At 70.4% G+C, this 54,929-nt stretch carries 61 protein-coding genes, 1 pseudogene and 1 riboswitch (2 of these 63 cut by a window edge); of the genes and pseudogenes, 32 read left to right on the top strand and 30 right to left on the bottom strand.

Going from position 1 to position 54,929, the window contains the following annotated elements:
* Positions 1–685 carry the 5' portion of a deoxyguanosinetriphosphate triphosphohydrolase gene (locus tag CLV67_RS08205; protein ID WP_106316582.1) on the bottom strand. Its footprint begins 530 nt before the window's first position, so 685 of the gene's 1,215 nt are visible here — the first part of the coding sequence; it begins with the start codon at positions 683–685; its stop codon lies beyond the left edge, outside the window.
* A gap of 45 nt (positions 686–730) precedes the next feature.
* Between CLV67_RS08205 and CLV67_RS08200 the strand changes: the two genes are divergently transcribed.
* Positions 731–2,296 (top strand): methyl-accepting chemotaxis protein, encoded by a 1,566-nt coding sequence (locus tag CLV67_RS08200; RefSeq protein ID WP_239166241.1) that lies wholly within the window; start codon positions 731–733, stop codon positions 2,294–2,296.
* A gap of 3 nt (positions 2,297–2,299) precedes the next feature.
* Here CLV67_RS08200 and CLV67_RS08195 read toward each other — a convergent pair whose 3' ends face one another.
* Positions 2,300–2,653 (bottom strand): VOC family protein, encoded by a 354-nt coding sequence (locus tag CLV67_RS08195; RefSeq protein WP_106316581.1) that lies wholly within the window; start codon positions 2,651–2,653, stop codon positions 2,300–2,302.
* A 274-nt stretch (positions 2,654–2,927) separates the two neighbouring features.
* Here CLV67_RS08195 and CLV67_RS08190 point away from each other — a divergent pair, with 274 nt between their 5' ends.
* The 9 genes from CLV67_RS08190 (at position 2,928) to CLV67_RS08150 (ending at position 11,924) form a co-directional block, all read left to right on the top strand.
* A complete protein-coding gene (locus CLV67_RS08190; protein ID WP_239166240.1) occupies positions 2,928–3,275 on the top strand; it encodes a roadblock/LC7 domain-containing protein in 348 nt (115 codons plus the stop codon).
* 27 nt (positions 3,276–3,302) lie between these two features.
* On the top strand, positions 3,303–4,283 hold the full coding sequence (locus tag CLV67_RS08185; RefSeq protein ID WP_106316579.1) for a DUF4388 domain-containing protein: 981 nt from the start codon (positions 3,303–3,305) through the stop codon (positions 4,281–4,283).
* A 39-nt stretch (positions 4,284–4,322) separates the two neighbouring features.
* Complete coding sequence (locus CLV67_RS08180) at positions 4,323–4,811, top strand: roadblock/LC7 domain-containing protein (protein WP_106316578.1); 489 nt, start codon at positions 4,323–4,325, stop codon at positions 4,809–4,811.
* A gap of 52 nt (positions 4,812–4,863) precedes the next feature.
* Positions 4,864–5,235: a hypothetical protein gene (locus tag CLV67_RS08175; protein WP_043526192.1), complete on the top strand. Its 372-nt coding sequence runs from the start codon at positions 4,864–4,866 to the stop codon at positions 5,233–5,235.
* Between the two features lie 182 nt (positions 5,236–5,417).
* Positions 5,418–7,040, top strand: coding sequence for a family 43 glycosylhydrolase (locus CLV67_RS08170; protein ID WP_106316577.1), 1,623 nt, complete (start codon positions 5,418–5,420; stop codon positions 7,038–7,040).
* Positions 7,041–7,120: 80 nt separating this feature from the next.
* Entirely contained in the window at positions 7,121–8,197 is a 1,077-nt protein-coding gene (locus CLV67_RS08165) for a DUF2786 domain-containing protein (RefSeq protein WP_106316576.1), read from the top strand.
* A gap of 54 nt (positions 8,198–8,251) precedes the next feature.
* Positions 8,252–9,376, top strand: coding sequence for an MFS transporter (locus tag CLV67_RS08160; RefSeq protein ID WP_106316575.1), 1,125 nt, complete (start codon positions 8,252–8,254; stop codon positions 9,374–9,376).
* Positions 9,377–9,445: 69 nt separating this feature from the next.
* Positions 9,446–10,429, top strand: coding sequence for an arabinan endo-1,5-alpha-L-arabinosidase (locus CLV67_RS08155; RefSeq protein WP_106316574.1), 984 nt, complete (start codon positions 9,446–9,448; stop codon positions 10,427–10,429).
* 1 nt (position 10,430) lies between these two features.
* Entirely contained in the window at positions 10,431–11,924 is a 1,494-nt protein-coding gene (locus CLV67_RS08150) for a family 43 glycosylhydrolase (protein WP_106316573.1), read from the top strand.
* 71 nt (positions 11,925–11,995) lie between these two features.
* On the opposite strand, the gene CLV67_RS52615 is transcribed toward CLV67_RS08150, so the two are convergent.
* From CLV67_RS52615 to CLV67_RS08130, 4 genes are all read right to left on the bottom strand, one after another.
* Positions 11,996–13,108: a tetratricopeptide repeat protein gene (locus tag CLV67_RS52615; RefSeq protein ID WP_106316572.1), complete on the bottom strand. Its 1,113-nt coding sequence runs from the start codon at positions 13,106–13,108 to the stop codon at positions 11,996–11,998.
* A 57-nt stretch (positions 13,109–13,165) separates the two neighbouring features.
* Positions 13,166–13,489: a hypothetical protein gene (locus CLV67_RS08140; protein WP_106316571.1), complete on the bottom strand. Its 324-nt coding sequence runs from the start codon at positions 13,487–13,489 to the stop codon at positions 13,166–13,168.
* A gap of 284 nt (positions 13,490–13,773) precedes the next feature.
* Positions 13,774–14,892: a tRNA dihydrouridine synthase DusB gene (gene dusB, locus CLV67_RS08135; RefSeq protein WP_106316570.1), complete on the bottom strand. Its 1,119-nt coding sequence runs from the start codon at positions 14,890–14,892 to the stop codon at positions 13,774–13,776.
* 65 nt (positions 14,893–14,957) lie between these two features.
* Positions 14,958–15,329 carry a hypothetical protein gene (locus CLV67_RS08130; RefSeq protein ID WP_106316569.1) on the bottom strand — a complete coding sequence of 124 codons (372 nt, stop codon included), beginning with the start codon at positions 15,327–15,329 and terminating at the stop codon, positions 14,958–14,960.
* Positions 15,330–15,471: 142 nt separating this feature from the next.
* On the opposite strand from CLV67_RS08130, the gene CLV67_RS08125 reads away from it, so the two are divergent.
* The gene (locus CLV67_RS08125) at positions 15,472–15,954 is read left to right on the top strand and encodes an XdhC family protein (protein ID WP_106316568.1); all 483 of its coding nucleotides are present in this window, start codon (positions 15,472–15,474) and stop codon (positions 15,952–15,954) included.
* Between the two features lie 74 nt (positions 15,955–16,028).
* Here the strand turns inward: CLV67_RS08125 and CLV67_RS08120 are convergent, their stop codons facing one another.
* From CLV67_RS08120 to CLV67_RS08100, 5 genes are all read right to left on the bottom strand, one after another.
* Positions 16,029–16,658: a hypothetical protein gene (locus CLV67_RS08120; RefSeq protein ID WP_106316567.1), complete on the bottom strand. Its 630-nt coding sequence runs from the start codon at positions 16,656–16,658 to the stop codon at positions 16,029–16,031.
* Positions 16,659–16,717: 59 nt separating this feature from the next.
* Positions 16,718–17,149, bottom strand: a complete 432-nt coding sequence (locus tag CLV67_RS08115) for an MFS transporter (protein WP_146169009.1) — start codon at positions 17,147–17,149, stop codon at positions 16,718–16,720.
* 38 nt (positions 17,150–17,187) lie between these two features.
* Positions 17,188–18,567: a glycine--tRNA ligase gene (locus tag CLV67_RS08110; RefSeq protein WP_106316565.1), complete on the bottom strand. Its 1,380-nt coding sequence runs from the start codon at positions 18,565–18,567 to the stop codon at positions 17,188–17,190.
* 68 nt (positions 18,568–18,635) lie between these two features.
* Positions 18,636–19,130 carry a hypothetical protein gene (locus tag CLV67_RS08105; protein ID WP_106316564.1) on the bottom strand — a complete coding sequence of 165 codons (495 nt, stop codon included), beginning with the start codon at positions 19,128–19,130 and terminating at the stop codon, positions 18,636–18,638.
* Between the two features lie 16 nt (positions 19,131–19,146).
* Positions 19,147–19,488 (bottom strand): antibiotic biosynthesis monooxygenase family protein, encoded by a 342-nt coding sequence (locus CLV67_RS08100; protein WP_106316563.1) that lies wholly within the window; start codon positions 19,486–19,488, stop codon positions 19,147–19,149.
* Between CLV67_RS08100 and CLV67_RS08095 the strand changes: the two genes are divergently transcribed.
* From CLV67_RS08095 to CLV67_RS08065, 7 genes are all read left to right on the top strand, one after another.
* Complete coding sequence (locus CLV67_RS08095; RefSeq protein ID WP_373873144.1) at positions 19,423–19,767, top strand: DUF6703 family protein; 345 nt, start codon at positions 19,423–19,425, stop codon at positions 19,765–19,767. The two genes, CLV67_RS08100 and CLV67_RS08095, sit on opposite strands and share 66 nt — an antisense overlap.
* 49 nt (positions 19,768–19,816) lie before the next feature.
* Positions 19,817–20,719: a metal ABC transporter substrate-binding protein gene (locus CLV67_RS08090; protein WP_106316561.1), complete on the top strand. Its 903-nt coding sequence runs from the start codon at positions 19,817–19,819 to the stop codon at positions 20,717–20,719.
* Between the two features lie 73 nt (positions 20,720–20,792).
* Positions 20,793–21,575, top strand: a complete 783-nt coding sequence (locus tag CLV67_RS08085; RefSeq protein WP_106316560.1) for a metal ABC transporter ATP-binding protein — start codon at positions 20,793–20,795, stop codon at positions 21,573–21,575.
* Positions 21,575–22,441 carry a metal ABC transporter permease gene (locus CLV67_RS08080; RefSeq protein WP_106316559.1) on the top strand — a complete coding sequence of 289 codons (867 nt, stop codon included), beginning with the start codon at positions 21,575–21,577 and terminating at the stop codon, positions 22,439–22,441. The genes CLV67_RS08085 and CLV67_RS08080 overlap by 1 nt, the downstream gene beginning before the upstream one ends.
* A 30-nt stretch (positions 22,442–22,471) precedes the next feature.
* A complete protein-coding gene (locus CLV67_RS08075) occupies positions 22,472–22,774 on the top strand; it encodes an ArsR/SmtB family transcription factor (protein WP_106316558.1) in 303 nt (100 codons plus the stop codon).
* On the top strand, positions 22,771–23,184 hold the full coding sequence (locus tag CLV67_RS08070) for a Fur family transcriptional regulator (protein ID WP_106316557.1): 414 nt from the start codon (positions 22,771–22,773) through the stop codon (positions 23,182–23,184). The genes CLV67_RS08075 and CLV67_RS08070 overlap by 4 nt, the downstream gene beginning before the upstream one ends.
* A gap of 4 nt (positions 23,185–23,188) precedes the next feature.
* Positions 23,189–23,791 (top strand): hypothetical protein, encoded by a 603-nt coding sequence (locus CLV67_RS08065; protein ID WP_106316556.1) that lies wholly within the window; start codon positions 23,189–23,191, stop codon positions 23,789–23,791.
* A 69-nt stretch (positions 23,792–23,860) separates the two neighbouring features.
* On the opposite strand, the gene CLV67_RS08060 is transcribed toward CLV67_RS08065, so the two are convergent.
* Together CLV67_RS08060 and CLV67_RS08055 are read right to left on the bottom strand one after the other, a co-directional pair.
* Entirely contained in the window at positions 23,861–24,370 is a 510-nt protein-coding gene (locus CLV67_RS08060; protein WP_106316555.1) for a DUF6328 family protein, read from the bottom strand.
* Positions 24,371–24,401: 31 nt separating this feature from the next.
* On the bottom strand, positions 24,402–25,217 hold the full coding sequence (locus tag CLV67_RS08055) for an alpha/beta fold hydrolase (protein WP_203737035.1): 816 nt from the start codon (positions 25,215–25,217) through the stop codon (positions 24,402–24,404).
* Between the two features lie 91 nt (positions 25,218–25,308).
* Positions 25,309–25,412: riboswitch (TPP riboswitch) on the top strand.
* Positions 25,413–25,484: 72 nt separating this feature from the next.
* Between CLV67_RS08055 and CLV67_RS08050 the strand changes: the two genes are divergently transcribed.
* The 6 genes from CLV67_RS08050 (at position 25,485) to CLV67_RS08025 (ending at position 31,770) form a co-directional block, all read left to right on the top strand.
* The gene (locus CLV67_RS08050; protein ID WP_106316553.1) at positions 25,485–26,075 is read left to right on the top strand and encodes an ECF transporter S component; all 591 of its coding nucleotides are present in this window, start codon (positions 25,485–25,487) and stop codon (positions 26,073–26,075) included.
* A 2-nt stretch (positions 26,076–26,077) separates the two neighbouring features.
* Positions 26,078–27,508 (top strand): ABC transporter ATP-binding protein, encoded by a 1,431-nt coding sequence (locus CLV67_RS08045; RefSeq protein WP_106316552.1) that lies wholly within the window; start codon positions 26,078–26,080, stop codon positions 27,506–27,508.
* Positions 27,509–27,590: 82 nt separating this feature from the next.
* Positions 27,591–28,394: an energy-coupling factor transporter transmembrane component T family protein gene (locus CLV67_RS08040; RefSeq protein WP_239166239.1), complete on the top strand. Its 804-nt coding sequence runs from the start codon at positions 27,591–27,593 to the stop codon at positions 28,392–28,394.
* A 136-nt stretch (positions 28,395–28,530) separates the two neighbouring features.
* The gene (locus tag CLV67_RS08035) at positions 28,531–30,246 is read left to right on the top strand and encodes a PHP domain-containing protein (protein ID WP_106316550.1); all 1,716 of its coding nucleotides are present in this window, start codon (positions 28,531–28,533) and stop codon (positions 30,244–30,246) included.
* Positions 30,243–30,764, top strand: a complete 522-nt coding sequence (locus tag CLV67_RS08030; RefSeq protein WP_106316549.1) for a hypothetical protein — start codon at positions 30,243–30,245, stop codon at positions 30,762–30,764. The genes CLV67_RS08035 and CLV67_RS08030 overlap by 4 nt, the downstream gene beginning before the upstream one ends.
* Before the next feature lie 85 nt (positions 30,765–30,849).
* Complete coding sequence (locus CLV67_RS08025) at positions 30,850–31,770, top strand: methylenetetrahydrofolate reductase (protein ID WP_106316548.1); 921 nt, start codon at positions 30,850–30,852, stop codon at positions 31,768–31,770.
* On the opposite strand, the gene CLV67_RS08020 is transcribed toward CLV67_RS08025, so the two are convergent.
* Positions 31,758–32,591 (bottom strand): aldo/keto reductase, encoded by an 834-nt coding sequence (locus tag CLV67_RS08020; RefSeq protein WP_106316547.1) that lies wholly within the window; start codon positions 32,589–32,591, stop codon positions 31,758–31,760. The genes CLV67_RS08025 and CLV67_RS08020 overlap by 13 nt on opposite strands.
* A gap of 166 nt (positions 32,592–32,757) precedes the next feature.
* Positions 32,758–33,003 (bottom strand): PIN domain-containing protein, encoded by a 246-nt coding sequence (locus CLV67_RS08015; RefSeq protein WP_203737032.1) that lies wholly within the window; start codon positions 33,001–33,003, stop codon positions 32,758–32,760.
* 452 nt (positions 33,004–33,455) lie between these two features.
* On the opposite strand from CLV67_RS08015, the gene CLV67_RS08010 reads away from it, so the two are divergent.
* A complete protein-coding gene (locus CLV67_RS08010; protein ID WP_106316546.1) occupies positions 33,456–33,752 on the top strand; it encodes an MTH1187 family thiamine-binding protein in 297 nt (98 codons plus the stop codon).
* A complete protein-coding gene (locus tag CLV67_RS08005; RefSeq protein ID WP_239166237.1) occupies positions 33,749–34,423 on the top strand; it encodes an HAD family hydrolase in 675 nt (224 codons plus the stop codon). Before CLV67_RS08010 ends, CLV67_RS08005 begins: the two co-directional genes overlap by 4 nt.
* Here the strand turns inward: CLV67_RS08005 and CLV67_RS08000 are convergent.
* Genes CLV67_RS08000 through recO form a run of 3 tightly spaced genes read right to left on the bottom strand, consistent with a single transcriptional unit; the run spans position 34,413 to position 36,492 of the window.
* A complete protein-coding gene (locus CLV67_RS08000) occupies positions 34,413–34,940 on the bottom strand; it encodes a histidine phosphatase family protein (RefSeq protein ID WP_106316545.1) in 528 nt (175 codons plus the stop codon). The two genes, CLV67_RS08005 and CLV67_RS08000, sit on opposite strands and share 11 nt — an antisense overlap.
* On the bottom strand, positions 34,937–35,719 hold the full coding sequence (locus CLV67_RS07995) for an isoprenyl transferase (protein WP_106316544.1): 783 nt from the start codon (positions 35,717–35,719) through the stop codon (positions 34,937–34,939). The genes CLV67_RS08000 and CLV67_RS07995 overlap by 4 nt, the downstream gene beginning before the upstream one ends.
* A complete protein-coding gene (recO, locus tag CLV67_RS07990) occupies positions 35,716–36,492 on the bottom strand; it encodes a DNA repair protein RecO (protein ID WP_106316543.1) in 777 nt (258 codons plus the stop codon). Before recO ends, CLV67_RS07995 begins: the two co-directional genes overlap by 4 nt.
* Positions 36,493–36,598: 106 nt before the next feature.
* On the opposite strand from recO, the gene CLV67_RS07985 reads away from it, so the two are divergent.
* Complete coding sequence (locus CLV67_RS07985; protein ID WP_106316542.1) at positions 36,599–37,369, top strand: DUF4097 family beta strand repeat-containing protein; 771 nt, start codon at positions 36,599–36,601, stop codon at positions 37,367–37,369.
* On the opposite strand, the gene CLV67_RS07980 is transcribed toward CLV67_RS07985, so the two are convergent.
* The 8 genes and pseudogenes from CLV67_RS07980 to CLV67_RS07945 all read right to left on the bottom strand — a co-directional run bounded on the left by CLV67_RS07980 (position 37,356) and on the right by CLV67_RS07945 (position 44,965).
* Positions 37,356–38,402, bottom strand: a complete 1,047-nt coding sequence (locus CLV67_RS07980) for an acyltransferase family protein (RefSeq protein WP_106316541.1) — start codon at positions 38,400–38,402, stop codon at positions 37,356–37,358. The two genes, CLV67_RS07985 and CLV67_RS07980, sit on opposite strands and share 14 nt — an antisense overlap.
* 83 nt (positions 38,403–38,485) lie before the next feature.
* Positions 38,486–39,364 (bottom strand): annotated as a pseudogene (gene era / locus CLV67_RS53215) (GTPase Era); the annotation flags it as partial.
* Positions 39,365–39,798: 434 nt separating this feature from the next.
* On the bottom strand, positions 39,799–40,191 hold the full coding sequence (locus tag CLV67_RS07970; RefSeq protein WP_106316539.1) for a cytidine deaminase: 393 nt from the start codon (positions 40,189–40,191) through the stop codon (positions 39,799–39,801).
* Complete coding sequence (locus tag CLV67_RS07965) at positions 40,184–41,530, bottom strand: hemolysin family protein (protein ID WP_106316538.1); 1,347 nt, start codon at positions 41,528–41,530, stop codon at positions 40,184–40,186. Before CLV67_RS07965 ends, CLV67_RS07970 begins: the two co-directional genes overlap by 8 nt.
* Positions 41,531–41,532: 2 nt before the next feature.
* Positions 41,533–42,003, bottom strand: a complete 471-nt coding sequence (ybeY, locus tag CLV67_RS07960; protein WP_106316537.1) for an rRNA maturation RNase YbeY — start codon at positions 42,001–42,003, stop codon at positions 41,533–41,535.
* A gap of 24 nt (positions 42,004–42,027) precedes the next feature.
* Positions 42,028–43,107, bottom strand: a complete 1,080-nt coding sequence (locus CLV67_RS07955; RefSeq protein ID WP_203737031.1) for a PhoH family protein — start codon at positions 43,105–43,107, stop codon at positions 42,028–42,030.
* A 131-nt stretch (positions 43,108–43,238) separates the two neighbouring features.
* Entirely contained in the window at positions 43,239–44,621 is a 1,383-nt protein-coding gene (locus CLV67_RS07950; protein WP_106316536.1) for a serine hydrolase domain-containing protein, read from the bottom strand.
* Positions 44,618–44,965, bottom strand: a complete 348-nt coding sequence (locus tag CLV67_RS07945) for an HIT domain-containing protein (RefSeq protein WP_106316535.1) — start codon at positions 44,963–44,965, stop codon at positions 44,618–44,620. The genes CLV67_RS07950 and CLV67_RS07945 overlap by 4 nt, the downstream gene beginning before the upstream one ends.
* A 74-nt stretch (positions 44,966–45,039) precedes the next feature.
* On the opposite strand from CLV67_RS07945, the gene CLV67_RS07940 reads away from it, so the two are divergent.
* Entirely contained in the window at positions 45,040–47,445 is a 2,406-nt protein-coding gene (locus CLV67_RS07940) for a glycoside hydrolase family 3 protein (protein ID WP_106316534.1), read from the top strand.
* A gap of 25 nt (positions 47,446–47,470) precedes the next feature.
* A complete protein-coding gene (locus CLV67_RS07935; protein ID WP_170153777.1) occupies positions 47,471–48,256 on the top strand; it encodes a class I SAM-dependent methyltransferase in 786 nt (261 codons plus the stop codon).
* A gap of 10 nt (positions 48,257–48,266) precedes the next feature.
* On the opposite strand, the gene CLV67_RS07930 is transcribed toward CLV67_RS07935, so the two are convergent.
* The 3 genes from CLV67_RS07930 to hrcA form a co-directional block, all read right to left on the bottom strand.
* Positions 48,267–49,001 carry a 16S rRNA (uracil(1498)-N(3))-methyltransferase gene (locus tag CLV67_RS07930; RefSeq protein ID WP_106316532.1) on the bottom strand — a complete coding sequence of 245 codons (735 nt, stop codon included), beginning with the start codon at positions 48,999–49,001 and terminating at the stop codon, positions 48,267–48,269.
* A gap of 352 nt (positions 49,002–49,353) precedes the next feature.
* Entirely contained in the window at positions 49,354–50,490 is a 1,137-nt protein-coding gene (dnaJ, locus tag CLV67_RS07925) for a molecular chaperone DnaJ (RefSeq protein WP_106316531.1), read from the bottom strand.
* A gap of 34 nt (positions 50,491–50,524) precedes the next feature.
* Positions 50,525–51,547: a heat-inducible transcriptional repressor HrcA gene (hrcA, locus tag CLV67_RS07920; RefSeq protein ID WP_106316530.1), complete on the bottom strand. Its 1,023-nt coding sequence runs from the start codon at positions 51,545–51,547 to the stop codon at positions 50,525–50,527.
* Between the two features lie 153 nt (positions 51,548–51,700).
* Here hrcA and CLV67_RS07915 point away from each other — a divergent pair, with 153 nt between their 5' ends.
* Positions 51,701–52,237 carry a DUF4870 domain-containing protein gene (locus CLV67_RS07915; RefSeq protein WP_106317087.1) on the top strand — a complete coding sequence of 179 codons (537 nt, stop codon included), beginning with the start codon at positions 51,701–51,703 and terminating at the stop codon, positions 52,235–52,237.
* 3 nt (positions 52,238–52,240) lie between these two features.
* Here the strand turns inward: CLV67_RS07915 and hemW are convergent, their stop codons facing one another.
* Positions 52,241–53,443: a radical SAM family heme chaperone HemW gene (gene hemW / locus CLV67_RS07910; protein ID WP_106316529.1), complete on the bottom strand. Its 1,203-nt coding sequence runs from the start codon at positions 53,441–53,443 to the stop codon at positions 52,241–52,243.
* Between the two features lie 31 nt (positions 53,444–53,474).
* On the opposite strand from hemW, the gene CLV67_RS07905 reads away from it, so the two are divergent.
* Both CLV67_RS07905 and CLV67_RS07900 read left to right on the top strand, forming a co-directional pair.
* The gene (locus CLV67_RS07905; protein WP_106316528.1) at positions 53,475–54,239 is read left to right on the top strand and encodes an enoyl-CoA hydratase-related protein; all 765 of its coding nucleotides are present in this window, start codon (positions 53,475–53,477) and stop codon (positions 54,237–54,239) included.
* A gap of 84 nt (positions 54,240–54,323) precedes the next feature.
* Positions 54,324–54,929, top strand: the 5' portion of a protein-coding gene (locus CLV67_RS07900; RefSeq protein ID WP_106316527.1) for a hypothetical protein. 261 nt of this gene lie beyond the right edge of the window; 606 of the gene's 867 nt are visible here — the first part of the coding sequence; the start codon lies at positions 54,324–54,326; its stop codon lies off the right edge, out of view.

Genomic DNA, 54,929 nt, shown 5'->3' with positions numbered 1-54,929 from the left:
CGCAGAGTTCGACCCGCTCGTCCGGGTCGTCGATCAGCTCGCGGAGCCTGATGTAGCCGCCGTGCACGCCGTCCTCGACGTCGTGCACCGAGTAGGCGACGTCGTCGGCCCAGTCCATGACCTGGGCCTCCAGGCAGCGGCGCTCGTCGTCGCGGCCGTCGCGCAGCCACTCGAAGACGGGACGGTCGTCGTCGTACACCCCGAATTTGCGGTATCCGGGTTTGCGGAACCAGGGGTATTTGGAGCAGGCGTCGAGGGTGGCGCGGGTGAGGTTGAGGCCGGCGCCGGGCACCTTGGCCTCCAGGCGGGTGATCACCCGGAGGGTCTGCGCGTTGCCCTCGAACCCGCCGCACGGTCCGGAGACCAGGTCGAGGGCGGATTCGCCGTTGTGGCCGAACGGCGGGTGGCCGAGGTCGTGGGCGAGCCCGGCCACGTCGACGACGTCGGGGTCGCAGCCGAGGCGCGCGCCCATCTCGCGGGAGATCTGGGCGACCTCGAGGGAGTGGGTGAGCCGGGTCCGCAGGAAGTCGTCCGATCCCGCGGTGTGCACCTGGGTCTTCGCGGCGAGACGCCGGAATCCGGCCGAGTGCAGCACCCGCGCACGATCGCGCTGGTAAGGGGTACGTCCGTACCCGCTGTCCTTGGCGGGCTCTGCTGCCCATCTCTGGGCCTCGGCGGCCGTCATGATCCCCAGACTAAGCCGGATGTCCGGGTTGCCGATGGGTCAACCGTGGTGATATCCATCGTCGGCCGCCTGGTGGTACTGGGCTGCGCGGGACTTTTCTCCGTCGCGCTGGTGACGGGGTTCGCGGTGCGCAACTCGGACGACCAGAGTGCCGCGAACGAGGAGATCGCCACGATCAGCGCGGCGATGAGCAACCAGTGGAACGCGGACATGATGCACGACGCGCTGAAGGCCGACGTGATGTCCGCGCTGGTCGCGACGACGAGCGAGCAGCGCGAGGAGTACGAGGTCGACGCGGTGACCGAGCACGGCGCCACGATGCTGGAGAAGTTCGACGCGGCGGCCGGCCTGGCTCCGGAGGCCCTGAAGCCGGACTACGCGGCGGCCCGGGCGAAGGTGGCGGAGTACGCCGAGGCCGCAGCGGCGACGGTGGCGGCCGCGGCGACCGATCGCGCGGAGGCCCGGCGGCTGCTGGGCGGCTTCCTGACCACCTACGGGCAGCTCGAGGAGAGCCTGGGTGCGCTCGACGACGCGATGCTCGCGGCGGTGGACGCGGCCAGCGCAAACGGCCGCGAGGCGGGCACCACCAGCACGACGTTCATCCAGTGGGCGGCCGGCATCGCGAACCTGCTGACGGTGATCGTCTGCGTCCTGACGGTGCGGGCGATCCGCCGGCCGCTGAGGGGGATGCGGGAGACGCTGCGTACGGTGGCGCAGCGCGACCTCACGGTCCGGGCGCCGATCCTGAACCGGGACGAGTTCGGCGAGATGGCGCGGGCTCTGAACGAGGCGCTGGCCTCGCTGCAGGACACCGTGTCGGCGACCGCGAATCGGGTGGGCAGCCTCACCTCCGCCAGCGTCGACCTGCAGAAGCTGGCCGGCGAGCTGGACGGTTCGGCGGAGCGGACGTCGGCCGAGGCGCGTAACGCGGACGCCTCGGCGGTGAACGTGTCCGGCTCGATGGCCGACATGATGTCCGCCACCGATCAGCTGTCGGCGTCGATCAGGGAGATCGCCAAGCAGACCGCGACGGCGGCGTCGACGACGAACGAGGCGACGGCGAGCGCGAACACAACCGCCGAGGCGGTGGGCCGGCTGAGCGAGGCGAGCCGGGAGGTCGGCGACATCGTCCAGATGATCACGAACATCGCGGAGCAGACGAACCTGCTGGCGTTGAACGCGAGCATCGAGGCGGCCCGGGCCGGGCAGGCGGGCAAGGGCTTCGCGGTGGTGGCGACCGAGGTCAAGGACCTGGCGCAGGAGACCGCGCAGGCGACCGGCGAGATCACCGCCAAGATCCACGCGATCCAGGAGATGACCACGAGCACGGCGGAGGCCATCGAGGCGATCGCGGAGATCATCACCCGGATCGACGAGGGCCAGCGCATGATCGCCGCCGCCGTCGAGGAGCAGTCGACCACCACCGACCTGCTGTCCCGCAACGTCAACGCCGTGTCGTCGGCGGCGTCGGAGATCAGCGGGACGGTCTCGCACATCACGTCGTCGAGCGCGTTCACGGCGGAGGGGGCGAACACGACCCGGCAGTCGGCGGGCCTGGTGAGCAGCGCCGCCGACGACATCCGTTCCCTGATCAGCCAGTTCAGGTACTAGAGCTCAGCGCCGGGAACTCAGCACGCAGAACTCGTTGCCCTCCGGGTCGGCCAGGACCACCCAGGGCACGTCGTCGCCCTGACCGATGTCGACCGGCCGCGCACCCATCCCGACGAGGCGTTCCACCTCGACCGCCTGATCGTCCGGGCGCAGGTCGATGTGCAGCCGGTTCTTCGCCCGCTTGACGTCGCGCACCGGGGTGAACAGCAGCCCCGGCATCTCATCGGGGGTGCGCCGGATCTCCACCTCGTCGGGAGCCTCGTTCACGATCAGGTAGCCGAGCGCCTCGGCCCACCAGCGGGCGAGCCTCGCCGGATCCTGCGCGTCCACCACGACCTGCTCCCACCGACTGGGCACGAACCCTCCCCGGGATCGACATGTGACGATCATGTTACGCGACTCGAGCGGGTGAACCGGGACGAAACACCGCACCTGGAGTGCGACGGCGAGGGTCCTCGGTGACCCCAGGATGACGAGCCGTCAGCGGCTGCGCCGGGACGCACACTACGTGCGACTTGTAGCCGCAGGGTCACCGGAGGATGGCCCACTGTGGCGGTCGGGAAGCGTCCGGCCGCCGACCGAAGCGCTGAGGAGTGAAGTGCCCGGCGTCGACCACTGTCTACAGGAGGCAATGACGATCCCCGGCGCCGTCGGCGCCAGCATCGTCGACTACACCACGGGCTTTCCCGTCGCCACCACCGGGGCGGCGCCCAACTCCGACCACGAGGCCGCGGCCGCCGGCACGGCCGAGGTGGTCCAGGCCGCGAACAGCCGCTCGCTGTTCGTCTCAGCGATACCGCACGACCTGCTGGAAGACCTGATCATCACTACCGCTGGGGGCTATCACCTCCTGCGGATGGTCCAGACCGAGTTCGACAGCCGCCTGGTGCTCTACGTGTGGCTGGACCGGGTCCGCGGCAACCTCGCCGTGGCCCGCCGCATGATGCAACGTCTCGCCGACGAGCTGGTCACGCGATGACCCGTACCGACCACGAAGGAGCGAAGGGTGGCCCCCACGAGGACCGCAGCGCCCGGGGACCTGCTCACGCAGGTGGCCGGCGCGCGGCAGACCGGAGCGCTGATGGTCGGCGGCCATCCGGGCGGCACGGTCTACGTCCTCGAGGGCCGGGTCATCTACGCCGAGTCGTCGGCCGCGCCGGGGGTCGGCGAGCTGCTCACCTCGTCCGGGCGGCTCGCCGGGCGGACCTGGCAGAACGCGCTCGATCTGGGCACCTCGACCGCACGGGTCGGCCGCCTGCTGGTCGAGCAGGGCCACCTCACCCAGGGTGAGCTGGAGTTGTGCGTGCTCGGCGCGACCTACGACGCGGCGTACTTCGTACTCGCCGATCGGTCCGCGCCGACCGAGTTCGTGCCCGGTGCCACGCACTGGCTCGGGCCGGTCGTACACATCGACGCGATCGCCGTCGATCGGGAGGTACGCCGCCGGATCGGGCTGCTCGACGAGATCTGCCCGAACCCGCTGATCGACGTGTCGCCGGTGATCCCGGTGACCCGGCCGCCCCGGGAACGGGTCACGCTCACCGCGCCGCAGTGGGAGCTGCTGGTGCAGGCGGACGGTCAGCGCACCCCGGCCGACCTGGCTCAACTGCTCGGGCGGGCGGGTTACGCGATCATCCAGGAACTGCGCCGGATGGCCGCGGCCGGGCTGATCGAACTGCCCGAGCAGCGCAAGAAGGAGTCACCGGAGTTCGTCCGGCTCCCGCATCCACGGGGAGTGGCGGTGCCGATCGCCCGGGAGGCGGTACCGGTCGTCGCCGGCCCCGAGCCGGTGGCCCGGCACCCGCCGCCGGCGGACCCGCCGCCCGGCGAGAACAACGCCGGCCAGAACCGGCTGCCACGGCTGGCCCGCCGGAAACCCGGGGCGAAGCTGCCCAAGGAGTTCGCGGGCGAGAGCCCACCGGTCCACCAGGGCACCGACGAGGTCCTGCTCAAACGCATACGCACCGCACTCAGGGCACTGCGGTGACGCGCGCACCCCCGACGAGTGAGAAGGAGCGAGAAGTCGATGACGGTGGACCCGGCGGTACTCGAGGAGCTCGCGCGTCTGCGCAGCCGGGTGCCGGAGCTGTCCGGAAGTGTGCTGGCCACCGCCGACGGGCTGGTCGTGGCACATGACTCGCACGGCATCGAGCCGGACACGCTGGCCGCTCTGGCCGCGGCCCACCTGGCCCTGGCCCGGCGGTTCGCGCACGCCGTCAACCACGGGGAACTGCGCGAATCCGTGGTCGAGTGCGACGGCGGCTACATCACCTCGTACACCGCCGGCCCGAACGCGCTGCTCACCGTGGTCACCTCGGGCGACGCGAACCTCGCCATGGTCCATCTGGAAGCACGCCGGTGCGTACGCCGGATCGTCCGGATCCTCGCACTGGAGACCGCGCCTCAGTTGCGCCCGGACATCCCCCTGCAGACCGGCCCATCCGCTCCGCTGGCCCGGCGGACCCCGATGGCCACGCTGCCGAACGTCGTCCGCCGCCGACAGGCGACGGGCTGACCGGCAGAAGTTCGAACGAAGATCGATCCCACCACAACGGAGGAACAATCCCATGCCCGACATGGACACCGCACTGAAGGAAATCATGGAGATCGACGGCTGCATCGGCGTCGCGCTCGTGGACCACACCAGCGGCATGGCCCTGGGCACCCTGGGCGGCGGCAAGGATCTCGACCTGACGGTCGCCGCCGCCGGCAACACCGACGTGGTCCGCGCGAAGCTGCGGGCGATGGAGATGCTCAACCTCTCCGAGAAGATCGAGGACATCCTCATCACGCTGGACACGCAGTACCACATGATCCGGCCGCTCACGAGCCGGTCCGGCAAGGGCCTGTTCCTGTACGTGGCACTGCGCCGGGACCGGGCGAATCTCGCCATGTCCCGGCACCAGCTGCGCCGCATCGAGAACGACCTCGACGTCTGAGGTCGCCGGGCGTGACCGCCACCCCCCGGCGGGGAGGGCCCGCACCGCCCTCCCCGCCCTCGGCAGATCCGAAGCCCCGGCGTTACCCCCTTGCCGTCGGATCGACGCGCATGCATGCTGTTTTGCAGCGCTGCAATGGGTGTGCCAGCACCCGCGCGTCACGCATCCGTCTGTGAGGACCCGTGAAAATTCTCGGCGCGCTGCTCGCCGCCTTACTCCTGATCACGTCACCGGCCACGCCCGCGTACGCCACGGCCGCGCCGGCGACGACCGGCCCCGACCCGGTGGCCCACGACCCCACCCTGATCAAGCAGGGCCGCTGGTACTACCAGATCATCACCGGGGACAGCGGCACCAGCACCTACCTGCCCATCCGCCGGTCCACCGACCTCGTGCACTGGACCTACGCCGGCACCGTCTTCGACACCCCGCCCGCCTGGGTCGTCGAGGAGCTCGGCGTCACCCCGGCCGACTTCTGGGCGCCCGACGTCAACTGGTTCGACGGCGAGTACCACCTGTACTACGCGGCCTCGTCGTTCGGCACCAACAACTCGGTGATCGGCCTGGCCACCACGAAGTCCCTGACGAACCCGCAGTGGGTGGACCGCGGCATGGTCCTGCGCACCACCAGCGGCGTCGAGGACGTCAACGCCATCGACCCGGACGTCAGCTTCGACCGGGCCGGCAACGCCTACCTGTCGTACGGGTCGTTCTGGGACGGCCTGCGGATGCGCCGGCTCGACGTGCGGACCGGGCTGCTGTCCACCACGGACACCACCGAGCATCGGATCGCCTCGCGGGGCGGCATGGCGATCGAGGGACCGTCGATCACCTTCCACGGCGGCTGGTACTACCTGTTCGTCAGCTTCGACTTCTGCTGCCGCGGCGTGAACAGCGACTACCGCACCATGGTGGGCCGCTCCCGGAGCATCACCGGTCCGTACACGGACGCCGGCGGCCGGCTGCTCACCGAGGGCGGCGGCACGGAGATCCTGGCCGGCTACAACGGCTTCACCGGGCCGGGCCACGGTGACGTCTACGGCGACCTTTTCGCCCACCACTACTACGACGCCGCGGACGACGGCGCCCCGAAGGGCTCGATCCGCCGGATTCGGTGGGTGAACGGCTGGCCGAAGCTGTCCGACCCGCTCAGCGGCAACCGCGGCCACGGGCACGGCCCGGCGCCCGTCCAGCTGGTACACCGCGACAGCGGGGCCGTCCTGGCCAACGCCGGCTGCGGTCACGAGGGGGCGGACATCACCCTGGCGGCCGCCGACACGGCCGACGAGTGCCGGCAGTGGCGGCTGTACGACCGCGGCAACGGCTTCGTGAGCCTGACCAACCGGCAGAGCAACAAGGTCGCCGAGGTGGCGGCCTGCGTCGACGCCGACGGCGCCCGGGTGGCGCAGTGGGGCTGGCTGGCCAACGACTGCCAGCGGTTCCGGCTGGTCGCCGGCGTCGAGGGCTGGTCGCGGATCGTGAACCCGCTGGCCGGCCGGGCCCTGCAGCCGGCCGCGTGCGGCGGGGCCGGTGCCGCGGTGCAGACCTTCACGACCGGCGAATGCCAGTACTTCCGGGTTCAGCCGGTCGGTGACGTGCTTCTCACCGACCCGGCGAACACCCGGCTGATCGGAAGCCGATGGCGGTTCACGCACGTGTCCGACGGCTGGTACCGGATCTCCGAGCCCGGGTCGCGACGGTCGCTCGGCGGCACGTCGTGGCGGATCGAGGCACCGGCCACCGGCGGGTACCGCCTGGTGGGCAGGGACGGGCAGAACCGGGAGGTCCAGCTGCTGACACCATGACCCGCCGGCGGAGTACGGCAGGTCACGGTCGCCGGGGTCCTGGCCGGGAACCAGTACCCCGGCATCTACCATTCCGTCCCATGGGCGCCCGGGACATCATCGACAGGGTGCGCTCCGGCGACCTCGGCCACGAGGAGGCGCTCGACGTCCTGACCGGTGTGGCCGCCGCCGAGGTCGACGCGGCCCTCGCCGCGGCGCTGAGGGCTGAGTTCGACCGCCTCTTCGGCAACGGCTGGCAGCCGGCCGAGCTGCATCGGGCGGTGGCCCGGCGGGGCAATCCCATCCAGGCGCGGCTGGTCGCCGACGCGGCCCGTGACTTCCTGCACGACCGCCAGCCGGTCGACGAGCGCTGGCGGGCACAGGCGGACGCTCTGCGTATCTCCGAGGGCCGTAAGCCGGACCGGATCGCCGTGCTGGACGCCTCCCTCGATCTGGTGGCCGAGTTGCGGCGCCTGCCCCGCATCGAGATCCTGATCCCGCCGCCGGGCACCCCGCTCAAAGCCGTGCCGCATCACGGTGACCAGCGCATTCTCGATCGGGTGCGCGCACTGCTCGCCAAGGCGGAGTCCACCGACTTCCCGGCCGAGGCGGAGACGTACAGCGCCAAGGCGCAGGAGCTGATCACCCGGTACCGGATCGAGATGGTCGCCGCTCCGGAGACGGATGTCGTGCCGTTCGCCCGGCGGATCGGGGTCGACCACCCCTACGAGAGTGAGAAGGCCGGTCTGCTGGACGCGGTGGCGCGGGCCAACACGTGTCGCACGGTCTGGTCGCCGGAGCTCGGGTTCAGCACGATCTTCGGGTTCGACACCGACATCGACGCGGTCGAGCTGATGTACACGTCTCTGCTGGTCCAGGCCAACCGCGCGATGGTCCGCGACGAGAAGAACGTACGCAAAGCCCGGTTGAAGGCATTCCGCAGGTCGTTCCTCGTCTCCTACGGGGTGCGGGTGGGCGAGCGGCTGCGGGAGACCGTCGAGCGCGAGCTGACCGGGCACGACCATCTGCTGCCGGTGCTGCGCAACCGCGAGGTCAAGGTGCACGAGACGATGGAGCGGGCGTTCCCGCGCACGGTCCGGGCCCGCGGGCGCCGGGTGGACAGCCTGGAGGGCTGGGAGTCCGGGCGGGCCGCCGCCGACGAGGCCGAATTGCGTTGACAGCCGGGGCAGGATGAAGGCATGCACCCGATTTGACGCTGACACCTGTATGCGGTGCAGGCGCTCCAGGCGAGCGTGCTGCTCTACCCGGTCTACGCGCTGCTCTTCGCGGACGCCGGGCTCACCACCGGCGAGATCTCCTCGCTGTTCGCGATCTGGTCGGTGGTCTCGTTCGCGTGCGAGATCCCCGCGGGAGCTCTGGCCGACACCTGGTCACGTAAGCGGCTCTACGCGCTCGGCGAGCTCATCACGGCGGCCGGTTACGGCGTCTGGCTGATCTGGCCTTCGTACCCCGGCTTCGCGGCGGGTTTCGTCCTCTGGGGGATCGGCGGCGCGTTCGTCTCCGGCACGCTGGAGGCCCTGGTCTACGACCGGCTGGGCGACGGCACGGCGTACGCCCGCATCATGGGCCGCGCCCGCACGGTCGCCCTGCTCGCGATGCTCGTGGCCACCCTGCTGGCCACTCCCGCCTATCTGACCGGCGGTTACCTCCTGGTCGGCCTGATCAGCGTCGTGACGGTCACCGCGGGTGGTCTGCTCGCGCTTTTCCTTCCCGGCGAACCTCCCGGAAACCCTTCCGGCGGTACGTCCGAAGCACCGGCCGAGGACGACGAGGAGTCCGGCGGATACCTCACCATGCTGCGGACCGGTCTGCGGGCCGTGACCGGGAACGCCCGCGTGCTCCGGATCCTGGCCGTCGCCGCGGCCGTGCCCGGGTTCAGCGCCCTCGACGAGTATCTGCCGCTGCTCGGCCGGGAGATGGGGGCGCCGACTTCGGTCGTACCGCTGCTGTTCGCTCCTGCCGCGCTCGCGATGGCCGCCGGAAGCGCGCTGGCCGGGCGTTTCCCACCGCTGACGTCGCGTCCGCTGGCCGGGGCCCTGGCGCTGGCCGGGGTGCTGCTGGCGGCCGGTTCGCTGGTTCCGCACGTGGCCGGGATGCTCGGGGTGGGTGCCGCTTTCGGGCTGCTCCAGTTCGCGATGATCCACGCCGAGACGCGGCTGCAGGACGCGATCACCGGCCCGGCGCGGGCCACCGCCCTGTCGGTCGCCGGGTTCGGCGCGGAGGTGTTCGCGGTCGTCCTCTACGCGGCGTTCGCCCTGCCGCTGTCGCTGCCGCTGTTGTGCGCGGCGATGGCCGTACCGCTGATCATGACCGCTCTTCTGTCCTTGCAGCGCTGAAAGAGCAACCTTTCCGGCACAGCGGCACACCTACGGGCGAAGGATCCCCATCGAAAGGACGCATCCCCCATGCGACCCCGCCTCCGCAAGCTGCTGCTGGCCGGTGTGACCGGCCTGCTGGCCGTGACGGCCAGCGCATACGGCCTGACCAGGGCCGACGCCGCCACCTACCCGAATCCGGGGGTGGTCACCGGCTCGACGTTCGCGCACGACCCGACGATCGTGAAGAAGCCGGCGGGCGGGTACCTCCTCGCCTACACCGCCCCCGGCATCGGGCTGAAGACGTCCACCGACCGCACGAGGTTCACCGACGCGGGCAAGGCCTTCCCCAACGGCACGCCGTGGGCCGACACCTACACCAACGGTGACACCAACCTGTGGGCGCCCGACATCTCCTACCAGGGCGGAAAGTACCTGATGTACTACTCCGCCTCGACGTTCGGCTCCAGCCGGTCGGCGATCTTCCTGGCCACCAGCAGCACCGGCGCGGCCGGCAGCTGGACCAACCAGGGCAGGGTCATCGAGAGCACCACGAGCAGCGGATACAACGCGATCGACCCGAACCTCACGGTCACGCCGTCGGGCGAGTGGTGGCTCAGCTTCGGCTCGTTCTGGAGCGGCATCAAGATCGTCAAGTTGAACCCGTCGACCGGCAAGCGGGCCGACAGCACCATCCGCGGCATCGCCGAGCGGTTCGTGAACAGCAAGTCGGTCGAGGCGCCGCACATCTACTACCGCAACGGCTACTACTACCTGTTCGTGGCGTTCGACCTCTGCTGCAAAGGCGCGTCCAGCACGTACCGGACCATGGTCGGCCGTTCGAAGACGATCACCGGGCCGTACAAGGACCGGGCCGGCACGCTGATGACCGCGGGCGGCGGCACCGAGATCCTGGCCTCGCACGACGCCGTGTACGGCCCCGGCCACCCGGCGGTGTTCTCCGACGGGACGCAGGACGTGCTGGTGTACCACTACTACACCGCCTCGGGCGACGCCCGGCTCGGCATCAACCTGCTGAGCTGGAGCTCCTCCGGCTGGCCGACGGTGTACTGAGATGCGTATCCGTCCCCTCAGAGCCGCGCTCATCACCCTGCTGATGACCGCTCCGGCCTACGTGACCGTCGCCTTCAACCCGCTGAGCAGCGACGCGGCCGTCGGGTTCACCAACCCGGTCGCGGCCGCTCCCTACGCCGCCGACCCATGGGTCGGTTACGACAACGGCAACTACTACCTGGCCGCGACGACCTGGAACAACCAGGTCGTGATCAAGAAGGCCAAGTCGGTGGCGGCCCTGCCCGGCGCCACCGAGACCGTCGTGCACACCGGCACGGCCTCCGCGAGCTGCTGCAACGTCTGGGCGCCGGAACTGCACAAGCTGTCCGGCCCGAACGGCACCCGCTGGTACCTGTACTACTCCGCCGGGACCACCGCGTGCTGCGACGGGCAGCGCTCGTTCGTGCTCGAGTCGTCCGGAAGCGATCCGATGGGCCCGTACACGTTCAAGGGCCAGCTGAACGTGCAGGCGAACAACGGCTGGGCGATCGACGGCAGCGTGGCGACGATCGGCGGGAAGAACTTCTTCCTCTACTCGTCGTGGGTCGGTGACCTGCAGAGCCTGTTCATCGCCCCGATGAGCAACCCGTGGACGGTCAGCGCCCTGGGCACCCGGATCGCCTATCCCACCCATTCCTGGGAGCAGGTCGGCACCAAGGTCAACGAGGCGCCCTACATCCTGCAACGCGGCGGGAAGACCTTCCTGACCTACTCGGCCAGCTCGTGCAACACCCCCGACTACAAGATCGGGATGTTGACGCTGACCGGATCCAACCCGCTGGCGGCGTCGTCGTGGACGAAGAAGAGCACGCCGATCTTCCAGCGCTCCGACACCAACGGCGTCTACGGGCCCGGTCACCACTCGTTCTTCACGTCGCCGGACGGCACGGAGACGTGGATGGCCTACCACGCCAACGAGACGACGGCGCAGGGCTGCGGCGCGACCCGGACGACACGGCTCAAGAAGGTCAACTTCAACGGCGACGGAACACCCGATCTGGGTACGCCGGACAAGCTCACGACCACGCTGACGGCCCCCTCGGGCGACCCGGGCGGCACGGTCACGTTCCCGGCGGCGGGTACTTCGTACCGGCTCACCAACACGGCAACCGGCAAGGTCCTGGACGCTCGGCAATGCGCCACCGCCAACGGCACGGCCATCCAGCAGTGGACGTCGCTCGGCAACGCCTGCCAGAAGTGGACGTTCACGAAGACGACCGGCAACTACTACCGGATCACCAACGTCAACAGCGGCACGGTCCTCGACTCGGTCGGCTGCGGCACCGCCAACGGCACCGCGCTGAACCTGTGGTCCTCGCTGGGCAACGCCTGCCAGGAGTGGAGTGTCACCCCGATCAACGGCGGTCACCTGATCGCGAACCGCGGCAACGGCCTGGTCCTCGACGTCGCCGGCTGCGGCACGGCCGACGGCGTCGCGGTCCGGCAGTGGGCCTCCCTGGGCAACACCTGCCAGCAGTGGAAGATAGCCCCGTAGAACCCGGACCTCCAGCTGTGTCGTACCGCTGCCTCCCGCTCGCTGAGGCAGCGGTACGGCACAGCCGGATCTCACCAGTCGCCGCCGCCACCGCCGCCTGAATCACCGCCGCCACCACCCGAATCGCCGCCGCCGGAATCGCCGCCGCCATAGTGGGCGCCGCCGCCGTAGCCGCCCGACGACACGCTCGAATAGGTCGGCGAGCTGCCACCGAGGTCGTCGGCGCTGGTGAAGTCCGAGCCACCGCCGTACCGGCTCCGCTGCGGCGGGATCGGTTTCGGCGGGACCTTCACCTCCTGGGCCTCCTGCTCACGGCCCGACTCCCGCAGCAGGGTCCAGAGCGTGACCAGCACGTAGTGGTCGGGCTCCGGATGCTCCCGCAACAGGTTCTCCGCCTCGTAGAGCCGGCCCTGCGCCCGCATCAGCGCCACCAGCGGCGGAATGGCCCGGGTGTCCGCCGTCGAGGCCCGGAGCAGCGCCTCCGCCTCCTCCGCCCGGAACGCGTTGCGCAGCAGATGGGCCGTCCGGATCCGGAACTCGATCGCCCCGACCTCGGTGTGGGCGGCGAGCGCACCGTCGAAGTCACCGGACTCGGCCAGAAGCATTCCCAGGTAGTCCCGCAGCCGCGCGTTGCCGGAGTCGCGCTCGACAAGAGCGGCCTGGAAGTCGGCGGCGGCCCGGTAGTCCCGCGGGATCCGCCGGTCACACTGCAGGACAAGAGCTTGAAGCTGCTGTACGCCGGCGGCGACGGCCACCTCGGCCCGGATCGCGGCGAGCTCGTCACCACGGTCCTGCTTCTCCAGCAACCTGGCCAGCGGCACGTACGCCTCGGCGCTGCCCTCGGCCAGCCCTTGCCGCAGAGCCCGCTCGGCGACCCGGGGACGGCGGCGGCCGAGCAGCTCGGCGGCCCGCGCGTGCCGATACCAGTCGGCGGACTTCCTGGCCAGTGCGTACCGGTAGGCCAGCCCGGTCTCCCGCCGCGGGATCAACTCGGCGTCCTCGATCATCCCGCAGACCACGGCCGCGGCCACCAGCCCGGCCGGCACCGCCCAGCCCCACGAACCGGCGAACCGCAGAACCAGTCCCGCCGCCAGGGCGAACGCACCGGCCGTGACGGCCGCCCACATGAACCAGACCAGCAGCACACTGGTCCACACCCGGATCCCCGCCACACTGCCCCGCATGGGCCCGATCGTGCCCGGTCCGGCGATCTCCCGCAGCCCCCTCCCCGTCCTCGGACTTCAGACGGCGAACGCCCGGCCCAGGAAATCGCTCACCGACCAGATCGCCCAGTGCGGGTGGTCGTCCGGCGGCACCCGTGCAAGCGCGTACGGGTCGGTCCCGGCCGCCCTCCTCTCGGCTTCCTGTCGCATCTGGTGCGGCCAGCCCTCGGCCGGCACCACGGCGGCCGCCTCGTCGTGCCGGCCGTCCCGCTCCAGCAGCGTGAACAACGCGTACCGCATGCGGAGATGCCCCGCCGCCGGATGCCCGCGCAGGAGTTGCTCACCCTCGGCGGTCCGGCCGAGCGCCTGGAGCATCAGGGCGAGCGGCGTGGCAGCCATCATGTCGCCGACTTAAGCCCGCATCAGTTCCTCGGCGTCGGCCCAGCGGCCGCCCTCGGTCAGGGCCCGCACGGTGCCCAACGAGCCTGGTCAGCTGCTTTTCCGAGGAGGTCGCGGCGAGCCGCTCCCGGGGACCGTCGACAGACGGACCGTCGTCAGTCCAGGCGGACGGAAAGGGCTCGATCGAACGCGGATCCATCCACGCATCCTGCCCGCTCCCCCGCCGGACCGCCTTCGTGCGCCGCCGTCCCGCATCGCCGGCCCCGACCGGCAGGTTCGGGCGTCGGTCAGCCGCCGGACTCGTCGGTTTCGGCGCCCTCGGGGACCGAGTCGTCGTCGCGGCTGTCCAGCCAGCCGTGCGGGAGCGACACCTTGCCGGGGGCGTTGACGCGGCCGCGCGGCTGGCCGAGCGCCTCGGCCGGGAACGGGACGGCCGGGTCGAGCTTGGCGAGCAGGTCGTCGAGCTCGGCCAGGGACGAGATCATCGCCAGGCTGCGGCGCAGGTCTCCGCCGACCGGGAAGCCCTTCAGGTACCACGCGACGTGCTTGCGGAAGTCGGCGCAGCCGTGCCGCTCGTCCTCCAGAGCCTCGACCAGCAGCTGCGCGTGCCGGGCGATGATCTTCGCGACCTCGCCGAGGGCCGGCAGCACCGGCCGGTAGCCGGTGCCCTGGGTGAACGCCGCCTCCAGGTCGGCGAAGAGCCAGGGACGGCCCAGGCAGCCCCGGCCGACCACGACGCCGTCGCAGCCGGTGTGCTCGACCATGCGCAGCGCGTCGGAGCCCTCCCAGATGTCGCCGTTGCCGAGCACCGGCACGTCCAGGGCCTGCTTCAGGGTGGCGATCGCGTCCCAGTCGGCCTTGCCCGAGTAGCGCTGCTCGGCGGTGCGGGCGTGCAGGGCGACGGCCGCCACACCGGCGTCCTGGGCGGCGAGACCGGCTTCGACGTACGTCAGATGGTCGTCGTCGATGCCCTTGCGCATCTTGATCGTCACCGGGATGCCGAACGGCTTGGCCGCCTCGACCGCCTGCGTCACGATCCGGCCGAAGAGCCGTCGCCGCCACGGCAGAGCGGAGCCACCACCGCGCCGGGTGACCTTGGGCACCGGGCAGCCGAAGTTCAGGTCGATGTGGTCGGCGAGGTTGTCCTCGCCGACCATCCGGACGGCCGCCGCCGTCACGTCCGGGTCCACCCCGTAGAGCTGCAGGCTGCGGAAACCCTCGTCCTCCGCGAAAGCGATCATCTTGAGCGTCTTGGGGATCCGCTCCACCAGCGCTCGCGTCGTGATCATCTCGCAGACGTAGACGCCACCGCCCTGCTCGCGGCAGAGCCGCCGGAACGCCACGTTGGTGATCCCGGCCATCGGCGCGAGGACGACGGGCGGATTAACGGCATGGTCGCCGAGCATGAGCGGTGCAGTCACGCGCTCTAGGGTGACACGCCCGGCCCGGCGACCCCGAATCGCCCGCTCGGCTATCGGCCGTTCTCGCGCTCGATCAACGTGTCCAGCATCCCGACGATCTGTTCCATGCCGTCTTTCAGACCGTCAACCTTGCCTTCCAGACGCTCGAACCGTTGCGTGTGATCCTCCAGGATCGCGGTGTGCTGGGCCAGAGTCGCGGTGTGCTGGGCCAGAGTCGCGGTGTGCTGGGCCAGAGTCGCGGTGTGCTGGGCCAGAGTCGCGGTGTGCTCGGACTGGGTCTGCGCGGGGGCCTTCAAGAGCTGGTCCTGTGCTCGCAGTTTCTGGGAGATGTCGGACAGGTCGCCGTCCTGGCCGGCGCGCAGCCTCTTCTGCTCCTCCATGTCCGCCTCCAGTCGGGTGACGCGCTCTTCGAGAGTGGGCAACGGTGCCTCCAGGGGTGAAGGGTAGCCGGTCAGGGACGCCGGCGTTGAGCTTTGCTAGCGCCTGAACTATAGCGGTTTGACAAGGTGAACCGTGACACCTGTTCGAGTGCTTTTCCGGCGGAGTTCTGGCACAGTCGGCGGAATGAGCGACGAGCTGAGCCCGCGGCGGCTGATCGCCGTCTTCGAGTCACCGGCGGCGGAGATGCTGGCCCGGTTCGGGGTGGAGCTGGGCTTCCAGACCGTCCTGGTGGAGCCGGACCCGTCACGGCTCGGCGGGACGCCCCGCCCGCACGGCGACACCTACGTGAGCGACCTGTGGGCCGCCCACCCCGACGAGCACACCGACATCCTGCTGACCGACCACCACCGGCCGGAGATCGGCACGCTGCTCCAGGAGGCGCTGGCCGGGAAGTCGCGATGGATCGGCATCGTGGGCAACCCGCGCCACGAGGGCCCGCACGTGGCGGCGCTGCGCGAGCTGGGGCTGCCCGAGGAGGAGATCGGCCGGGTGCACCGGCCGGTCGGGCTGAACATCGGTAGCCGTACCCCACCGGAGATCGCCGTGGCAGTGCTCGCCGGACTGATCGCCGACCGCAACCACCGCCCCGGCGGTTTCGAGTTCTGACGCCCGCCAGGGAAGGCGGCCCGCAAGGAAAAGCGGCCCGCCAGGGAAGGCAGCCCGGAAGGGAGGACTGCCCGTCAGGGAAGACGGGCGGCGACGGCCTTCAGCACCTCGGTCTCGACGGTGTCGCGCCAGAACCGCTCGGCCGGCATCGTCGCCTCCTGGCCCTCGAAGCGGACGTTGCTGTTCAGGACCGGTGCGACGTCGCTGAGTTCCCCGGCGATACCGCCCTTGAGGAACGTCCACCCGGCGTCGTCCCGGCCGCAGTCGTCCAGCCCTGTCACCTGAAGCAGCTCCGGCGAGCAGCCCTCTCCGCCGCCCCGATAGCCGCGACGGGCCGCCTCGGGCGTCCCGGCCGCCCGGATCGTGACGTGGATGTACGCGGGGTAGGCGCCCGACTCGGGCCGCTTGACCCCGGAGAAGTCGATGCCGATGTGGCACGCCGCGTCATCGGGGAGGACGGAACCGGTGGACACCGGCCTGGCCCGCTTCATCTCCACCACGGTCGCCGCAGGCAGGATCTCCCGGATCGCCGGCTCGGGAAGCAGGTCGCACGCCGCGGGCCAGTCCGCGATCGGGAGCAGCCCGGTGCCGTCCGGCTCCCCGGCCGGCGTGATCGGCGTCGCGGGCCGGGCCGCGCCCAGTGGAATCCGCGGCGGTTCCTCGGCGGCGCAGCCACCGAGCGCGACCGTCGTCAGCACTGCCATTAGCCAAGCTCCCCGTGGTGCCATGACCGGGAAGCTTAGGTCCTCCTCGAAACGGCGGCTCAGTCCCGGCGGGTGACGGTGCCGGTGGATCCGCGCCGGCTGAACGCGGACCACAGGTTGAAGCCGATCGCGGCCAGGCCGAAGAGGGCGAAGAAGAGCCAGGAGCCGAGCGGTTTGCCGTCCGACATCCGGATCGAGACGTAGACGATGGCGCCGAGCCCGACGAGCGCGCTGGTCACGGCGAGCGGCCGGTTGCGTGCGAGTCGCACGCCCAAGGGTTCGGAGTCCTCCACGGGGGCGTCCCGACGGCGGCCGAAGCCCTGAGCCAGCACGTAACCGATCATGCCGAGGCCGACCAGCACCCAGACCACGAGGAACCAGTGGAACCCGTCCTGCCGGGTCACCTGAACGACTCCGAAGACCAGCAGGGCCAGGCCGAAGATCGCGACGAAGACGGCGTACGGCTTGCTCGGCCGATCGAACCGGGGCATGACCGTGACCATGCCCCGGTTCGGGAAATCGAAAACCGTCAGCAGCCCGGCAGGCGCTTGATCAGGTAGTCCTCGATCTGGTCGAGGGAGACCCGCTCCTGCTTCATGGTGTCGCGGTCGCGCACCGTCACCGCGTTGTCGGTGAGGGTGTCGAAGTCGACGGTGACGCAGAACGGGGTGCCGATCTCGTCCTGGCGGCGGTACCGGCGGCCGATCGCCTGCGAGTCGTCGAACTCGACGACCCAGCGCTTACGCAGGTTCGCCGACAGTTCCTTGGCCTTCGGCGACAGCTCCGGGTTGCGCGACAGCGGCAGAACCGCGACCTTGACCGGCGCGAGCCGCGGGTCGAACCGCATGACGGTGCGCTTGTCGACGCCACCCTTGGTGTTCGGGGCCTCGTCCTCGTCGTACGCCTCGAGCAGGAACGCCAGCACGGCCCGGGTCAGGCCGGCCGCCGGCTCGATGACGTACGGAACCCAGCGCTCGCCCTTCTCCTGGTCGAAGAAGGAGAGGTCGACGCCGGAGTGCTTCGAGTGCGTGGTCAGGTCGAAGTCGGTGCGGTTGGCGATGCCCTCGAGCTCGGAGAACTCGGTGCCGCCGAACTGGAAGCGGTACTCGATGTCGACGGTCCGCTTCGAGTAGTGCGAGAGCTTCTCCTTGGCGTGCTCGTAGAAGCGCAGGTTGTTCTCGGACAGACCGAGGTCGCGGTACCAGTTCCAGCGCTCCTGCAGCCAGTACTCGTGCCACTGCTCGTCGTCGCCGGGAGCGACGAAGAACTCCATCTCCATCTGCTCGAACTCACGCGTACGGAAGATGAAGTTGCCCGGGGTGATCTCGTTGCGGAAGCTCTTGCCGACCTGCGCGATGCCGAACGGCGGCTTCTTGCGGGCCGCGGTCGCCACGTTGTTGTAGTTGACGAAGATGCCCTGGGCGGTCTCCGGGCGCAGGTAGTGCATGCCCTCGGCGCTCTCGGTGGGGCCGAGGTAGGTCTTCATGAGGCCGTTGAACATCTTCGGCTCGGTGAAGGTGCCCTTGTTGCCGCAGTTCGGGCAGTTCAGCTCCTGCAGCGACTCCGGGAGCTTGCCGTGCTTGGCCTCGAACGCCTCCTCCAGGTGGTCGGCCCGGAAGCGCTTGTGGCAGGACTGGCACTCGGTCAGCGGGTCGACGAAGGCGTCGAGGTGACCGGAGGCCGCCCACACGTCACGGTTCAGGATGACCGCCGAGTCCAGGCCGACGATGTCGTCGCGCTGCTGGACCATGGTCTTCCACCACTGCCGGCGGACGTTCTCCTTCAGTTCCACGCCGAGCGGACCGTAGTCCCAGGCCGAGCGGGTTCCTCCGTAGATCTCGCTGGAGGGGAAGACGAAGCCCCGGCGCTTGGCCAGGCTGACGACGCTGTCGATACGGTCGGCAGGCATGTGCGGTTTCCTCCTACGCCGGCTGGGTGTCGGCGGGGAAATCAAGAGTTACAGGACGAAGAGCGAGATTACTCTCCGAGGTCGCACACCTCGAACTTGCCCGTCGACTGGTTCTGCGTGAGGTCGGCTTCCATGCTGACCTGGTCGCCGTCGGGATAGGTCAGCTCGACCGGCACCGTGAGCCGCATACCCAGCGTCGACAGATCACCGACCGTGTACGAGTCGAACGGCTCGGTCCCGGACATCCGCTCGGTGTAGTCGGCCAGGGTCTCGGAGTCCTTGGCGTCCTGGCACAGCTGCTGGTAGGCCCCGTCGAAGTCGCGGTCCTGAAGATCGTCCAGGTACCGCGAGACGACGCTGTCGGCCTGCTCGTCGAGCGCCCGGTTGAAGGCGGTCAGGAACCCGAACCCGGCGATCGAGCCGACACCGCAGACCAGCACGACGATGCCGGCGGCGATGCCGAGACTCGTACCGACCCGCTTGCCACGTCCCTCGACCGGAGGAGCCGGGAACGGCGGGTGCACACCCGGGCCGGCCGGCGGCGGGGGCGGAGGAAGACTCATGTTGTGAGCTTAGTGTTCAGCGCCAGGGTTCGGCCGCCCGGTCGCTCGCGGTGACCACCACGTCCCCGCCCGGCTCGGCCGCGGCGAGCGTCTCGAACGCCGACGGCTCGTCGAGGGAGAGCGCGAGCAGCGGCGTGGCGTGCACCTTCACATCGAAGGCACCGAGCGCGCGCCGGTAGGCTCCGACCGATTCCCATTCGGTGACCAGGGTCCAGCCGGTCGGGTCCTCCAGGGCCCGGGTGAGCCGGCCGGCGAGGTAACCGGGGGTGCGGGACAGGGCGCCGAGCGCGGCATGCGCGCGGTCCTGGAAGTCGTCCTGCGTTTCCGCGGGGACGGAGAAGCGGTTGAGCACCAGCATGTGATGAGGGTACGCACACACGGGAGCGTCATGACGCGCACATTCCTGCACCGGCTGGCCCGGGTGAATCCGACCACCGCGTTCGTCGCGGCGCTGGCCTTACTGCTGGCCGGGCTCTTCCTGCCGGGCATCGTCGGCGCGCTGCTGCTCGGCCTGCTGGCCGCCGGTCTGGGCACGCTCACGTTCACCACGTGGCCCGTGCAGCCGCCGGTCACGCGGGTGGTCCGGGTGGTCCTGATCACTCTCCTGGTCGTAGCCGCGGTGTCGAAGACGCTGTGAATCCATGCGGCTTTGACAATCATTGTCATTATCGACGACAGTTGCTGGCATGATGCGCCGCCTGCTTCCCGCCATGCTCCTGCTGACCGCCCTCACCGGTTGCGGGGACGAGCCCGCGGGCGCCGACGGCAAGCTCCCGGTCGTCACGGCGTTCTATCCGCTCCAGTTCGTCAGTGAGCGGGTCGGCGGCGACGCGGTCGACGTCTCCACCCTCACCAAGCCGGGTGCCGAGCCGCACGACGTCGAGCTGACCGCCCGCCAGGTGGGCGAGGTCTCCGACGCCGGCCTGATCGTCTACCTGGCCGGTTTCCAGCCCGCGGTGGACGACGCGGTGAAGCAGAACGGCGGGGACCGCGCCTTCGACGCCGCGACCGCGGTCGAGACGATCAACGCGACGGAGGCCGACGCGCACGCCGAGGGCGAGGAGGAGCACTCCGGCGTCGACCCGCACGTCTGGCTCGACCCGACCCGGCTGGCCGGGATCGCCGACAAGGTCGCCGAGCGCCTCGGCAAGGCCGACCCGGCCCACGCCGCCGACTTCACGGCCCGCGCCGCCACGCTGCGCACCGAGCTGACCGCTCTGGACGGCGAGTTCACGACCGGCCTGGCGAACTGCGCCCGCCGGGAACTGGTCACCAGCCACACCGCGTTCGGCTACCTCGCCGACCGGTACGAGCTGACCCAGATCGGCATCACCGGCATCGACCCGGAGACCGAGCCCTCCCCGCAGCGGCTCGCCGCCGTGGCCGCCGAGGCCAAGGAGCACGGAACCACCACGATCTTCTTCGAGACGCTGGTCAGTCCCAAGGTCGCTGAGACGATCGCCAAGGAGGTCGGCGCGCAGACCGCGGTGCTCGACCCGGTCGAAGGGCTGGCCGACGGCTCGGCGGACTATTTCTCGGTGATGCGCGCCAATCTGGCCGCGCTCAAACTCGGCCTGGAGTGTTCATGAACGAGCGTGCGAGTGAACCATCAGGCTCAGGTTCGAACTCATGCCGGCGCCGGAGCGAAGCGGAGGTGACGGCATGAGCGTCGTCGAGGTCAGTCACCTCGCGGCCGGCTATGACGGCCGCGAGATCCTCCGGGACGTGTCGCTGGATGTGGCGGCCGGCGACGTGGTCGCGATCCTCGGCGCCAACGGCTCCGGAAAATCCACCCTGATCCGGACGATCCTTGGCCTCGTCCCGTCGCGCGGCGGTGCGATCGAACTGTTCGGGACGCCGCAGAAGCGGTTCCGGCAGTGGGCGCGGATCGGCTACGTGCCGCAGCGGCTGGGCGCCGGCAGCGGGGTGCCGGCCACGGTCGGCGAGGTCGTCGCGTCGGGCCGGCTGGCCCGGCGCGGTGTGTTCCGCTTTCCAGGATCGAATGACAGGGCCGCGGTACGCGACGCGCTGACAGCGGTCGGGCTGCTGGACCGCATCGACGACCCGGTGACGACGCTCTCCGGCGGTCAGCAGCAGCGCACCCTGATCGCCCGTGCGCTGGCCGGCAAGCCCGACCTCCTGGTGCTCGACGAGCCGAACGCCGGTGTGGACGCGGCCAGCCAGGAGGCGTTCGCCGCGGCGCTGACCCGGTTCGCCGGTGACGGCGGCACGATCCTGCTGGTCCTGCACGAGCTGGGCCCGCTGCGGCCGCTGATCGGGCGGGCCGTGGTGGTGCACGACGGGCGGATCGCGTACGAGGGGACTCCTCCCGAGCCGGCCGGGCACCACGCCGAGCCCGATCACGAGCACCTGCACCCGCACGCCGAGGAACTCAAGGCCGGCATCTGCGAGTGGGCACCGACCGAGGGAACGAAGGCGTACTGATGGAACTGCTCACGCTGCCGTTCATGCAGCGCGCCCTGGCCGCCGCCATGATCATCGGGCTGGCCGCCCCGGCGCTCGGCATCTACCTGGTGCAGCGCCGGCTCTCGCTGATCGGCGACGGCATCGGCCACGTCGCCCTCACCGGTGTCGGCCTCGGCCTGCTCACCGGCAACGAACCGGTGCTCTCCGCGATCGTGGTGGCGACGATCGGCGCGGTCGGTGTGGAGCTGGTCCGGGAACGCGGCCGCACCTCCGGCGACCTGGCCCTGGCCATGCTCTTCTACGGCGGGATCGCCGGCGGCGTGCTGCTGGTCGGCCTCTCCGACGGCAGCGGCAACAGCAGCCTCATGCAATACCTCTTCGGTTCACCGCTGACCACCTCGGCGACCGACCTCATGGTGATCGGCGGTCTGGGCGTGACTGTGCTGGCCGCCATGCTGTTCTTCCGGCCGGCGCTCTTCGCGCTCTGCAACGACGAGGAGTACGCGCGGGTCAGCGGCCTGCCGGTGCGGACCCTCAACATCCTGCTCGCGGTGACCACCGCCGTGACCGTGACGATCGCCATGCGTACCGTCGGATTGCTGCTGGTCTCGGCCCTGATGGTGGTGCCGGTGGCCGCCGCGCAGCAGCTCACCCGCGGTTTCGTCAGCACCATGACGGTCGCCATGCTGATCGGGGTCGGCGCCGCCGGGGCGGGTGTCCTTGTCTCGGCCGAGGCCGACACCGCACCCGGCGCGACCACCGTCCTGCTGGCCCTCGGTGTCTTCGTGGCGACCGCGGTGACCGCGTCGATCCGGCACCGGCTGCGCCGCCCGCAGACCCCGCAGACCACCTCGGAGCCCCCGGATGTCGTGCTGCATGCCTGACCGCCACCTGCCTGTACCGTTGGCGCAACGATGACGACGACCACCGGTTACGAAGCGTACGAATCGGCGGGGGCACTGCTGCGTGCCCTGTCCGCGCCGATCCGTGTCGCCATCGTGGTCGAACTGGGACTGGGCGAGCGTTGTGTCCACGATCTCGTGGAGAAACTCGGCGCCCCGCAGCCACTGGTCTCCCAGCACCTGCGTGTGCTGCGCGGGGCCGGCGTGGTGCGGGGTGTGCGACGGGGCCGGGAGATCGCATACTCCCTGGTGGACGAACACGTCGCCCACATCGTCGCCGACGCCGTGAGTCATGCCAGGGAGAGCCGACAGTGAACGCCGAGAACACGATCCGCAACACCAAGCAGCGCAGCGCGGTGAGCGCCGTCCTCGCCGAGACCGAGGGCTTCCACAGTGCTCAGGACCTGCACGCCATGTTGCGTGACCGGGGTGAGCGCGTCGGCCTGACCACCGTCTACCGGACGTTGCAGGGGCTCGCGGACGCCGGCGAGATCGACGTCATGCGGCCGCCCGGCGGGGAGCACCTCTACCGGCGCTGCAGCCAGGGGCACCACCACCACCTGGTGTGCCGGTCGTGCGGGCGGACCGTCGAGGTGCTCGGCCCTGCGGTCGAGTCGTGGGCGGACAAGATGGCCGGTCAGCACGGCTTCGTCGACGTCTCGCACACTCTCGAGATCTTCGGGACATGCCCGGAGTGCGCCGCGAAGGCTCAACTGCCACGCTGAGCGTGTGAAGTTCTATGCGGACCGTGTCCCGGTCGCCCTTCGCCAACTCCTCACCGACATCTTCGTGGTCATCTGGGTGTACCTGTGGATAAGGGTCGCCCTCTGGATCCATGACGTCGTGGAGCAGCTCGCCGTGCCCGGCCAGAAGCTGGAGGGCGCCGGCAGCGGCATCGCGGACAACCTCGCCGACGCGGGCGGCAAGGTCGGCCGGGTCCCGATCGTCGGCGACGAGCTGACCAAACCGTTCAACGGCGCCGCGGACGCCGCCCGCTCGATCGCCGAGGCCGGCCGTCAGCAGCAGGAGTTCGTGCATCAGCTGGCGCTGATCCTGCCGGCGATCGCCGTGGGCGTACCGCTGGCCCTGGTCCTCTTTCTCTGGTTGCCGTGGCGGCTGGGCTGGATCCGCCGGGCCTCGGTCGCCGCGACGGTCCGCGACGACCCGGCCGGGCAGGACCTGCTGGCGCTGCGGGCCCTGGCCACCCAGCCGCTGACCCGGCTGGCCAAGCTCGGCCCGGACATCGCGCAGAGCTGGCGTGCGGGCGACTCGGACGCGGTCGCCGCCCTCGCCGAACTGGAACTCAAACAGCTGGGCCTGAAACGCCGTTAGTTCCGGCTGTGCACCACCGCTGTCTCAGCGGCCGTGAGACGACGGTGGTGCCCAGCCGGGTGTGACGGGTCAGGACTGGGGCGCCGGCTCGTCCTCGTCCTCGTCGTCGTCGCCCCACTCGCGGTGGGCGAACGGCAGGATGCCCCAGAAGGTGAGGAACCAGCCGCCGGTGATCACGGTCAGCGGGATGGCCCACTTCCAGTCCAGCAGGTAGTCGGTGATCAGCAGGACGCTGCTGGTCATCGCGACCAGCATGAAGGCCAGCCCACCGGTGGCCATCTTGTGGGCGTACCGGACCAGCTCGGGTTTGCGGCCCTGCCGGAACAGCGCCCGGTGGAACGCCACCGGTGAGATGATCATGGCGGTGGCGAACGCCGCACTGATCAGCGCGACGATGTAGACGTCCTTCTGGAACGCGGTGACATTCGGGAAGCCGCTGCTGAACGGCAGGGTCAACAGGAACGCGAAAAGGATCTGCACACCGGTCTGGGCAACCCGCAGCTCTTGCAGCAGGTCAGCGAAGTTCCGGTCCCAGCGCTGCTTCTCGGTCTCTCGGGGGGTATGGGTATCGACCGCCATGGACGGCCGAGTTCCCCGTACCACCCCTTGATCAAACCCCGATACGTGCCAGCACCGCGTCGGCCAGCTCACGGGGGGCCTGTTCCGGTACCCAATGGCTGACACCGCGCATCACCACGAACCGGTAGTCGGCGTCCACCCAGTCCCGTGTGCGCAGTGCCGCGGTCCGGCCGACCACCCCGTCGGCGTCACTCCACACGTACGTGGTCGGCACGGTCACCGGGCCCATTTTCGCCACCTGGGCGGTGCTGTAGGCCCGGTACCAGTTCAGTCCGGCGGTCAGCCGGCCCGGTTCGCGCATCGCGGCCACGTACTGCTCGGCCCGCATGCCGAGCGGCCGCAGCATCAGCCGCAGCACAAGGGCGTGCTGGGCCAGCAGCAGCTTCTCGCTCAACGACGTCTGGAAGACCTTGAAGTAGGCGAGCCGGGCCTGCTGACTGGGCCGGACCCGGATGGCGAGCATCAGCGCTCGCGGGTGCGGCACCGAGATCGCGGTCAGGGTGCGCACCCGGTCCGGGTGGCGGGCGGCCAGCTGCCAGCCCACCTGCGCGCCCCAGTCGTGCCCGATCACGTGCGCCTTCTCCACGCCGAGGCTGTCGAGGACGGCGATCGCGTCGGCGGTCACCGACGCCATCGTGTAGGCGGCGACGTCGGACGGCCGGGCACCCGGCGAGCAGCCCCGCTGGTCCAGCGCGTACGTCCGCAGCCCGGCCTCGTGCAACCGGGGCAGGATCAGGTCGAACTCGCGCGAGTCCTGCGGGAATCCATGCAGCAGCAGGACCGGTTCGCCGTCCTCCGGACCGCCCTCGTGAACGTCGAAAACCAGCCCTCGAGCTTTGACCTCGATCACGTGATCCCTCCCCTGTGCCACGCCGCTACCAGGTGTTACGGTCATCGAAGCACATCCAACGAAGCTTGGCCGCGCGAGCGGGCGAGCTTCGATCCGACAGGGGAGCGCACAGCGCTGAGAGTGCGGGCCATCCGCAGACCCTCGTACCTGATCTGGGTAATGCCAGCGCAGGAAGTTCGGTCATCTCCAGCCGCGTCGTGCCCTGGGCACCGCCGCCCGGGGTCGCGGCGTGCGTCTCCTCCCGGTACCCACTGGGAGGCAATCATGAAGGTATTCGAGTTCAATCGCTGGCGGACGATAGACATCGTCGTCGCCTCCGTCATCGCCGTGGCGTTCGGCGTCATCTTCTGGGCCTGGGGCACGGTCTGGTCGATCACCGAGAGCGCCTTCGCTTTCTTCCCCCCGGCACAGGCGCTGATCTACGGCGTCTGGCTGGTCCCGGCCGTGCTGGCCGGGCTGATCATCCGCAAGCCGGGAGCGGCACTCTACGCCGAGGCGGTCGCGGCCACCGTCTCCGCGCTGCTGGGCAGCCAGTGGGGTGTTCAGACCGTGGTGCAGGGCCTGGTCCAGGGGCTGGGCGCGGAGCTGGTCTTCGCGATCCTGCTGTACCGCAACTTCAAGCTGCCGGCCGCGCTGCTGGCCGGCGCGGTGACCGGCGTCAGCGCGGCGATCTACGACTTCATCGTGTGGAACGCGGGCACCGACGTGTGGTCGTACCGGATCCCGTACGCCGCGATCACCGTGGTCAGCGGTGCCGTGGTGGCCGGGGTCGGCTCGTGGGCACTGGTGCGGGCACTCGCACCGACCGGTGTGCTCGACCGGTTCGGGGCGGGCCGCGAGCGGGCATCCGTCTAGACATGAGCGATGTTCGGCTCCGCGGCTTCGGGTGGCGGCACTCCGGTCGCCGCGCCTGGGCTGTCCGCGGGCTGGACCTGGAGATTCGGCACGGCGAACGGGTGCTTCTGCTGGGTCCCTCGGGGGCCGGCAAGAGCACCCTGCTCGCGGCGATCGCCGGGCTGCTGCCGGAGGACTCGGGCGAGTCCGAGGGCACGATCGCCATCGACGGACTCGACCCGCGCAAGGCCCGCGACCGCGTCGGCATCCTGTTCCAGGACCCGCAGACCCAGCTCGTGATGGCCCGCAGCGGTGACGACGTGGCTTTCGGCCTGGAAAACCGGGGAGTGCCGGCCTCCGAGATCTGGCCACGGGTCTCCGACGTGCTGGATCGCGTCGGTTTCCCGTACCAGATGAATCGCCCCACCTCGGCCCTCTCCGGCGGTGAGGCTCAACGCCTCGCCCTCGCCGGGGTTCTCGCCCTGCGTCCCGGGCTGCTGCTGCTCGACGAGCCGACGGCGAACCTGGACCCGCCGGGCGCCGAGCTGATCCGGGAGGCGGTGGCACGCGCCACCGGGCCGGACACCACGCTGATCATCGTGGAACACCGGGTCGCCGAGGCCCTCCCGCTGGTCGACCGCGTCGTCGTCCTGGAACCGGGCGGCGGCGTCCGCGCCGACGGGTCCCCCGATGTGATCTTCGCTGCCTACGGCGACAAACTCGCTGACGAGGGCGTCTGGGTGCCGGGTTTCCACGCCTCGCCGCTCAAGGCGACGTCACAACCGACAGCTGATCTGGTACGGACGGAGCGCGCCGCCGTGAGCGGACGCCTCGACCCCGTCACCATCTCGGTCGGCGGCGGCGAGGTCCTGGCCGTGACCGGGCCGAACGGCACCGGCAAGTCGACCCTGGCCCTGCTGCTCGGCGGACTGCTCGCACCGACGTCCGGGCGGGTCGAGGCGTTCGGGGACCGGCGGCCGCCGCACCGCTGGCGGGCCGCCACCCTCACCGGCCGGATCGGGTCGGTGTTCCAGAACCCGGAGCATCAGTTCGTCACCTCCCGCGTCGCCGACGAGCTCGCGCTCGGGCCGCGCCGGCTGGGCCGCTCCCCCGCCGAGGTCACGCGTGTGGTCGACGAGCTGCTGGAACGGCTCCGGCTGACCCGGCTCGCGGGGGCCAATCCGTACACGCTCTCCGGCGGGGAGGCGCGACGGCTCAGTGTGGCCACCGCGCTGGCCACCGCGCCGCGGCTGCTGGTACTCGACGAACCCACGTTCGGCCAGGACCGCCGTACCTGGCGCGAGCTGGTCGACCTGCTGGCGGCGCTGCGTTCGGAGGGGCACGGGGTGCTCGCCGTGACGCATGATGACGCGTTCGTGCGTACCCTCGCCGATCGAACCGTCCCCCTCGGCGCACCGCGACCGGACCCCCTGCCCCGGAGGCTGCGCCCGTGAACCCCGGACCCGAGAACGAACGTTCTGTCCACGTGGTGCCCCAACCCGAGAACGAACGTTCTGTCGCTCAGTGGGTGCGGCCGTGACCCTGGCCCTGCAGCCCGTCGCCGATCCGGCCGCGCCGCTCGCCCGCCGTAACCCGGTCGCCAAGGTCGGTGCGGCGCTGCTCTTCTCGCTGCCGCTGATCTCCACGCTCGACCCGCTGACCCCCGCCCTGGCGCTGCTGGTCGAGCTGCTGCTGCTGCCGTTCTTCGGTGTGCGGCTGGGCGTTCTGGCCCGCCGGGCGGCCCCGCTGATGCCGGCCGCCGCCGGGATCCTGGTCACCATGGTGCTGTTCGCCGCCGAACGCGACGGCGCCCTGCTGGTGTCCCTCGGCTCGATCGATGTGACGACCGGGGTGCTGGCGACGGCGGGCGCGCTGATCCTGCGGGTCTTCGCGGTGGCGCTGCCCGGCATCGTGGTCTTCGCCACCACCGACCCCACCGACCTGGCCGACGCCCTGGTGCAGAACGCGAAGGCGCCGGCCCGGTTCGCGATCGGGGCGCTCGCCGCGTTCCGCCTGGTACCGCTGCTCGGCGAGGAATGGCGGTCTCTCAGCCTGGCCCGCCGCGCCCGTGGCATCGACGCCGGCCGCAACCCGGTCGCGAAGATGCGGCTCTTCGGCTCGACGGCGTTCGCGCTGCTGGTCGGCGCGTTGCGACGCGGGGTGCGCCTGGCCGTGGCGATGGACGCGCGCGGCTTCGACTCGGACGTTCCCCGGACCCACGCCCGCCGCCAGCACTTCACCCTGCCCGACGCGATCCTGCTCGCCGTCGCGCTTCTGACCGCCATCGCCATCATCGCCACCTCGGTGGCCCTCGACGTGTTCCGCCCTGTGACCGGCTGAACCCCGGCTGTGTCATACCGCTGTCTCACCAGCGTTGAGACAGCGGTATGACACAGCCGGTTCGGTTCTTGATCGTTCGCCGGGCGGACACTCGATCGACAACGGGTGTTGTCCTGTTCGGACGAGGGTGACGCCCATGGGTCACGGCCACGATCATTCTCACGACCACTCGCACGACACAGCCGCCGGGGGCGACCTCCCCGAGGCTCTCGACCTCTCCGTACCGGCCTCCGAACTGTCGCCGTCCGACGCGTCCCGCCGCCGCTTCCTGCTCGGTGCGGGCCTGCTCGGCGCGGGCGCGGCCGCCTCGGTACTGGCCCACCCGGGCGCCGCCGAGGCCGCCGGTCTGCCGCACACCCACGGCCACGCCGCCGGGGGCACCGGCAAGGGCGGGTTCCGCTGGCTCGCCGGCGACCACCACATTCACACCCAGTACAGCTCTGACGCCCAGTACCGGGTCCTCGACCAGGCGCAGAAGGGCCACGCGTACGGGCTGGACTGGCTGGTCATCACCGACCACGGCAGCGCCACCCACGCCAAGATCGGCGTGGACAAGGTGAACCCGGACATCGTGAAGACGCGCGCCGAGCTACCGGAGCTGCTGACCTTCCAGGGTCTGGAGTGGAACATCCCGGCCGCCGAGCACGCCACCGTCTTCGTACACCCGGGTCGTCATGAAGTCGAGGTTCTCAAGCAGTTCGAGAACGCTTACGACGGCTCGCTGCTGCCCTCGACCAACACGAACGCCCAGAACGAGGCCCTGGCGATCGCCGGCATCAAGTTCCTCGGCGAACAGGTTCGCAAGCGCAAGATCGACGGAGCGCTGTTCTTCGCCAACCACCCGGCCCGGCGCGGCATCGACTCGCCACACGAGATCCGCAACTGGCGCGACGCCGACCCCACGGTCGCCGTCGGCTTCGAGGGCGCGCCCGGCCACCAGGCCGCCGGGATCCCCGCTCCGAACGGTCGCGGCGGCGCCCGCGGTTACTACGACAACAACCCGTCGGCCGCGTCGTTCCCCGGCTATCCGCTGGAGAGCTACCGCACCTGGGGCGGCTTCGACTGGATGACCGCCACGGTCGGCGGCCTCTGGGACAGCCTGCTCGCCGAGGGCAAGGCGTGGTGGATCACCGTCAACTCGGACAGCCACGTCAACTACCTGGACCAGACCGAGCGCGGCCCGGGCAGCGACTTCAACGCCAACGGCAAGTACAACGATCCGGTCTACAACGGCTCGATCAACACGCAGGCCGGTGACTTCTGGCCCGGCTACTACGGCCGGACCAACGTGGGCGCGTCGTCGTTCTCGTACAAGGCGGTCATCGACGGCCTGCGCGCCGGTCGCGTCTGGGTCGACCACGGCCGGTTGATCAAGGGCTTGGATGCGCGGGTACGCGTGTCGGGCGACCGCCGCCCGTCGACCGGCACCCCGCTCGGCGGTGTCCTGCAGGTCAAGCGCGGCACCGCCACCGAGCTGGTCCTCGACATCGACCTGCAGGACGTGCCGAACTGGGCCGGTTTCGTGCCGTCGCTCAAGCGCGTCGACGTGATCGTCGGCACGGTCACCGGGCCGGTCGCAGACAAAGACGCCTACACCACCCCGAACACCAAGGTGGTCAAGTCGTTCGACGTCACGAAGACCGGCGGGCGGATCACGTTCAGCCACCCGCTGGGGCGCCTGGACAAGCCCTTCTACCTGCGGGTACGCGGGACCGACGGCAGCCGCACGCAGCCGGGCCTGCTCGGTGTGGGCGTCGACCCGTACGGCCCCCAGCTCGACGTCGTCGGTGCCGCCGATCCGTGGGGCGACCTGTGGTTCTACACCAACCCCATCTGGGTCCTGCCCCGATGACCACGGTTTCCGGACACCGTGCGCCGGCCGTCACCGCGGCCGGCGCCGCCCGGATCGTCGGGGTCAGCCTCGGTCATGCCACGCTCGCCGAGGCCGACCACTGGATCCGCTCGCTGACCCCGGCGCCCGTGCTCGCCTGCACCCACCTGGTCGCCGAGCCGTACCCGCATGTCGCGATCAGCCTGCTCACCGCGCAGGCGTTCGCGACCGCACCGGAACTGGCCGGCGCCGCCACCACGGCGGCGGCCGGGACGTCGGGGCGGGCGGTGCGTTTCCCGGGTGTGGAACGTCTCACCGGCGCGCTGACCGTCAGCGAGATCCTGCAGCGCAGTTCCATCGCCCGGGTCGAGGTCCTCGGCGGCGGCCCGGCCGATCCGGCGACCGTGGTGGAGACCGGCGACTTCGTGCGGCCGCAGTTCCGCAACGGTGAGCTCGTGCTGGTCACGACACCCGCGGTGGGCGGAACGCTGGTGCCGTTCGAGTCCCGCAACCCAACCCCCTGCTGTGCCAGCCACTGAACACCGAACCCGGTCGGCGGTCCGGGGTGCGGGACGGGTCACCCGTGGTGACCGGACCGCATCGCCGGGCCCTTACCGTTGGCGCATGTCTCGTCTTCCCTTGCCACAGCTTCTGGCCGAGGCGCGGAGCGGCGCGCTGGTGTTCAGCATCACGCCCCCGAAACGCGCGACCACCGAGGAGCGGATCAAGGAGATCGCCGAGGTCACCCTCGATCGCCTGTCGGGCCTCGACCTCGACGGCCTGATCCTCTACGACATCGACGACGAGTCGGACCGCAACCCGGAGAACCGGCCGTTCCCCTACCTGCCGACAATGGACCCGGCCCGTTACCACGCCGACCATCTGACCGGCTGGCGCCTGCCGACAATCATCTACCGCTGCGTCGGGAAGTACTCCGAGCATGAGCTCCGCGACTGGATGTCCGGCGCCGGCGAGCGGGTGCTCGGCGTCTTCGTGGGCCCGTCGTCGGGCGGCAAGAGTGTCCACACCAGTCTGCGCCGGGCCCAGGAGCTGCGCGCCGAGGTGCGCCCCGAGTTGCCGCTCGGGGCCGTGGTGATCGGCGAGCGCCCCGACGAGCACCTGCGGATGCTGGCCAAACAGGAGCGGGGCACGACGTTCTTCGTGAGCCAGGTCGTCTATCACCTGAATGAGACGAAGAACCTGCTCAGCGACTACTTCTACGAGTGCCGGGCACGCGGTGTCGCACCCCGGACGGTGATCTTCACCCTGTCGCTGTGCGGATCGCTGAAGACGCTGGAGTTCGTCCGGTGGCTCGGCGTGAACGTGCCGCGCTGGCTGGAGAACTCGATCCGGCACGCCGACGACCCGCTCGCCGAGTCCTACCGGCAGTGTGTGGCGCTCGCCCGCGACCTGATCGACTTCTGCGAGCACATGGGCCTGCCGTACGGGTTCAACATCGAGAGCGTGTCGATCCGCAAGGCCGAGATCCAGGCCAGCACCGAACTCGCCGCCGAGGTCGCCGGGATGCTCCGCTACCGCCGCTGATCCATCTCGGCCATTTCGGCCTCACTGAGCCGCAACGCGCCGGCGGCGACGTTCTCCTCCAGGTGGGCGATGTCGCCGGTGCCGGGGATCACCAGCACGTGCTCGCCCTGCTGCAGCGTCCACGCGAGCCGCACCTGATGCCCGGTGACGCCACGTTCCCTCGCGATCCGCCACTCCGCGCCGCTGTCGCCGTCACCGGCCCCGGCCTCACGCGACGGTCCGGCGATCGTGAAGAACGGCACGAAGGCGATGCCACGCTTTCCGCATTCCCTCAGCAATTCGTCGTGCCGCCGCAGATCAACGGCATAGGCGTTCTGCACGCAGGCCACCGGCGCGACCTTTTCAGCGGCGTCAACATGTTCGACGCGGACATTGGAGAGTCCGAGATGGCGAATCAGCCCTTCGGCACGCATCTCGGCCAGGGCCCCGAATCGCTCGGCGACCCCCTCCGGCCCCACCGGCTTGACGATCCGCAGATTGACCAGGTCGAGTGCCTCCACATCGAGGCGGCGCAGATTCTCCTCGACCTGCCGGCGCAACTGCCCCGGCATGGCCGCTTCACCCCACCCGCCATCCGGTCGCGGGTCCGGTCCGACTTTCGTCGCGATGAAAATCCCTTGGTCGTACGGCCTGAGCGCCTCCCGAATCAGCTCGGTCGCATACCGAACCGTTCCCGACTCGCCGTCGAGAATCCCACCCGGAGAGAAGTAGAAAGCCGCGGTGTCGATGTGATCGACACCCATCTCGACGGCCCGCCGAAGAACAGCGACAGCCCGTTCCCGATCGGCCCGGACCGTGAGCCGCATCGACCCGAACCCCATCCGCTTGACGACCCGATCCCCGAGCCGCCACTCCCCCGCCGCCGACGCCTCATTCCGCTTTACCGTCACCCGGCGAACCTACGCAGAGGCCGCGACGATCGCACTCGCCCGCTCACCCGATACCGACAAAGTGAATGACCTGATACTTTTCAGACAGGCTGGGGCATCAATCCACGGTCCCCGGCTCGGCGATCCATCGCACCGGCTGACCGGTCACCTCCGCCACCCGCACGAAGTCTCGGTCGTAGTGGAGCAACGTGTAACCGTGGGTTTCAGCCGTGACGGCGGTAAGCAGATCGACGATGCCCGCCGACCTGTGGGCGCCCTTTCTCGATAACGCTGCCTGCAACTGCAAGGCCTTCTCGAAGGCGCGATCCGGCATGACCGCCCACCCGAACAGGCGCCGGATCAACGATTCCTGCCGTTCTTGACCTCACGCTCCCATCGATCGAGAATCTGAGGCTTGCGCAAAAGGCGAACCAACGCGCTGGTATCAACCAGGAACAGCGACCCGGTCATCGGCGGTTCCGCTTGTCGAGCAGTTCGTCGAACTGACCGGTTCCGGCGATCTCCACCAACTCGGCGAGCGCCCGCTCCCGCTCAGCCCTGCCCACGGCAGCGCGTGAAGCCGCATTGACGGTGTCCACTGCCTTGTGGTGCCGAACAGCTCGGCAGCCTCGGACAGCACCTCCGCGTCCAGATCATCCAAGCTCTCGGTCATCAGATCTCCCCCAAGGCAGCCCCTCTCCAATCAGCTTGGGCCCCTAGTCACTGACCGACTAGGCTCATGATTACTGGCCTGCCGCCTAGCCCAGTCGCTTGCATTGATCGACTCAAGGGGCGGCGGACTGGGAGGATGGAGACATGCTGGTTGCCTTTTCCGTCACGCCGATCGGGGCCGGTGACTCCGTGGGAGACGCCGTCGCCGAGGCCGTCCGGGTGGTCCGGGCCTCCGGGCTGCCGAACCGGACCGATGCCATGTTCACCACGATCGAGGGCGAGTGGGACGAGGTGATGGCCGTGGTCAAGCGGGCCGTCGACGCCGTCGCGAAGGTCTCGCCGCGGGTCAGCCTCTCGCTGAAGGCGGATGTCCGGCCGGGCGTCACCGGCGCGCTGACCGCCAAGGTCGAGCACATCGAGCGGGTGCTGGGCGAGTCATGAGACGGCTGGTGATGTGGGACATCGACTACACCCTGCTACGCGGCGGCGGGGTGGCGGCCAAGGCGTGGAGAGCGGCGTTCACCGAGGTGACCGGGGTGGCGTGGCGGGACACACCGATCTTCGGCGGACGGACCGACACGGACATCTGCAACGAGGTGTTCGCCGCACACGGGGTGACCGACTGCACGCACGAGCGGTTCTTCGCCCGCTACGTCGAGCTGGTGGACGAGATCAAGCACGAGTTCACGGTGCAGGGCCACCTCATGCCGGGTGTCCGTGAGGTGCTGGCCCACCTGGGTGACGATCCGCGGGTGGTGCAGACCCTGGTGACCGGCAACATCCCCGAGGTGGCCGCGTTCAAGGTGGCCGCGTTCGGCCTGAGCGGGGCGTTCGACGCCGAGGTCGGCGGTTACGGCACCGACGACAGTTTGCGGGCCACGCTGGTGCGCCGCAGCCTCGAACGGGCCCGCGACAAGTACGCCGAGGACTTCCGCCCGGTCGTCATCGGCGACACGGTGAACGATGTGACGGCAGCGCTGGCCAACGGCGCGGTCGCGATCGCGGTGGCTACCGGCGCCACCCCGGCGGCCGATCTGGCCGCTGCGGGCGCGCACGTGGTGCTCCCCGACCTGAGCGACCTGGAGGCCTCGGTGAAGGCCCTTACAGCCTGAGTTCCGGTGGCGAGCCGGTCCACCGGAGTGCGGGCGGCAGGTGCGAGAGATCATTGAAGACGATCACGCGGGTACGCCCACGCGGGAAATACCGGATCACGGTGAGCCCGGTGTTCGCCGGGATGACGTCCCGCCACCGTGACTCCGGTGTCTCCAGCGCGTCCCGGACGAACCACGCCACCTGGAACGCATGCGTGATGACCAGCTCGTGCCGTTCCACCTCGGCGGGCCCGGTGAACCGCGCGATCATCGCGGCGGACGCGACCGGGTCGTCGGCCGGGAAGCGGTCGTCGAGTTCGTCGGCGGCCTGCACCGGCACGCCGGGCAGGTGCTCCGCGACGATCGCGGCGGTTCGCACCGCCCGCGGGAGCGGGCTGTGGCCGATCGCCGCGAACGGGACGGCGCTCAACCGTTCGCCGAGAAGCCGTGCCTGCTCCTCACCGGCGGCGCTCAGGCCCGACTCGTCGCTGTTCGCCTCGGCGTGCCGGGCGATCCAGAGGTGCCGGACTCCGCTCACGTGGGGCTGACCGGGTTCGGCAGCGCGCCGCCGAAACGCCGGTCACGCTGGGCGAAGAGCTCGCAGGCGTACCACAGATGCCGGCGGTCGAAGTCGGGCCAGAGCGTGTCCAGGTAGACCATCTCGGCGTAGGCCGACTGCCAGAGCAGGAAGTTCGAAGTACGTTGCTCGCCGGACGGCCGCAGGAACATGTCCACCTCGGGGATCTCCGGGTGGTACAGGTACTTGGCGATCGTCTTCTCGTTGATCTTGTCGGCCTTGAGCTTGCCTGCCGCGACGTCGCGCGCGATGGCCGCCGCCGCGTCCGCGATCTCGGCCTGGCCGCCGTAGTTGACGCAGAACTGCAGGGTGAGGGTCTTGTTTTTCCTGCTCATCTCCTCGGCGGTCTGCAGCTCGGAGATGACGCTCTTCCACAGCCGCCCGGCCCGCCCGGACCAGACCACGCGGACGCCCAGGTCGACGAGCTGGTCGCGGCGGCGGCGGATGACGTCGCGGTTGAAGCCCATCAGGAAGCGCACCTCCTCGGGCGAGCGCTTCCAGTTCTCGGTGGAGAACGCGTACGCCGACAGGTAGGGGATGCCGATCTCGATGGCGCCCTCGATGGTGTCGAAGAGCGAGTGCTCCCCCTGCTCGTGCCCCTTGGTCCGGGACAGCCCGCGCTCCTTCGCCCAGCGGCCGTTGCCGTCCATGACGATCGCCACGTGCTTGGGCAGCGCCGCCGCGGGCAGCTTGGGTGGCCGGGCACCGGAGATGTGGGGGGTGGGCGGACGCGGGCTCAAGGTTTCAACTCCCGTCGATCGACAAGCGGGAGCGAGCGCAGCGCCCGCTCCATGTGCCATTGCAGGTGGGCGGCGACCAGTCCGCTGCACTCGCGCCGCACCGACGGCGCGGAGGCGTCCGCAAGCGTCCAGTCGCCGGAGGTGAGGGCGGACATCAGGCCGAGGGTGTCCGGGCTGGGGTGGGCGGAGCCGGGCGGCCGGCAGTCGGGGCAGACCGCCCCACCGGCCGGCACCGAGAACGCCGCGTGCTGCCCGGGGGTGCCGCAGACGGCGCACTCGGTGATGGCCGGTGCCCAGCCCGCGAACGACATGGCCCGCAGGAGGTAGGCGTCGAGGACCAGACTGCCGGAGTGCTCGCCCGCCGCGAGGGCCTTGAGGGCGCCCAGGGTGAGCTGGAAGAGCCTCAGCGCGGGCTCTCGCTCGACGGGGGTGAGCCGCTCGGCGGTCTCGCAGATGGCGCTGGCCGCCGTGAAGCGCGGGTAGTCCGTGAGGAAACTCTTGCCGTAGAGCGAGACCGCCTCGACCTGACTGACCGAGTGCAGCGAGCTGCCCAGACCCTCGGGCGAGCCGGCGAGCTGCAGGTCGATGTGGCCGAACGGCTCGAGCCGGGCACCGAATCTCGACGAGGTGCGCCGCACGCCGCGGGCGACGGCGCGCAGCCGCCCGTGCCGCCGGGTCAGCAGGGTGACGATCCGGTCGCTCTCGCCGAGTTTCTGCACACGCAGGACCACCGCGTCGTCGCGGTAGAGCTGGCGGCGGTATCCGGCGGGCACCCCGCCATTCTGCCTCCTGCCTACGACAGACCCTGACCCGGATCTCAGGGTCGTCTCCGGGGGGCGACTGATGGATTCCGTCACAGCGCGGAAATAGCGTCAGGGCATGACCCGCAGAGTTGCCCTGATTCTCGCCGCCGCCGTCTCGGCGGGCGCCCTCGCCGGCTGTGACGGCGTGGTGGGTGCTCGGATGACCTTCGACGACACCGAGAACACCAAGATCACCGAGGTCGTGCTGTCCGGCGGCGCCAGCGACGTCATGGTGGAGACCGACGCCACCGCGACCGGCACCCGGATCCGGCGGGTGATCCACGGCGGCACCGACCCCGGCCCGTCCTACCAGCTGGCCGGCGGCGTCCTCACGCTGAACGGGGTCTGCGGGCCGGACTGCCGGGTCGACTTCGTGGTCACGGCTCCACCGGGGGTGGCGGTCAAGGGCGAACTGCGGTCCGGTGACGTCAGCCTGTCCGGCATCGGTGCGGTCGACCTGCGGGTGAGTTCCGGCGACGTGATGGTGGAGAACAGCACCGGCACGGTGAAGGTGCGGGCCACCTCCGGCGACATCAACGTGGTCGGTGGCTCCGAGGTGAACCTGGAGGCGCATTCCGGCAACCTCAGCGCGCTGGACGTGGCCGGCCCGGTGACCGTCCGGGCCTCGTCGGGGGACGTCGACCTCAAGCTGAACGCGGTGACCTCGGTTACCGCCTCGGTGAGCAACGGCGACGTCGACCTCATGGTCCCCGCCGGCGACTACCGCCTGCGCACCGTGACGAACTCCGGCGACCAGGAAATCGTCGGCATCCGCGACAACCCCACCTCGAAGGACGTTCTCGACCTGCGGACCAGCAGCGGGGATCTGCGGGTCATCGCAGGCTGACGGCGGGTTCCGGTCTCGTCGTCCCGGTGGGGGCCGGGGAGACGGGGACCGGGATCCGCCGTCCGGGGATCAGCACCGGGCGGCGTCCGGCGGCCACGTCCTCGATCCAGCCGAAGGCCGCGATCAGGACGGCGAGCAGCACCGAGACGGCCACGACCCGCCAGCTGATGCCCACCCAGCCGACAATCGGCAGGCCGTGCCGCTCGCCCCACTGGGTGACCGCCACGACCACGGGGACGTGCCACAGATAGATCGTCAGGGCGCGGGCGTTGAGGACGGTCAGCACCCGGTTCTCCCTGATCATCGGGCGCACACAACCCAGCACGATCAGGATGAACGCGGCCGACCAGAGCGCGTTGCCGAGCGGGACGTCGTTGAGGTCCCAACCGCGCGGGCCGGGGTGTGCGGCGGTCCAGCCGAGCGCCGGCACGGCCAGCACGGCGGCGATGGCCAGCAGCCGCTTACGGCCCAGGCGCTCCAGGTGGCCGTCGTGGTGGGCGAAGCCGAGCAGCCAGGCGCCGCCGTAGAGGGCCAGACTCTGTGCGACCGGCGGGACGGTCACCCCGGCCACGGTGATCACGGCCAGGGCCACGTACGGCGTGAGGATCGTCACCAGCGGAAAGCGGCGGTAGACCGGCAGCACGAGCGGCGACAGCAGCATCATCCAGAGGAAGTCCCGCAGGTACCAGGTGTGGCTGAGCCCCTGGACCCACCACCCGGTCGCCTCCGGGGTGTCGATCGGGAACCCCCAGAGCAGCAGCATCGGGTTCCAGGTGGAACTGCCGGTGGCGAGCATGGTGGCGACCGCGATGACGGCGATCGCCCAGAGCGACGGCAGCAGGCGGCGGATCCGGCGTTCCACCGCCCACACCCCGGCCCGGTCCAGCGAGGCGGCCATCAGCGAGCCGGCCAGGGCGAACATGACCGACATCGCCGGAAGAACCACGGTGAACGCGGCCCATCCGGTGATGTGGTAGATCACCACGCGCACGGTCGCGACGGCACGGAGCAGGTCCAGGTACCGGTTTCGCATGGCACAAGGTGTTACCCGCGTGCGTCCATCTTGTGCAAACTATGGTGAAGAACACCATAGTCAGCGAATGTCCACGTTTCGATCTAAAAACCCAACTTACGCAGCTGTTTGGGATCCCGCTGCCATTCCTTCGCCACCCGGACGTGAAGATCCAGATAGACCCGTCGGCCGAGCAGCTGCTCGATCTCCGTGCGGGCGCGCGTTCCCACCTCTTTGAGGCGTACCCCGCGCGTACCGATCACAATCGACTTCTGGCTGTCGCGCTCCACGTACAGATCCGCGTAGATCTTCGTGAGGTTGCCCTCGACGAGCATCTCCTCGACCATCACGGCGATCGAGTGGGGCAGCTCGTCGCGGACCCCCTCGAGCGCCGCCTCGCGGATCAGCTCACCGATCAGCACCTGCTCCGGCTCGTCGGTGAGCACGTCGTCCGGATAGAGCTGCGGCGACTCCGGCATGTGGCGGACCATGACGTCGGTCAGGGCCTCCACCTGATGCCCGGAGACCGCGCTGACCGGCACGATCTCGGCGAAGTCGTACAGCTCGGAAACGGCGAGCAACCGCTGCGCCAGCGTCTGCGGGTCGACCAGGTCCACCTTGGTCACCACGGCGATGACCGTGGCCTTGAGCGCATTCATCTCCGAGGAGATGAACCGGTCACCACGCCCGATCGGCTCGTCCGCCGGGAAGCACACGCCGATCACGTCGACCTCGCTCCACACCTCGCGGACCAGGTCGTTCAGCCGCTGGCCGAGCAGGGTCCGGGGCCGGTGCAGACCCGGCGTGTCGACCAGCACGAGCTGCGCGTCCGGCCGGTGCAGGATGCCCCGGATGACGTGCCGGGTGGTCTGCGGCTTGTTCGAGGTGATCGCGATCTTCTGGCCGACGATCGCGTTGGTCAGGGTCGATTTGCCCGCATTGGGTCTACCCACGAAACAGGCGAAACCCGCACGGTAGACGTCGTCTTGCGGTTTCTCGACACGTGCGGCTTTGTGCCGGTGCTTCTTCCGGGGAAACCCTTTGCCGGTACGGAGGTCGCCGTCGGCAGGAGCACCAGCCCGTCCCGCGGTGGCACCACCCGTCGCGCCGCGGCCCGGGGACTCCCGCTGGGCTCCGTCTCCACGGCCGGCCCGCTCGACCTGCCCGGCTGACGGCCTGGCTCCCCGGCCGGTCTGGTCGCCCCGCCCTGCTGCCGGCCCGGTTCCCCGGCCGCCACGGGACCGTGCTTCACCCGTACCCGGGGATCCTGACGTTCTGCCCCCAGCGGCCCCGCCGGATCCGCGCCCGCCCTGAGCCGCGCCCTGATCCTCGGCCCGCCGGGCCGCCCGGCGTTCCTGTCGCCGCAACTCATTACGCTCACCGGCGGTGAGACGCCGCTCCTCGGGCTTCTCCGCCATCAGAGAACCGCACCAGACACGACGGTGCCGACAAGCGATCCCGTGGGGCCCGCCACGTGCACCGGGGCAACCGCGGCCAGATCACGCACGGCAGCGAGGCCGGCGGCCTCCAGTTCAGCGGACTCGGTGACGACCGCCGCCGCCTCGATGCTCGTGGCGCCGGACGAGGCGGCCTGAGCCACCGCGAGCTGCAGCGCGCTCAACGTCAGGTGGGGCAGGTTCACCGAGGCGGCCGCGTAGGTCCGCCCGTCCTGGTCGCGGACCGCCGCTCCCTCGGCCGCACCGACGCGGGTGCGGGAGTGGCGCGCGAGGGTCACCAGTTTGGTGTCCTCGGCGCTCAGTACGGCATCGCCGCCGCTCGGAACAGCGACGGCAGTGGTCTGATCAGGCATCGGCTGGTTGTCTTTCCTCGTTCTCGGCAACGTTCTCATGGTCCTGCGCGGCCGGTTGCGGCCGGATCCGGCGCACCAGCACCGAGTCGATCCGGTTCCGCCGGCCGGTGGTGCCTTCGGCGGTCAGGTGCAGGCCCCTCACCTCCGCTTTCGCGCCGGGGATCGGCACACGACCCAGCGTCTGGGCGAGCAGGCCGCCGACCGTCTCGACCTCCTCGGCGGGCAGTTCGACACCGAAAACCTCGCCGAGATCCTCGATCGGCAGGCGCGCGGTCACGCGTACCGCCCCGTCGTCGAGATGCTCGATCGGTGGTCGCTCGACGTCGTACTCGTCGGTGATCTCTCCGACGATCTCTTCCAGGATGTCCTCGATGGTGACCAGGCCGGCGGTACCGCCGTACTCGTCGACCACGATGACCAGGTGGTTGCGGGCCGCCTGCATCTCGGAGAGCAGGTCGTCGACCGGTTTCGACTCGGGCACGAAATTGGCCGGGCGCATCGCCTCGGACACCGCCTGCGCGGTCGCGTCCGGATCGCCGTTCTGTGTACGGCGGATCACGTCCTTGAGATAGAGCACACCGAGCACGTCGTCGACGCTCTCCCCGATCACCGGGATCCGGGAGAACCCGGACCGCAGGAAGAGGAAGAGCGCCTGCTGAAGTGTCTTCGGCCCCTCGATCCACACCATCTCGGTCCTCGGGACCATGACCTCACGGGCGATGGTGTCACCCAGCGTGAATACCGAGTGGATCATGTCGCGCTCGCCGTGCTCCACCACACCGCGCTGCTCGGCCAGGTCGACCAGCTCGCGCAGCTCCACCTGACTGCCGAACGGCCCCTCCGGGAACCCTTTACCGGGAGTGACCGCGTTGCCGATCAGGATCAGCAGCTTGGCGAGCGGGTTGAGTACCTTGCCCAGCCAGCGCACCAGCGGGGCGGTCGCCCGGCCCACCGCGTAGGCGTGCTGGCGGCCCAGCGTGCGCGGGGCCACTCCGACCACGACGAAGCTGACCAGCGTCATGGCGCCCGCCGAGACCAGCGCCGCCTGCCAGCCGACCCCCCACGTGTCCACCGCCACCAGCGCCACCAGCGTGGTCGCGGTCAGCTCGCAGAGCAGCCGCAGCAGGAGCAGCAGGTTGACGTAGCGGACCACGTCGGAGGCGACCGCGGCCAGCGCGCCGGCGCCCCGGCGTCCCTCCCGGGCCAGCTCGGCGGCCCGGGCCTGGGAGACGGTCGCCAGCGCGGCGTCGGTCATCGAGGCCAGGCCGGCGAGGAGCACCAGCAGGACCGCGAAGATGATCAGTTGCAGATCCGGCAGGCCGACCGAGGCGGGGTCCATGATCAGCCGGCTTTGCGTCCGGCTCGCCAGCTCTGCAGAAGCTTGTTCTGCAGAGCGAACATCTCCCGCTCCTCCTCCGGCTCGGCGTGGTCGTAGCCGAGCAGGTGCAGCGCGCCGTGCACGGTCAGCAGGTGCAGCTCGTCAGCGGCGGTGTGCCCCGCCACGGCGGCCTGCTTGGCGGCCACCTCCGGCGAGAGCACGATGTCGCCGAGCAGCGCCGGCTCTCCGGCCCCGGACTCGCCCGGACCGTGGTCGACGCTGCCCTCGTCCATCGGGAAGGCAAGCACGTCGGTGGGGCCGTCGCTGCCCATCCACCGGTGATTCAGCTCGGCCATGTAGTCGATGTCGACGAGCAGGATCGACAGCTCGGCGAGCGGGTTGACCCCCATCTCGTCCAGGGCGTGCCGGGCAACCGCGAGGATCGCGTCGGTGTCGACCTCGACTCCCGACTCGTTGGCGATCTCGATGGACATAGTGGTGCGATTACCCCTTGTGAATCAGCGCCGTCGGCCCGGTGTCCGGCCACCGCTGGCGGCCCGGCCCGGCACGGCGTGGACGGATTGTGCTGCCTTCTGCTCCTGCGCCACGTCGAACCGCGCATACGCGTCGACGATCTCCGCCACCAGCCGGTGCCGCACCACGTCGGAGCTGGACAGCTCCGCGAAGTGCACGTCCTCCACGTCGCGCAGGATCTCCCGCACGACCTTGAGGCCGCTGCTCGTACCGCCGGGGAGGTCGACCTGGGTGACGTCACCGGTCACCACGATCTTGGCCCCGAAGCCGAGCCGGGTCAGGAACATCTTCATCTGCTCGGGCGTGGTGTTCTGCGCCTCGTCGAGGATGATGAACGCGTCGTTGAGCGTGCGGCCCCGCATGTACGCCAGCGGCGCGACCTCGATCGTCCCCGCCGCCATGAGGCGCGGGATGGTCTCGGGGTCGAGCATGTCGTGCAGTGCGTCATACAGCGGCCGCAGATAGGGGTCGATCTTCTCGGTCAGCGTGCCGGGCAGGAAGCCCAGCCGCTCGCCCGCCTCGACCGCCGGCCGGGTCAGGATGATCCGGTTGATCTGTTTGGCCTGCAGCGCCTGGACCGCCTTGGCCATGGCCAGGTAGGTCTTACCGGTACCGGCGGGGCCGATGCCGAAGACGATGGTGTTCTTGTCGATGGCGTCGACATAGTGTTTCTGACCCAGAGTCTTGGGCCGGATGGTGCGTCCACGCCGGGAAAGGATGTTGAGGGTGAGCACCTCCGCGGGACGCTCGGAGGTGTTCTCCTCGAGCATCCGGAGGGTGCGGCGGACGGCGTCGACGCTGAGCGTCTCGCCCTTCTCGATGAGCTCGATGAGCTCGGAGAACAGACGCTCGGCGGTCGCGTTCTCAGCAGGGTCACCGGTGATGGTGATCTCGTTGCCGCGAACGTGCACGTCGCTGTCGAGGTTGCGCTCGATGAGCCGGAGGATCTCGTCCTTGGCGCCGAGCAGGTTCACCATGATCTTCGGATCGCTCACCGAGATCTTGGTCTGCGCCCGCACCGGGCTGGTCGAGCCAGTGCTGGATTCGTTCGGCGTACCGGTCATAGGGTGGCCCGAAGGGCCTCCGCCACCTGCTCTCTTTCTCTGCGCCACCCCGGTCGGAGCGGCTCGCTCAAGGATCGTGCCATCCTATCCGCTCACCGCCCCGCGCGCCGATGCCATTATCGCCGGTGGCGCTAATCGGGCCCGTCCGACGCGAGGCCGCCGTCGAAGCCCTCCTGCAGCCGGGTGAAGCGGTAGGTCGCCCAATGCATGCGGACCACCGCCCCGGCGTCGTCACGGGTGAGCCGCAACAGTTCGCCGGCCTCCCGCCCGGAGACGGTCCGCAGCACGTCGGCCTCGCCACGCAGCGGCTCGAAGACCGCGGGTGGCCGGCTCGCCGGAGCCTCGGCGGCGCGGGCCTGCAACCGCCCGTCGTGCCAGGCGAAGACGAATTCCATCCCCTCGCTCCACCAGCGCCCGAGGAGCGACCGGTAGGCCGCCGGAGCGGGCGGCGCGGGGCGCCACGGCGCGATCTCCGCCGGATCCGACTCGACGGCCATCCGCAGCAGGTCGTGCACGAGCTCGTTGGTCTCGCCCGCGGTGCCGGACGAGCCGAGTACCGCACACCCGAGCGCACCGGGGTTGCCGTCGCCGCCGCGCCGCCCGTAGACCCCGGCCAGGAACCCGGGCATCGCACCGTCGTGGCCGACGTGCGTCACCCGCTTGCCCTCCGGCACCAGGATCAGCCCGAGCCCGAAACCGGCCGCCCAGAGCGACTCGTCGGTGGTGGTCAGCGGCCAGCGCATCTCGTCGACGGTGGCGGCGGCCAGGATCCGCCCGCCCGGGTCGATGATCTCCGGGCTCGCCAGGAAGGCGGCCCACTTGGCCATGTCGCCGGCGCTGCTCCAGAGCTGGGCGGCCGGTCCGACCCCGGCCAGATCGACCGGCGGCTCCGGCCGGACCGCGTCGGAGTAGGCGTCGACCAGGTAGCCCACGGCGGCCTCGTCGGGCCGGGCGACGGTGGTGCGATACAGGCCGAGCGGCCCGAGGACGAGCTCGGCGACGAGTTCCTCCCAGGTGCCGCCGCGGAGTTTCGCGACGAGCTGCCCGAGGACTGCGAGGCCGAGGTTGGAGTAGTGGTAGCGACGGGCGTTCGGCAGCACCCGCTCGGCCCGGTCGAGCTCGGCGAGCATCCGGCCGGCGTCCGGGGTGATCAGTGTGTCCCAGACGTCGCCGTACGGCTCACGCTGGAATCCGGCGGTGTGCGAGAGCAGCCGGCGGATGGTGGCGTCGCCGTGTGCCGGCACGTCGAGGTGGGCCGAGACCGGCTGGTCGAGGTCGAGCAGCCCCTCGTCGCGGGCCTGCATGACCAGGACCGCGGTGAAGGTCTTGGTCACCGACCCGATCCGGAACCGGGTGTCCGGCCCGAGGGGGTGCGCCGGGTTGCCGGAGTCACCCACGGCGAACACCCAGGGCTCACGGTCGGCCCGGTGCAGCGCCACGGCCAGGGCCGGGATACGCCCGTCGGCCTGCGCCCGGCGGGCCGCGCGTTCGTATCGAGGGGTGGGAACGCTCACGAACGGGCCAGCATCGGTCCGAGCGGAGCACCGCCGACGACGTGCGCGTGTACGTGGAAGACCTCCTGGCCGCCGTCCCGGCCGGTGTTGAAGATCACCCGGAACCCGGCGGTGAGCCCCTCGATCTCCGCGACCTTCGCGGCGGCGGCCAGCACGTCCGCGGCTGCGGCCGGATCACCGGCGAGGGCCACCACATCGGCGTGGTGGGTGACCGGGATCACCAGCACATGGGTGGGCGCCTTGGGGTCGATGTCCCGGAACGCGACGGTCGTCTCGGTTCGGTGCACGATGGTGGCGGGGATCTCGCCGGCCACGATCCGGCAGAACAGGCAGGAGTTTTCCACCTGACGGATCTTATGGGCCCGCGGTGGGCTTAGATGGTCGTCGGATCCTCCGACACACCCCTGGGAGCGCTCTCATGCCCGATCTCGACGACCTTCTGCAGCAGCTCAGCCTCGAGGAGAAGGTGTCACTGCTGACCGGACAGGACTTCTGGTCACTACCGGCGATCCCGCGGATCGGCCTGCGCTCGCTCGTCATGTCGGACGGCCCGGTCGGCGTCCGCGGCACCGGATACACGCCCGACGACCCGTCGGTCGCCCTGCCCAGCCCCACCGCCCTCGCCGCCACCTGGGACACGGCCCTGGCCCGCCGGGCCGGCCGCCTGCTCGGCCAGGAGTCACGCCGCAAGGGCGTTCACCTGCTGCTCGGCCCCACCGTCAACCTGCACCGCACCCCGCTCGGAGGCCGGCACTTCGAGTGCTACTCCGAGGACCCGCTGCTGACCGGCGAGATCGCCGTCGGCTTCGTCGAGGGCGTGCAGGAGCACAACGTCGGCACCACGGTGAAGCACCTGGTCGGCAACGACTTCGAGACCGACCGGATGACCGTGGACGTGCGGATCCCGGAGCGGGCGCTGCGCGAGGTGTACCTCGCCCCGTTCGAGCGGGTCGCCGAGTCCGGCGGCTGGGGCGTGATGAGCTCGTACAACGGGGTCAACGGGCAGTCGATGGCCGAGAACGGCCGGATCCAGGACGAGATCCTCAAGCGCGAGTGGGGCTTCGACGGCATCGTCGTGTCCGACTGGCGGGCCGCCCGGGACACCGTGGCGTCAGCGCTCGGCGGCCTCGACATCGCCATGCCGGCCATGGACAACCCGTGGGGGCCGGCGCTGGTCGAGGCGGTCCGGGACGGCCGGGTTCCCGAGGAGGTGATCGACGAGAAGGTACGCCGCGTCCTGCTCCTCGCCGCCCGTACCGGCGCCCTCGAGGACGCCGCCCTGAAGGACGTCCCCCTCGACGAGGACGGCGACGACGTCGCACTCGACGTGGCGACCGGCTCGTTCGTGCTCGCCCGCAACGTGGACGGCGCCCTGCCGCTGGAGGCCGGCGATCTGACCCGCGTCGCGGTGATCGGTGCGCTCGCCACCGACGCCCGGGTACTCGGCGGTGGCAGTGCCCAGGTCACCCCGCGGCACGTGATCTCCCCACTGGACGGGCTGCGCGCGGTGCTGCCGGGCGTCGACGTGGCGTACGCGATCGGCGCCGACCCCCGCCCGTTCCTGCCGCCCGCGCAGGGCGCCGACTGGGCACCGTTCCGGTTCCGGATCGGCGAGCACGACTTCGGGGTCGAGACGGCAACCATCCGCTGGATCGGCGACCCGCCCGGCGGCCTGGACGTGGCCGGCATCACCAGCCTGGAACTGCACACCGAGCTCACGCCCGAGTCGGACGGCGAGCACGTGCTCGCGGTCTCCGGGTTCGGCGCGTTCGAGCTGGCCGTCGGCGGCGAGAAGCTCTACCAGGGCTCCCTGCACCCGCCCGGCACCGGCCGCGCCGACCTGCTCCTGCACCCGCGCGAGCAGCGGTTCACCGTCGCCCTGGAGGCCGGCGTGACGGTCCCCGTGGTGCTGCGGCAGTCGTTCGAGCCGGGTGCGGCGCACTCGGTCTCCACCACGCTCGGTCACCGTCCGCCGGGCCCGGACGCCGAGGGGCTGATCGCCGAGGCGGTCGAGCTGGCCGCCCGCTCGGACGTCGCCGTGGTCGTGGTCGGCACCACCGAGCAGGTCGAGTCGGAGGGCTTCGACCGCACGTCACTGGCCCTGCCCGGCCGTCAGGACGAGCTCGTCGCGCGGGTCGCGGCAGCCAATCCCCGTACCGTCGTGGTGGTCAACGCCGGCTCCCCGGTGCTGCTGCCCTGGGCCGAGGAGGCGGCGGCCGTGCTGCTCACCTGGTTCCCCGGTCAGGAGGCCGGCCGGGCGCTCGCCGACGTACTGCTCGGGGTCGCCGAGCCGGGTGGACGCCTGCCGACCACCTGGCCGCGCCGGGAGGAGGACTGCCCGGTCCTCGAGGTGCGCCCGTCGGACGGCGCCCTCGCCTACGACGAGGGCGTCTTCATCGGCTACCGCGGGTGGTTGCGGCAGGCGGCCGACCCGCTGTTCGCGTTCGGCCACGGTCTTGGTTACACCGATTGGTCGTACGACCATCTGGCGCACTCGGGATCGGAAGTGCGTGTGACGGTCACCAACACCGGCTGGCGCGCGGGTCGCGAGGTCGTGCAGGTCTACCTGTCCCCCGGCGCCGACACGCCGGTCACCTCCGTCTCCCCGGACAGCGGCTCGCCGGTCGAACGGCCCGAGCGCTGGCTGGCCGGGTTCGCGACGGTGGATGCCGAGCCGGGCGAGTCCGTCACCGTGACGATCCCCATTGCCGAGCGGGCCTTCCAGGTGTGGAACGACGGCTGGCAGACGGTTCCGGGCGCCTACACGGTGATCGCCGCCCACGCCCTCGATGACCCCCGCCGCTCCGTGGAGATCACGATCTGACGCCTGCTTGCCTATATTCGCGGGCATGACGTCTCGCGAACGGAGTCAGGTCTTCGGCGAACTGGCCGAGGAGTACCACCGGGTTCGTCCCGGATATCCGGCCGGACTGGCCGGCGACCTGCTGTCGTCGGCCGGTCCGGGCCCGGTGCTCGAGGTGGGCGCGGGCACCGGCAAGGCGTCGGCGCTGTTCGCCGCCCACGGCATCGACCTGACCTGCCTGGAACCGGACCCGCGGATGGCGGCCGTCCTGCGCCGTGCCGTGCCCGGCGTCGCGGTGATCGAGTCGACGTTCGAGGACTGGACGCCCGACCGCGGCTACGGCCTGATCATCAGCGCGCAGGCCTGGCACTGGGTCGACACCGCGCGCCGGCACGAGCTGGCGTTCGCGGCCCTCGCCCCCGGCGGCCTGCTCGCCCCGTTCTGGAACGTCTTCCTGCTCCCCGACGACGAGCTGTACTCCGCCCTGGCCGAGGTCGACGCCCGGCACGGCCTGACCGGCAACCACACCCCGCACTCGATGCGTCCCGCCGACATCCCCGCCGGGCCGGTGCCGTTCGCCGAGCAATGGCCGGAACTGACCGGCATCGAGGAGCTGTTCACCGACCTGCGCACGCTGAGTTACCGCTCGACCCGCGCCTACTCGTCGACCGGGTACCGCGCCCACCTGAGCTCGATCTCGGCGTACCGGATCCTCGAGGACGCCGAGCGCGAGACGGTCCTCGACGAGACGATCGAGGTCCTCGATGCTCACGGCGGCACGATCGACTTCGCCGTGCACACCTACGCGGCCCTGGCTCGCCGCCCCGTCTGACCCCCGGGATTCACCAGCGGTTCAGGCGGGCGGAGAGCACCGAGAGAGCGGCAACACCGGCGGTCGACGTACGGAGCACGGCGTGCCCCAGGCGCACCGGAACCGCGCCGCCCTCCCGGAAGGCGTCGAGCTCGGCGTCGCTGATCCCGCCCTCGGGGCCGACCACCAGCACGACGTCACCGGACTCCGGCAGCTCGGCCGTGGTCAGCCGCTCGGTGGCCTCCTCGTGCAGCACGAACCCCGCGGCGGCCGTACCCAGACGAGCCGCCACCTGCTTCGTCGAGCAGTCCGGCTCGCCGCCGACGACCGGCAGCCACGGACGCCGGGCCTGCTTGGCGGCCTCCCGCGCGGTGGCCGCCCACTTGTCACGCGCCTTGAACCCGCGGTCACCACGCCACTGCGTCACCGACCGGGACGCCGCCCACGGCAGGATCTCGTCCACACCGACCTCGGTCATCGCCTGCACGGCCAGCTCACCCCGGTCGCCCTTGGCGATGCCCTGCACCACGACCAGACGCGGGTCGGCCGCCGGCTCCTCCCCCACGCTGAGAACGTTGACGTCGACGCTGCCCCGCCCCACAGCGGACACCTCACCACGAGCTGTCCCCCCACGCCCATCGGCGAGGATCAGCGCCTCACCCACCCGAAGCCGCTGCACGGTGGCGGCGTGATGCCCCTCCGCCCCACCAAGGGTGAACGACGACCCGACAGGCAGGCTCTCAACCAGAAACAGCGGCGCCGACATTCCCCAGACGCTACCGCCCCACCCACGAACACCGGTCGCAGCGCCGCCCGTACGCCAGAAGGCAGTCGCCCTAACCGCAACCACCACGCGATGCGCCGCCCACCAAGAGGCAGTCGCCCTAACCGCAACCACCACGCGATGCGCCGCCCCCACCAAGAGGCAGTCGCCCTAACCGCAACCACCACGCGATGCGCCGCCGACGTCGAGACGTCTGAAAACGGCTAGCGAAGCGTGGTCGTTTTCAGCCGTCTCGACGTCGGTTACAAGGCGCAGCGCCAGCGAGCCGGAGGCGAAGCAGTCAAACACAGCGCCAGCGAGCCGGAGGCGAAGCAATTAAGTTCAGCAATCAAACTCAGTGCCCGTTGAACGCGTCCCGCATCCGGCTGAAGAAGCCGCCCTGCTTGCTCAGCTCGGCGACGTCCTCGCCACGGGTCTTGGCGAAGTCGCGGAGCATCCGCTCCTGGTCGGCGGTGAGTTTGGTCGGCGTCTTGACGTCGAGGTGCACGAAGAGCTCGCCGCGCCCCTGACCGCGCAGGTGCGGGACGCCCTTGCCCCGGATGCGCAGCGTGCTGGCCGGCTGGGTGCCCGGCTTGACCTCGATGTTCTCCTCGCCGTCGAGGGTCTTGATCGTCATCCGGGTGCCGAGCGCGGCCGCCGTCATCGGGAGCGTGACGCGGCAGTGCAGGTCGTCGCCCTTGCGGGAGTAGACGTCGTGCGGGCGCTCGTGGATCTCGACGTAGAGGTCGCCCGCAGTACCGCCGCCGGGGCCGACCTCGCCCTGCTGGGCCAGGCGGATCCGCATGCCGTCCTCGACGCCCGCCGGGATCTTGACGGTGAGCGAGCGGCGTGTCCTTATCCGGCCGTCACCGGCGCAGGTGGGACAGGGGTTCGGGATGACCGTGCCGTGGCCCTGGCAGTTCTGGCAGGGGCGGGACGAGACGACCTGGCCGAGGAAGGTGCGCTGCACCGACTGGACCTCGCCGCGGCCCGAGCAGACCTCACAGGTGGCCAGGTGGCTGCCGGGCGCGGTACCGGCGCCGGAGCACTGGGTGCAGAGCACCGCCGTGTCGACGGTGATCGGGGCCTCGACCCCGAAGGCTGTCTCGACCAGGTCGAGCTCGAGACGCAGGATCGCGTCGGCGCCGGGACGCGTGCGCGGTCGCGGCCCACGGGAGCCTCCGCCCGCGGCCGTGCCGAAGAACGCGTCCATGATGTCCTGGAAGCCGACGAACGGGCCGGCGCCACCGGCTCCGCCGGGCATGCCGCCACCCGGCGCGAGCGGGTCGCCACCGAGGTCGACGATCTGCCGCTTCTGGTCGTCGGAGAGGACCTCGTACGCCGCGTTGATCTCTTTGAACTTGTCGTGCGCCTCCGGATCCGGGTTGATGTCCGGGTGGTATTGCCGAGCGAGTTTGCGGTAGGCGCGCTTGATCTCGTCGTCGGTTGCCTCCCGGCTCACACCGAGAATTCCGTAATAGTCCTTGGCCACGGGGTTTGGAGTCCTCAATGTCTGCGCGAATCCGTCAATTCTGTGCCAACAGGTCGCCAACGTAGCGTGCCACTGCACGAACGGTAGCGATGGTGCCGGGGTAGTCCATGCGGGTGGGGCCCACCACGCCGAGCCCACCAACGATTGTGGCACCCGGTCCGTAACCGCTGCTCACCACGGACGCCGACCGCAGGTTGTCGATCTGATTCTCGTCGCCGATCAGGACCCGCGTGGTGCGGGGTTCCAGATCGCCGATGAGCTTGAGCAGGATGACCTCCTCCTCGAGGGCTTCGAGGACGGGCCGCAGCGTGCCCTGGAAGTCCAGCACACCCCCACGTGTCAAGTTGGGCATACCAGCCAGCGCGAGGCGCTCCTCACTCCGCTCGACGAGAGTCTCCAGCAGGACCGAGGCCAGGCAGGTCATCGCGGCGCGACGCTCGATGGCGCACTCCTCGACGAGTTTCTGCACCAGGGACGGCGTGTCGGCGAGTTTCTGGCCGGCGAGTTTCTCGTTCACCCGGAGGCGCAGCTCCCACACCTCGCCGTCGGCGACCGGGCCGGGCATCTCCACGAGTCGCTGCTCGACCCGGCCGGTGTCGGTGATCATCACCAGCATCAGGCGGGTGGTGGAGATCGGCACCAGCTCCAGGTGGCGGACAGCGGAGCGCGACAGGCTCGGATACTGCACGACGGCGACCTGGCGGGTGAGCTGGGCCAGCAGCCGGACGGTGCGGTGCACCACGTCGTCGAGGTCGACGGCGCCGACCATGAACCGCTCGATGGCGCGCCGCTCGGCCGGGCTCAGCGGTTTTATCTTGGTGAGCCGGTCGACGAAGAGCCGGTACCCGGCGTCGGTGGGCACCCGGCCCGCGCTGGTGTGCGGCTGCCGGATGTAGCCCTCCTCCTCCAGCACCGCCATGTCGTTGCGCACGGTGGCCGGGGAGACGCCGAGCTTGTGCCGGTCGACCAGAGCTTTGCTGCCGACCGGCTCCTGGGTCTCGACGTAGTCCTCGACGATCGCCCGGAGCACCTCGAGCTTGCGGTCATCCAGACTCATATGACCCCTCCCCCTGTTGGCACTCCTGCTAATAGAGTGCCAGTCTACTTCGCCAGTGCCTGCAGCGCGATGATCGAAAGTACGTACCGTTCTCAGATCTTGGGGGCGGGAGGCCCCTCGACCGGCTCGAACCGGGGTCCTAGCGTGTCGGACATGACTGAACCGCCTCGCCCGCCCGATGACGACCCCTACAACCAACCTCCGCCGCCGCCCGGTGGTTACCCCCCTCCCCCGCCGCCCTACGGAGCGCCGCAGTACGGCCCCGGCCAGTACGGCCCCGGCCAGTACGGTCCCGGCCAGTACGGCCCCGGGCAGTACGGCCCACCGCCGCCCGGTTACGGCTCGGGTTCGCCCGACGATCGCACCTGGATCCTGATCGCGCACTTCGGCGGCGCGCTCGGCGCCTTCCTCGGCGGCACGCTGATGGGCTGGATCGCGCCGCTCATCGCGCTGGTGTCACGCGGCAACACGTCGCCGGTCGTCCGCGCCGAGGCCGTCAAGGCGCTCAACTTCCACCTGCTCTGGGGCATCATCGGCCTGGTCGGGAGCGTGCTGATCTGCGTCGGCATCGGCTTCTTCATCGTCGGTGCGGCCTGGGTGGCCGCGACCGTCGTCGGCGTGATCGCGGGTGTCAAGGCAGCGAACAACGAGCCGTTCGACTACCCGCTCAGCTACCCGTTCCTGAGGTAGCGCTCACAACACGTCGCGGATGACCGCGTCGGCCAGCAGACGGCCCCGCAGGGTGAGCACGAGCCGCCCCTCGTCGTAGGCGTGCGGCTCGAGCAGCCCGTCCGACAGCGCCCGTGCGGCACCCGTGGCGTCGACCCGGTCCAGCGGGATGCCGTCACGCAGCCGCACCCGGAGCATCACGTCCTCCATGTGCCGGTCGTCGTCGGTCAGCAGCTCCCGCGCGAGTCCCGGCGAGACACCCTCGGACAGGCGTTTCGCGTACGCCGAGGGATGTTTGACGTTCCACCAGCGCACCCCGCCGACATGACTGTGGGCGCCCGGCCCGAGACCCCACCAGTCGGCGCCGGTCCAGTAGAGCAGGTTGTGCTGGCAGCGGCCGCCGTCACCGCGGGCCCAGTTGGAAACCTCGTACCACTCGAACCCGGCGTCGCCCAGCGCGGCCTCGGCGGCCAGGTAGCGATCGGCGGCCACGTCGTCGGACGGGTACGGCAGCTCGCCCCGACGCATCCGCCCGGCCATCCGGGTGCCGTCCTCGACGATCAGCGCGTACGCACTCACGTGATCGACACCGGCGTCGACGACGGCCCGCAGCGACCGCTCGAAGTCGTCCGCGCTCTCACCCGGCGTGCCGTAGATCAGATCCAGGTTGACGTGCTCGAATCCGGCCTCGCGCGCCTCGATCGCGGCCTGCGGCGCGCGCCCGGCGGTGTGCTTGCGGTCCAGCACCCGCAGCACGTTCGCGGCCGCCGACTGCATGCCCAGCGAGACCCGGGTGAAGCCGGCGCCCCGCAGCCGCCGCAGGTAGGCCGGGTCCACCGACTCGGGGTTCGCCTCGGTGGTCACCTCGGCGCCCGGCGCCAGCCCCCAGGTCCGGTCGATGCCGTCCAGGATCCGGCCCAGGTCGTCGGTGCTGAGCAGGGTGGGCGTGCCGCCGCCGACGAAGACCGTGTCGACGGGGCCCGGCTCGATCACCCGCGCGGCCAGGGCCAGCTCGGCCAGGACCGTCTCCGCGTACTCGTCCCGGCTCGCGCCGCCGCCCAGCTCACTGGCCGTATAGGTGTTGAAGTCGCAGTAGCCGCAACGGCTGGCGCAGAACGGCACGTGGACGTAGACGGCGAACCCGTTCTTGCCCACCTCACGGGTGGCTTCGTCGGGGAGGGACCCGTCACGGGGTACAGGATCACCATCGGGGAGTGCGCCGGCCATCCGTCAAGTGTGCACGTCTTACAGTTCCGGCATGGATCTGGTCCGTACCGTCACCGCCGCCGGCGTGACCACTCTGACAATCGACAACCCCGCCAACCGCAACGCGCTCTCGACCGCCCTGCTCGGGCGGATGCTGGACGCGCTGGCCGCCTCGGCCGCCGACCCGGACAGCCGTGTGGTGGTCCTCACCCACGAGGGCCCGGTGTTCTCCTCCGGCGTCGACCTGAAGGAGACCGCCGCGGCCGGCCCGGGCGACCGGCTGCCCGCCGAGATGCTCGCCGACGTGCTGGCCGTGCTCTGGGAGTTCCCGAAGCCGGTGATCGCCCGGATCGCCGGTCCGGCCCGGGCCGGTGGTCTCGGCCTGATCGGCGCGGCCGACATCGCGGTCTGCGTCCGCTCGGCCACCTTCGCCTTCACCGAGGTACGGCTGGGGGTGATCCCCGCGGTGATCAGTTCCACCGTGCTGCCCCGGCTGGCGCCGCGGGCCGCCGCCGAGCTCTATCTGACCGGCGACGTCTTCGACGGGGCCCGGGCCGCCGAGATCGGCCTGGTCAGCGCGGCCGTTGACGAGAAGGACCTGGACGACGCGGTGGAACGCTACTGCGCCTCACTCGTCCGCGGCGGTCCGCTCGCCCTCGCCGGCACCAAACAACTTCTCCGGCGTACGCGCGCCGAGACGATCCGTGCCGATCTCGCGGACCTCGCGCAGCGCTCGGCCGGATACTTCAAGTCCGCCGAGGGCCGTGAGGGCGTGGCCGCGGTCCGGGAGAAGCGCGACCCCGAGTGGATCCGCTGACCGCCCCCGGTCGGGTGCCCCGGTCACAGTGACGCCGGGCCCCGAGCGCTCGTTGTCTAGGCTTGGCGTCCGGCGGCAGAGGAGGTGCAGGTGCGCACGAGGCAGATCGTGGGTGTGGTCGCTCTGCTCAGCGTCGCCGTCGTGGCCGGTGTGGTCGTCCTGATCAATAACCTGGCCGGCACCATCAAGCTGCCCAGCCTCAACCCCGAGTGCACGGTGAGCGCTGACGGCGAGGTCACCCTCGACTCCGCCCAGATGGCCAACGCGGCGACCATCGCCGCGGTCGGTGTCCGGCGGGGCATGCCCGAGCAGGCGATCGTCGTCGCGCTCGCCACCGCCTTCCAGGAATCCAAGCTGGAGAACCTGGACAGTGGCGACCGCGACTCGGTCGGCCTCTTCCAGCAACGGCCGAGCCAGGGCTGGGGCACGGTCGAGCAGATCAAGGACCCGCGGTATTCGGCGGGCCGGTTCTACGGAGCGCTGAAGAAGGTCAAGGGCTGGCAGGAGATGCGGATCACCGACGCGGCACAGAAGGTGCAGCGGTCGGCCTACCCGGAGGCGTACGAGAAGTGGGCCGACGAGTCGAAGGTGCTGGCCGCGGCGCTGACCGGGCGGGCCACCGGCGCCGTGGAGTGCGTCGTGCCGGACACCCCGGCGATGCGTGGCTCGGAGGCGGCCGCCGCCCTGCTG

The sequence above is a fragment of the Actinoplanes italicus genome (assembly GCF_003001815.1).
GTDB lineage: Bacteria > Actinomycetota > Actinomycetes > Mycobacteriales > Micromonosporaceae > Actinoplanes > Actinoplanes italicus.
The sequence above is the reverse complement of the archived record's forward strand: the minus strand, read 5'-3'. Positions and strand labels throughout refer to the sequence as shown.

Coding starts and splice junctions, on each gene's coding strand:
- CLV67_RS08050 (WP_106316553.1), top strand. CDS start 25,485: ATGAAGGTATTCGAGTTCAATCGCTGGCGGACGATAGACATCGTCGTC.
- CLV67_RS08085 (WP_106316560.1), top strand. CDS start 20,793: ATGAGCGTCGTCGAGGTCAGTCACCTCGCGGCCGGCTATGACGGCCGC.
- CLV67_RS08175 (WP_043526192.1), top strand. CDS start 4,864: ATGCCCGACATGGACACCGCACTGAAGGAAATCATGGAGATCGACGGC.
- CLV67_RS08115 (WP_146169009.1), bottom strand. CDS start 17,149: ATGCCCCGGTTCGATCGGCCGAGCAAGCCGTACGCCGTCTTCGTCGCG.
- dusB (WP_106316570.1), bottom strand. CDS start 14,892: ATGCTCGGCGACCATGCCGTTAATCCGCCCGTCGTCCTCGCGCCGATG.
- CLV67_RS08090 (WP_106316561.1), top strand. CDS start 19,817: ATGATGCGCCGCCTGCTTCCCGCCATGCTCCTGCTGACCGCCCTCACC.
- CLV67_RS08005 (WP_239166237.1), top strand. CDS start 33,749: ATGAGACGGCTGGTGATGTGGGACATCGACTACACCCTGCTACGCGGC.
- hemW (WP_106316529.1), bottom strand. CDS start 53,443: ATGGCCGGCGCACTCCCCGATGGTGATCCTGTACCCCGTGACGGGTCC.
- CLV67_RS07965 (WP_106316538.1), bottom strand. CDS start 41,530: ATGGACCCCGCCTCGGTCGGCCTGCCGGATCTGCAACTGATCATCTTC.
- CLV67_RS08045 (WP_106316552.1), top strand. CDS start 26,078: ATGAGCGATGTTCGGCTCCGCGGCTTCGGGTGGCGGCACTCCGGTCGC.
- CLV67_RS08110 (WP_106316565.1), bottom strand. CDS start 18,567: ATGCCTGCCGACCGTATCGACAGCGTCGTCAGCCTGGCCAAGCGCCGG.
- CLV67_RS08010 (WP_106316546.1), top strand. CDS start 33,456: ATGCTGGTTGCCTTTTCCGTCACGCCGATCGGGGCCGGTGACTCCGTG.
- CLV67_RS08100 (WP_106316563.1), bottom strand. CDS start 19,488: ATGCTGGTGCTCAACCGCTTCTCCGTCCCCGCGGAAACGCAGGACGAC.
- CLV67_RS08105 (WP_106316564.1), bottom strand. CDS start 19,130: ATGAGTCTTCCTCCGCCCCCGCCGCCGGCCGGCCCGGGTGTGCACCCG.
- hrcA (WP_106316530.1), bottom strand. CDS start 51,547: ATGAGTCTGGATGACCGCAAGCTCGAGGTGCTCCGGGCGATCGTCGAG.
- CLV67_RS07905 (WP_106316528.1), top strand. CDS start 53,475: ATGGATCTGGTCCGTACCGTCACCGCCGCCGGCGTGACCACTCTGACA.
- CLV67_RS07935 (WP_170153777.1), top strand. CDS start 47,471: ATGACGTCTCGCGAACGGAGTCAGGTCTTCGGCGAACTGGCCGAGGAG.
- CLV67_RS08140 (WP_106316571.1), bottom strand. CDS start 13,489: ATGATGGCTGCCACGCCGCTCGCCCTGATGCTCCAGGCGCTCGGCCGG.
- CLV67_RS08190 (WP_239166240.1), top strand. CDS start 2,928: ATGACGATCCCCGGCGCCGTCGGCGCCAGCATCGTCGACTACACCACG.
- CLV67_RS07955 (WP_203737031.1), bottom strand. CDS start 43,107: ATGACCGGTACGCCGAACGAATCCAGCACTGGCTCGACCAGCCCGGTG.
- ybeY (WP_106316537.1), bottom strand. CDS start 42,003: ATGTCCATCGAGATCGCCAACGAGTCGGGAGTCGAGGTCGACACCGAC.
- CLV67_RS08155 (WP_106316574.1), top strand. CDS start 9,446: ATGCGACCCCGCCTCCGCAAGCTGCTGCTGGCCGGTGTGACCGGCCTG.
- CLV67_RS07970 (WP_106316539.1), bottom strand. CDS start 40,191: ATGCCTGATCAGACCACTGCCGTCGCTGTTCCGAGCGGCGGCGATGCC.
- CLV67_RS08125 (WP_106316568.1), top strand. CDS start 15,472: ATGAGCGACGAGCTGAGCCCGCGGCGGCTGATCGCCGTCTTCGAGTCA.
- CLV67_RS07930 (WP_106316532.1), bottom strand. CDS start 49,001: ATGTCGGCGCCGCTGTTTCTGGTTGAGAGCCTGCCTGTCGGGTCGTCG.
- CLV67_RS08075 (WP_106316558.1), top strand. CDS start 22,472: ATGACGACGACCACCGGTTACGAAGCGTACGAATCGGCGGGGGCACTG.
- CLV67_RS08035 (WP_106316550.1), top strand. CDS start 28,531: ATGGGTCACGGCCACGATCATTCTCACGACCACTCGCACGACACAGCC.
- CLV67_RS07915 (WP_106317087.1), top strand. CDS start 51,701: ATGACTGAACCGCCTCGCCCGCCCGATGACGACCCCTACAACCAACCT.
- CLV67_RS08080 (WP_106316559.1), top strand. CDS start 21,575: ATGGAACTGCTCACGCTGCCGTTCATGCAGCGCGCCCTGGCCGCCGCC.
- CLV67_RS08180 (WP_106316578.1), top strand. CDS start 4,323: ATGACGGTGGACCCGGCGGTACTCGAGGAGCTCGCGCGTCTGCGCAGC.
- CLV67_RS52615 (WP_106316572.1), bottom strand. CDS start 13,108: ATGCGGGGCAGTGTGGCGGGGATCCGGGTGTGGACCAGTGTGCTGCTG.
- CLV67_RS08020 (WP_106316547.1), bottom strand. CDS start 32,591: ATGGGGTTCGGGTCGATGCGGCTCACGGTCCGGGCCGATCGGGAACGG.
- CLV67_RS08150 (WP_106316573.1), top strand. CDS start 10,431: ATGCGTATCCGTCCCCTCAGAGCCGCGCTCATCACCCTGCTGATGACC.
- CLV67_RS08025 (WP_106316548.1), top strand. CDS start 30,850: ATGTCTCGTCTTCCCTTGCCACAGCTTCTGGCCGAGGCGCGGAGCGGC.
- CLV67_RS07980 (WP_106316541.1), bottom strand. CDS start 38,402: ATGCGAAACCGGTACCTGGACCTGCTCCGTGCCGTCGCGACCGTGCGC.
- CLV67_RS08120 (WP_106316567.1), bottom strand. CDS start 16,658: ATGGCAGTGCTGACGACGGTCGCGCTCGGTGGCTGCGCCGCCGAGGAA.
- CLV67_RS07985 (WP_106316542.1), top strand. CDS start 36,599: ATGACCCGCAGAGTTGCCCTGATTCTCGCCGCCGCCGTCTCGGCGGGC.
- CLV67_RS08165 (WP_106316576.1), top strand. CDS start 7,121: ATGGGCGCCCGGGACATCATCGACAGGGTGCGCTCCGGCGACCTCGGC.
- CLV67_RS08060 (WP_106316555.1), bottom strand. CDS start 24,370: ATGGCGGTCGATACCCATACCCCCCGAGAGACCGAGAAGCAGCGCTGG.
- CLV67_RS07940 (WP_106316534.1), top strand. CDS start 45,040: ATGCCCGATCTCGACGACCTTCTGCAGCAGCTCAGCCTCGAGGAGAAG.
- CLV67_RS08030 (WP_106316549.1), top strand. CDS start 30,243: ATGACCACGGTTTCCGGACACCGTGCGCCGGCCGTCACCGCGGCCGGC.
- CLV67_RS08095 (WP_373873144.1), top strand. CDS start 19,423: ATGCGCGCGGTCCTGGAAGTCGTCCTGCGTTTCCGCGGGGACGGAGAA.